This is a genomic window from Mycolicibacterium neoaurum ATCC 25795 (genome assembly GCF_000691525.1).
GTDB lineage: Bacteria > Actinomycetota > Actinomycetes > Mycobacteriales > Mycobacteriaceae > Mycobacterium > Mycobacterium neoaurum.
Map to the genome: position 1 here is coordinate 1 of NZ_JMDW01000006.1, position 56,543 is coordinate 56,543.

Annotated in this window: 52 protein-coding genes (1 of these 52 running past the window's edge); 28 read left to right on the forward strand and 24 right to left on the reverse strand. The window is 65.4% G+C overall.

The genetic code is table 11. The features are described from left to right. Nucleotides 1-118: 118 nt before the first annotated feature. The 6 genes from IC40_RS28205 to IC40_RS0106225 all read right to left on the reverse strand — a co-directional run bounded on the left by IC40_RS28205 (nucleotide 119) and on the right by IC40_RS0106225 (nucleotide 12,746). Nucleotides 119-1,519 carry a site-specific integrase gene (locus tag IC40_RS28205; RefSeq protein WP_234411610.1) on the reverse strand — a complete coding sequence of 467 codons (1,401 nt, stop codon included), beginning with the start codon at nucleotides 1,517-1,519 and terminating at the stop codon, nucleotides 119-121. 114 nt (nucleotides 1,520-1,633) lie between these two features. Further along, nucleotides 1,634-1,816, reverse strand: coding sequence for a helix-turn-helix domain-containing protein (locus IC40_RS28445; protein ID WP_255507146.1), 183 nt, complete (start codon nucleotides 1,814-1,816; stop codon nucleotides 1,634-1,636). Nucleotides 1,817-2,140: 324 nt separating this feature from the next. Beyond that, nucleotides 2,141-2,458 (reverse strand): hypothetical protein, encoded by a 318-nt coding sequence (locus IC40_RS0106205; RefSeq protein ID WP_051644279.1) that lies wholly within the window; start codon nucleotides 2,456-2,458, stop codon nucleotides 2,141-2,143. Nucleotides 2,459-2,682: 224 nt separating this feature from the next. After that, nucleotides 2,683-8,499, reverse strand: a complete 5,817-nt coding sequence (gene mobF / locus IC40_RS0106210; RefSeq protein WP_030133880.1) for a MobF family relaxase — start codon at nucleotides 8,497-8,499, stop codon at nucleotides 2,683-2,685. A gap of 182 nt (nucleotides 8,500-8,681) precedes the next feature. Continuing rightward, complete coding sequence (locus tag IC40_RS0106215; RefSeq protein WP_030133881.1) at nucleotides 8,682-11,804, reverse strand: MMPL/RND family transporter; 3,123 nt, start codon at nucleotides 11,802-11,804, stop codon at nucleotides 8,682-8,684. 273 nt (nucleotides 11,805-12,077) lie between these two features. After that, nucleotides 12,078-12,746: a TetR/AcrR family transcriptional regulator gene (locus tag IC40_RS0106225; protein WP_443677667.1), complete on the reverse strand. Its 669-nt coding sequence runs from the start codon at nucleotides 12,744-12,746 to the stop codon at nucleotides 12,078-12,080. 77 nt (nucleotides 12,747-12,823) lie between these two features. On the opposite strand from IC40_RS0106225, the gene IC40_RS0106230 reads away from it, so the two are divergent. Beyond that, the gene (locus tag IC40_RS0106230) at nucleotides 12,824-13,693 is read left to right on the forward strand and encodes a metal-dependent hydrolase (RefSeq protein WP_013470992.1); all 870 of its coding nucleotides are present in this window, start codon (nucleotides 12,824-12,826) and stop codon (nucleotides 13,691-13,693) included. 128 nt (nucleotides 13,694-13,821) lie between these two features. Here IC40_RS0106230 and IC40_RS0106235 read toward each other — a convergent pair whose 3' ends face one another. From IC40_RS0106235 to IC40_RS0106245, 3 genes are all read right to left on the reverse strand, one after another. Then, complete coding sequence (locus IC40_RS0106235) at nucleotides 13,822-14,724, reverse strand: alpha/beta fold hydrolase (protein ID WP_030133883.1); 903 nt, start codon at nucleotides 14,722-14,724, stop codon at nucleotides 13,822-13,824. 58 nt (nucleotides 14,725-14,782) lie between these two features. After that, a complete protein-coding gene (locus IC40_RS0106240) occupies nucleotides 14,783-15,223 on the reverse strand; it encodes a PaaI family thioesterase (RefSeq protein WP_030133884.1) in 441 nt (146 codons plus the stop codon). Nucleotides 15,224-15,407: 184 nt separating this feature from the next. Continuing rightward, complete coding sequence (locus IC40_RS0106245; RefSeq protein WP_030133885.1) at nucleotides 15,408-16,604, reverse strand: cytochrome P450; 1,197 nt, start codon at nucleotides 16,602-16,604, stop codon at nucleotides 15,408-15,410. Nucleotides 16,605-16,678: 74 nt separating this feature from the next. Here IC40_RS0106245 and IC40_RS0106250 point away from each other — a divergent pair, with 74 nt between their 5' ends. Together IC40_RS0106250 and IC40_RS0106255 are read left to right on the forward strand one after the other, a co-directional pair. After that, complete coding sequence (locus tag IC40_RS0106250; RefSeq protein WP_013470996.1) at nucleotides 16,679-17,275, forward strand: TetR/AcrR family transcriptional regulator; 597 nt, start codon at nucleotides 16,679-16,681, stop codon at nucleotides 17,273-17,275. After that, on the forward strand, nucleotides 17,272-18,321 hold the full coding sequence (locus IC40_RS0106255; RefSeq protein ID WP_030133886.1) for an LLM class flavin-dependent oxidoreductase: 1,050 nt from the start codon (nucleotides 17,272-17,274) through the stop codon (nucleotides 18,319-18,321). The genes IC40_RS0106250 and IC40_RS0106255 overlap by 4 nt, the downstream gene beginning before the upstream one ends. Before the next feature lie 48 nt (nucleotides 18,322-18,369). Here IC40_RS0106255 and IC40_RS0106260 read toward each other — a convergent pair whose 3' ends face one another. The 3 genes from IC40_RS0106260 to IC40_RS0106270 all read right to left on the reverse strand — a co-directional run bounded on the left by IC40_RS0106260 (nucleotide 18,370) and on the right by IC40_RS0106270 (nucleotide 20,096). Then, nucleotides 18,370-18,834: a DUF6188 family protein gene (locus IC40_RS0106260; protein ID WP_013470998.1), complete on the reverse strand. Its 465-nt coding sequence runs from the start codon at nucleotides 18,832-18,834 to the stop codon at nucleotides 18,370-18,372. A 78-nt stretch (nucleotides 18,835-18,912) separates the two neighbouring features. Continuing rightward, on the reverse strand, nucleotides 18,913-19,584 hold the full coding sequence (locus tag IC40_RS0106265) for a TetR family transcriptional regulator (RefSeq protein WP_030133888.1): 672 nt from the start codon (nucleotides 19,582-19,584) through the stop codon (nucleotides 18,913-18,915). After that, nucleotides 19,581-20,096 carry a PaaI family thioesterase gene (locus IC40_RS0106270; protein ID WP_013471000.1) on the reverse strand — a complete coding sequence of 172 codons (516 nt, stop codon included), beginning with the start codon at nucleotides 20,094-20,096 and terminating at the stop codon, nucleotides 19,581-19,583. The genes IC40_RS0106265 and IC40_RS0106270 overlap by 4 nt, the downstream gene beginning before the upstream one ends. A gap of 100 nt (nucleotides 20,097-20,196) precedes the next feature. Here IC40_RS0106270 and IC40_RS0106275 point away from each other — a divergent pair, with 100 nt between their 5' ends. The 3 genes from IC40_RS0106275 (at nucleotide 20,197) to IC40_RS26795 (ending at nucleotide 22,603) form a co-directional block, all read left to right on the forward strand. Beyond that, nucleotides 20,197-20,889 carry a TetR/AcrR family transcriptional regulator gene (locus tag IC40_RS0106275; RefSeq protein WP_013471001.1) on the forward strand — a complete coding sequence of 231 codons (693 nt, stop codon included), beginning with the start codon at nucleotides 20,197-20,199 and terminating at the stop codon, nucleotides 20,887-20,889. Nucleotides 20,890-21,391: 502 nt separating this feature from the next. Next, a complete protein-coding gene (locus tag IC40_RS0106280) occupies nucleotides 21,392-21,715 on the forward strand; it encodes a YegP family protein (RefSeq protein WP_030133890.1) in 324 nt (107 codons plus the stop codon). A 9-nt stretch (nucleotides 21,716-21,724) separates the two neighbouring features. Then, a complete protein-coding gene (locus IC40_RS26795; RefSeq protein ID WP_050597092.1) occupies nucleotides 21,725-22,603 on the forward strand; it encodes a TIGR02391 family protein in 879 nt (292 codons plus the stop codon). Between the two features lie 69 nt (nucleotides 22,604-22,672). On the opposite strand, the gene IC40_RS0106290 is transcribed toward IC40_RS26795, so the two are convergent. The 3 genes from IC40_RS0106290 to IC40_RS0106300 all read right to left on the reverse strand — a co-directional run bounded on the left by IC40_RS0106290 (nucleotide 22,673) and on the right by IC40_RS0106300 (nucleotide 25,555). Next, nucleotides 22,673-23,983, reverse strand: a complete 1,311-nt coding sequence (locus IC40_RS0106290; protein ID WP_030133892.1) for a hypothetical protein — start codon at nucleotides 23,981-23,983, stop codon at nucleotides 22,673-22,675. A 128-nt stretch (nucleotides 23,984-24,111) separates the two neighbouring features. Further along, nucleotides 24,112-24,444, reverse strand: a complete 333-nt coding sequence (locus IC40_RS0106295) for a helix-turn-helix domain-containing protein (RefSeq protein WP_030133893.1) — start codon at nucleotides 24,442-24,444, stop codon at nucleotides 24,112-24,114. Further along, nucleotides 24,434-25,555 carry a tyrosine-type recombinase/integrase gene (locus tag IC40_RS0106300; RefSeq protein WP_030133894.1) on the reverse strand — a complete coding sequence of 374 codons (1,122 nt, stop codon included), beginning with the start codon at nucleotides 25,553-25,555 and terminating at the stop codon, nucleotides 24,434-24,436. Before IC40_RS0106300 ends, IC40_RS0106295 begins: the two co-directional genes overlap by 11 nt. Before the next feature lie 390 nt (nucleotides 25,556-25,945). Between IC40_RS0106300 and IC40_RS0106305 the strand changes: the two genes are divergently transcribed. Both IC40_RS0106305 and ripC read left to right on the forward strand, forming a co-directional pair. Beyond that, a complete protein-coding gene (locus IC40_RS0106305; protein ID WP_216847469.1) occupies nucleotides 25,946-26,413 on the forward strand; it encodes a hypothetical protein in 468 nt (155 codons plus the stop codon). 1,376 nt (nucleotides 26,414-27,789) lie between these two features. Further along, nucleotides 27,790-28,881, forward strand: a complete 1,092-nt coding sequence (ripC, locus tag IC40_RS0106315) for a peptidoglycan hydrolase RipC (protein WP_030133897.1) — start codon at nucleotides 27,790-27,792, stop codon at nucleotides 28,879-28,881. A 21-nt stretch (nucleotides 28,882-28,902) separates the two neighbouring features. On the opposite strand, the gene IC40_RS0106320 is transcribed toward ripC, so the two are convergent. Continuing rightward, nucleotides 28,903-29,700: an alpha/beta fold hydrolase gene (locus tag IC40_RS0106320; protein WP_030133898.1), complete on the reverse strand. Its 798-nt coding sequence runs from the start codon at nucleotides 29,698-29,700 to the stop codon at nucleotides 28,903-28,905. Nucleotides 29,701-29,757: 57 nt separating this feature from the next. Further along, nucleotides 29,758-30,603: a F510_1955 family glycosylhydrolase gene (locus IC40_RS0106325; protein ID WP_030133899.1), complete on the reverse strand. Its 846-nt coding sequence runs from the start codon at nucleotides 30,601-30,603 to the stop codon at nucleotides 29,758-29,760. 252 nt (nucleotides 30,604-30,855) lie between these two features. Between IC40_RS0106325 and IC40_RS0106330 the strand changes: the two genes are divergently transcribed. After that, a complete protein-coding gene (locus IC40_RS0106330) occupies nucleotides 30,856-31,542 on the forward strand; it encodes a DUF305 domain-containing protein (RefSeq protein ID WP_030133900.1) in 687 nt (228 codons plus the stop codon). Nucleotides 31,543-31,561: 19 nt separating this feature from the next. Here the strand turns inward: IC40_RS0106330 and IC40_RS0106335 are convergent, their stop codons facing one another. The 3 genes from IC40_RS0106335 to ripA all read right to left on the reverse strand — a co-directional run bounded on the left by IC40_RS0106335 (nucleotide 31,562) and on the right by ripA (nucleotide 35,278). Further along, the gene (locus IC40_RS0106335; RefSeq protein ID WP_030133901.1) at nucleotides 31,562-32,746 is read right to left on the reverse strand and encodes a HAMP domain-containing sensor histidine kinase; all 1,185 of its coding nucleotides are present in this window, start codon (nucleotides 32,744-32,746) and stop codon (nucleotides 31,562-31,564) included. After that, nucleotides 32,743-33,498 (reverse strand): response regulator, encoded by a 756-nt coding sequence (locus IC40_RS0106340; protein ID WP_030133902.1) that lies wholly within the window; start codon nucleotides 33,496-33,498, stop codon nucleotides 32,743-32,745. Before IC40_RS0106340 ends, IC40_RS0106335 begins: the two co-directional genes overlap by 4 nt. Nucleotides 33,499-33,868: 370 nt before the next feature. Beyond that, nucleotides 33,869-35,278: an NlpC/P60 family peptidoglycan endopeptidase RipA gene (ripA, locus tag IC40_RS0106345; RefSeq protein ID WP_030133903.1), complete on the reverse strand. Its 1,410-nt coding sequence runs from the start codon at nucleotides 35,276-35,278 to the stop codon at nucleotides 33,869-33,871. A gap of 384 nt (nucleotides 35,279-35,662) precedes the next feature. On the opposite strand from ripA, the gene IC40_RS0106350 reads away from it, so the two are divergent. The 6 genes from IC40_RS0106350 (at nucleotide 35,663) to IC40_RS27160 (ending at nucleotide 41,100) form a co-directional block, all read left to right on the forward strand. Beyond that, nucleotides 35,663-36,028, forward strand: coding sequence for a BlaI/MecI/CopY family transcriptional regulator (locus IC40_RS0106350; RefSeq protein WP_030133904.1), 366 nt, complete (start codon nucleotides 35,663-35,665; stop codon nucleotides 36,026-36,028). Then, entirely contained in the window at nucleotides 36,025-36,945 is a 921-nt protein-coding gene (locus IC40_RS0106355; RefSeq protein ID WP_030133905.1) for a M56 family metallopeptidase, read from the forward strand. The genes IC40_RS0106350 and IC40_RS0106355 overlap by 4 nt, the downstream gene beginning before the upstream one ends. A 375-nt stretch (nucleotides 36,946-37,320) precedes the next feature. After that, nucleotides 37,321-37,731: a putative copper homeostasis (lipo)protein LpqS gene (gene lpqS / locus IC40_RS0106360; RefSeq protein ID WP_030133906.1), complete on the forward strand. Its 411-nt coding sequence runs from the start codon at nucleotides 37,321-37,323 to the stop codon at nucleotides 37,729-37,731. Nucleotides 37,732-37,836: 105 nt separating this feature from the next. Then, a complete protein-coding gene (locus IC40_RS0106365; protein WP_030133907.1) occupies nucleotides 37,837-38,952 on the forward strand; it encodes a PLP-dependent cysteine synthase family protein in 1,116 nt (371 codons plus the stop codon). Next, on the forward strand, nucleotides 38,949-40,211 hold the full coding sequence (locus tag IC40_RS0106370) for an MFS transporter (RefSeq protein WP_030133908.1): 1,263 nt from the start codon (nucleotides 38,949-38,951) through the stop codon (nucleotides 40,209-40,211). The genes IC40_RS0106365 and IC40_RS0106370 overlap by 4 nt, the downstream gene beginning before the upstream one ends. 76 nt (nucleotides 40,212-40,287) lie before the next feature. Beyond that, on the forward strand, nucleotides 40,288-41,100 hold the full coding sequence (locus IC40_RS27160) for a winged helix-turn-helix transcriptional regulator (protein WP_081843340.1): 813 nt from the start codon (nucleotides 40,288-40,290) through the stop codon (nucleotides 41,098-41,100). A 33-nt stretch (nucleotides 41,101-41,133) separates the two neighbouring features. On the opposite strand, the gene ripB is transcribed toward IC40_RS27160, so the two are convergent. Further along, nucleotides 41,134-41,904: an NlpC/P60 family peptidoglycan endopeptidase RipB gene (gene ripB, locus IC40_RS0106380; RefSeq protein ID WP_030133910.1), complete on the reverse strand. Its 771-nt coding sequence runs from the start codon at nucleotides 41,902-41,904 to the stop codon at nucleotides 41,134-41,136. A 517-nt stretch (nucleotides 41,905-42,421) separates the two neighbouring features. Next, entirely contained in the window at nucleotides 42,422-43,645 is a 1,224-nt protein-coding gene (locus tag IC40_RS0106385) for a L,D-transpeptidase (protein ID WP_030133911.1), read from the reverse strand. A gap of 287 nt (nucleotides 43,646-43,932) precedes the next feature. Here IC40_RS0106385 and IC40_RS0106390 point away from each other — a divergent pair, with 287 nt between their 5' ends. From IC40_RS0106390 to IC40_RS0106410, 5 genes are all read left to right on the forward strand, one after another. Next, the gene (locus tag IC40_RS0106390; protein ID WP_030133912.1) at nucleotides 43,933-44,307 is read left to right on the forward strand and encodes an ArsR/SmtB family transcription factor; all 375 of its coding nucleotides are present in this window, start codon (nucleotides 43,933-43,935) and stop codon (nucleotides 44,305-44,307) included. After that, the gene (gene arsB / locus IC40_RS0106395; protein WP_030133913.1) at nucleotides 44,304-45,419 is read left to right on the forward strand and encodes an ACR3 family arsenite efflux transporter; all 1,116 of its coding nucleotides are present in this window, start codon (nucleotides 44,304-44,306) and stop codon (nucleotides 45,417-45,419) included. The genes IC40_RS0106390 and arsB overlap by 4 nt, the downstream gene beginning before the upstream one ends. Before the next feature lie 4 nt (nucleotides 45,420-45,423). Next, nucleotides 45,424-46,095 (forward strand): arsenate reductase ArsC, encoded by a 672-nt coding sequence (locus IC40_RS0106400; RefSeq protein ID WP_030133914.1) that lies wholly within the window; start codon nucleotides 45,424-45,426, stop codon nucleotides 46,093-46,095. A 14-nt stretch (nucleotides 46,096-46,109) separates the two neighbouring features. Then, complete coding sequence (locus tag IC40_RS0106405) at nucleotides 46,110-46,532, forward strand: arsenate-mycothiol transferase ArsC (RefSeq protein WP_030133915.1); 423 nt, start codon at nucleotides 46,110-46,112, stop codon at nucleotides 46,530-46,532. A gap of 72 nt (nucleotides 46,533-46,604) precedes the next feature. Next, complete coding sequence (locus IC40_RS0106410) at nucleotides 46,605-48,014, forward strand: FAD-dependent oxidoreductase (protein ID WP_030133916.1); 1,410 nt, start codon at nucleotides 46,605-46,607, stop codon at nucleotides 48,012-48,014. A gap of 40 nt (nucleotides 48,015-48,054) precedes the next feature. Here the strand turns inward: IC40_RS0106410 and IC40_RS0106415 are convergent, their stop codons facing one another. Together IC40_RS0106415 and IC40_RS0106420 are read right to left on the reverse strand one after the other, a co-directional pair. Continuing rightward, entirely contained in the window at nucleotides 48,055-49,278 is a 1,224-nt protein-coding gene (locus IC40_RS0106415) for an MFS transporter (protein WP_030133917.1), read from the reverse strand. Next, nucleotides 49,275-50,624, reverse strand: a complete 1,350-nt coding sequence (locus IC40_RS0106420; RefSeq protein WP_030133918.1) for an NAD(P)-binding domain-containing protein — start codon at nucleotides 50,622-50,624, stop codon at nucleotides 49,275-49,277. Before IC40_RS0106420 ends, IC40_RS0106415 begins: the two co-directional genes overlap by 4 nt. Before the next feature lie 87 nt (nucleotides 50,625-50,711). Here IC40_RS0106420 and IC40_RS0106425 point away from each other — a divergent pair, with 87 nt between their 5' ends. The 8 genes in view from IC40_RS0106425 to IC40_RS0106460 are tightly spaced (at most 58 nt apart) and all read left to right on the forward strand, a layout consistent with a single transcriptional unit that may run on beyond the window. Beyond that, nucleotides 50,712-51,071 carry an ArsR/SmtB family transcription factor gene (locus IC40_RS0106425; RefSeq protein ID WP_081843341.1) on the forward strand — a complete coding sequence of 120 codons (360 nt, stop codon included), beginning with the start codon at nucleotides 50,712-50,714 and terminating at the stop codon, nucleotides 51,069-51,071. A 16-nt stretch (nucleotides 51,072-51,087) separates the two neighbouring features. Continuing rightward, a complete protein-coding gene (locus IC40_RS0106430; RefSeq protein ID WP_030133920.1) occupies nucleotides 51,088-51,855 on the forward strand; it encodes a helix-turn-helix domain-containing protein in 768 nt (255 codons plus the stop codon). Nucleotides 51,856-51,902: 47 nt separating this feature from the next. Continuing rightward, on the forward strand, nucleotides 51,903-52,871 hold the full coding sequence (locus tag IC40_RS0106435) for a sterol desaturase family protein (RefSeq protein ID WP_030133921.1): 969 nt from the start codon (nucleotides 51,903-51,905) through the stop codon (nucleotides 52,869-52,871). Nucleotides 52,872-52,888: 17 nt separating this feature from the next. Continuing rightward, a complete protein-coding gene (locus IC40_RS0106440; RefSeq protein ID WP_030133922.1) occupies nucleotides 52,889-53,296 on the forward strand; it encodes an ArsR/SmtB family transcription factor in 408 nt (135 codons plus the stop codon). Continuing rightward, a complete protein-coding gene (locus IC40_RS0106445; protein WP_030133923.1) occupies nucleotides 53,296-55,263 on the forward strand; it encodes a heavy metal translocating P-type ATPase in 1,968 nt (655 codons plus the stop codon). The genes IC40_RS0106440 and IC40_RS0106445 overlap by 1 nt, the downstream gene beginning before the upstream one ends. Continuing rightward, the gene (lspA, locus tag IC40_RS0106450) at nucleotides 55,260-55,766 is read left to right on the forward strand and encodes a signal peptidase II (protein ID WP_030133924.1); all 507 of its coding nucleotides are present in this window, start codon (nucleotides 55,260-55,262) and stop codon (nucleotides 55,764-55,766) included. The genes IC40_RS0106445 and lspA overlap by 4 nt, the downstream gene beginning before the upstream one ends. Further along, nucleotides 55,763-56,365: a cadmium resistance transporter gene (locus tag IC40_RS0106455; RefSeq protein WP_030133925.1), complete on the forward strand. Its 603-nt coding sequence runs from the start codon at nucleotides 55,763-55,765 to the stop codon at nucleotides 56,363-56,365. Before lspA ends, IC40_RS0106455 begins: the two co-directional genes overlap by 4 nt. A gap of 58 nt (nucleotides 56,366-56,423) precedes the next feature. Then, nucleotides 56,424-56,543: the start of a TlpA family protein disulfide reductase gene (locus IC40_RS0106460; protein ID WP_030133926.1), read on the forward strand. The gene runs 474 nt beyond the window's last position; only the first 120 of its 594 coding nucleotides appear in the window; the start codon lies at nucleotides 56,424-56,426; its stop codon lies beyond the right edge, outside the window.

Sequence of the window (56,543 nt, forward strand, 5' to 3'; positions counted from 1 at the left end):
GCCCGACCAAGAAAACCCGCTCTGACCTCGGTCGGAGCGGGTTTCGTCATTTCGGCGGGCCGCAAGATTTTGCCCAGTGTCCCAACAGTGTCCCAAGCGGATCTCAGTGGGCCAAGGGTCAGCCGAAGAGGGCGGCGCCGGCGGCGCGTAGATCGTCGCGCTGAGCGTCCGAGTAGATCGACAGCGACACGGCGGGGTCGTGCCCGTGCCACGCGGCAACGACGTGGACCGGCAAACCACCGGCCAGCATCAGACTGACGCTCGTGTTGCGGAGACCCTTGAGGTGGAGACGACGCAGGCCGGCGCGGTCACGTAGCCGCTGGAACTCATCGGAGTACCACTCATGGCGGATGGGGGTGCCGTCGGCCCGGACAGCGATCAGGCGGTCATCGGACCACGCGTTACCCGCCGCCTGCGTTTCTTTCTGCTGCCGTGCCTTGAGTTTTTCCAGAGCTGCCGCCAGTTCCGGAGGTAGCGGCAGCTCGCGGAGGCTGCGTCGAGATTTGGGCATGCCCTCGACGGCGTCGTTGCCGACCAGGACACGGCTCCGACGAATGGCCAACGTGTCGCCCTCGAGGGCCGACCATCGGATGCCGAGCACCTCCGACCGGCGCAAGCCGTAACAGCTCAGCAGCCAGCAGGCGAAGAGCCGTTCATCGCGCACTGACTTACGGAACTCGTCGACTTCGGCGAGTGTCCACGACTTGGCCGTCGCGGGCTTGTCTTCAACGAGAGGGTCGGCTGGCCGCTCGACCAGTGCGATGACATTGCGACTGAGCGTGCCCTGGTCGACAAAGGACTGGATGACCATGCCGAAGGTGGTCAACGTCGAGCGGACAGTGATGGGTTTGACTCCGGCGTTCGAAGTGTTCTCTGCCTCGGAGTCTTGAACGACGTACATGCCTCGGCTGGGACGTGCGACGCGTTTCGCTCGCTTCAGACCGGACAAGCACGTGTGCACGTCCTCGTTGGGGAATGCGGCGACGAGATCGGCCGCGGAGATGCCTCCGGGATGCGCCGAAATTTGCTCGATGACTCGTCCGGCCAAGCTCCCGGGCTGATAACAGCGCCGAGACCTTCGACCGCTGGTCAGCATGTAGTCCACAAGTGCATCGCCGTCAGCTTTGGTGAGCTGCTGGAGCTTCCTGCCGCCGAGGAATCGCTTAACGACGGCGAGGTCGTGCCTGTAGCCCTGCAGTGTGACGCTGCGGATTCCCCGGCGTCCCGCCAGCCATTCATCACACGCCTCGGCCACGGTGAGTGTCGACTTTCGTGCGTAGACACCGATCGTGACTTCAGTTGTGATACGACGGTATTCGCGCTTCGCTTCGGTCAGGGTGCGGTAGGTGAACCGACGTCTGTCTCGGCTACCGTCCGGCTTGCTGCAAACGTCGGCGCGGAACTCATAGCTGATCGAGCCATCCTTGGACGTCCGTTTGGTGATCGGCTCAGCTCGACGGGCACGTTTCGACCTGTCGTGCTTCGACTGACCCGGCGAGGCGTTGGGGATTGAATTCACGAGACCGATCCTGCGGGAGTGAAGGCAGTGGACCACGTGTGTCTACTGCGGCGCTGGGAAGCCTCGTCTCAACAGAAGCCGCGCGGATACCGCGCAGCGACGAGGATCTCTCGATTATGCCGCAATGATCTGACGAAGTTCGGCGGTTACGACGTAGACACGTCCGCCGAGTCGCTTTGACGGAAGTTCGCCTGTGGACACGAGCCGGTATGCCGACGCGCGACTGATACCCAGCAGTACCGCTGCGCGCGGTACCGGAAGGAGTAACGGAAGGCCATCTAATGAACTGTTACTCAACGCTATTCACCTCCTCAAAAGCCAGAGAGGCGACGTTGCCTCAGGGCCAGTGCTTGGGCTTCGCGCGTCTTTCACAAGATTCGTTCGGCTTGATTGACGGTATGCGCAATCGTGACGTGCTGTCCACCGCGCTAGGCGTATCCGCTGCGAAATTATTCTGCAATAGCGAGTTTTCGCCGGTTGTCCGCAAACGAAGGAGACAAATGGAGAAGAATTTTGTTCTGGAGTGACTGCAGATTCGATCCGGCTCCTACTGAGTCGCGCCGTCTAATAATGAAGTCGATGAGTCAGGAGGGATGCTTATGCAGCGTTAAACTTTCTCGCTCAGTCGTCGACCCCGAAATCAATGAGTTCGTATAACTCGCTTCGCAAAATCGCGTGCAGCGCCTTCGTACGTGCGGCGCCGAACATCTGACGCTGAGTTTCCAAACTCGGCGGGATGCCGTTTTGCTGAGTCCATTGATCGATCAGTTCGTCGCCAATGGTGCCTGCCTGTGCGCGAACCATCCACGTAATTTTCTCAGCTTCAGCATTCAGGAAATCTGCACGGCGAGAATGAGTCCAATCCTCTGGGAGACCGAGGTCAGAGCTGTAGACGGCCTCAACCGTGCTCAGGACCTCCGGATCAGCAACCAGTGGCATCGCCTCGGTGTCACACGCTCGTACTCCTGACGTCCGATGCCGCAGTGCAAGGGCGTGTTGCCCGGTCATGATCGTCCCCCGCGACCCGGGGCCTCGTGGCGGTAGCCGCCGTGAGTCGAACGGTAGAGAAAGGCTGTGCGTGCCATTCCTTCACAGTACGCCGAAATATGTTGGACAGCAGCGAATTCTGCCTATGGGTGCGTCACGACGAAGCGTCGCAGAAGCTAGTCGTCGATGCTCGCGTCGAGATCTTGTTCCCGATCGTGACGGGGGGTGTTCCAGGAGAGGGTGAGTTGTAGTCGGTGTGCGGAGCGGATGGCGCGGGTGGCTGTGTCGTAGTCGTTGAGCAGGTGCCGCCAGTCGTTGCCGAGTCGGGTGCGGTCGTGGCCGGCGGCGAGCGTGATGGCTGGCGTTGGATTGGCCGCCCGTCGGTGGTCGGTGGGTCCGAGTTGTGTGGCCCAGGGCAGGGTCGTGGCCAGTAGTCGCAGAGCGCTTGAGGCTGGTCCGGGTGTGCTGGTGCTGGGGTCGAGGATGATGGCGCGGGCGTTGTTCGCGGTGACACATCGGAGGACGTCGGCGAGATGGCCGGGGTGGGTGTGTGTGGGGTTGTCGATGAGGACGATGGTGTGCGGTCCCTGGGCGCGAAGCACTTCGGCGAGGCTGTCGGTGCTGTTGTCGAGTGTGAAGGTGCTGTCGGCAGCATCGAGCCGAGAGTCCTCGTCTGTGATGTTCTCGTTGGTGCTGAGCCACAGTACTTTTCGATCACTGTTGTTGGCTCCCGCCCGCAGGGCGTGTAGGGCTGCAGCGGTGCCTGGATGTGAGCTGTCGGCGTGGAGGTAGCCCACGAGGTACGGCTGGGCGGCAAGTGTTGTGAGCTGCGCGGCAATAGCGGAGTCGATCGAGATCAGCGCAGAATCGGCGATGGCGAGCGGCGCTTGGTCGATATCGACGTGGCGTGCGGCGCGCAGGACGTCGAGTTCTGCCTCTGCGGGTTCGCGCAGTGCCTCCAAGGTAGTTTCGGCGGCAGCGTGCGCGGATGCGAAGGCGCGGGCGATATCGCGTTCGGCGCGTTTGATCTGTGTGGTCAGGGTGTTGCAGCGCACGCGTAACGCTGTTCGGGCGGTGCGGTCGTCGTTTCTGGCGGTATTGCGGAGTGCGTCGATGTCGCGTTCGGTGGCTATCGGTTTGCCTCCGGCTGCGTGCGCTCGCGCGGCGCGTGCCTTCTCGAGCAGTGGCTGGAACTGCGCAGAGGGGTCGGTCTCGGGCAGGAATTCGTTGTGGAACGCGAGATCGGCTTGGGCGGAGGCAATATCGAGTTCGTCGGCGTCTGGGTCGACGCGCAGCGATAGCAGTCGATTCTGGGTGTGCTTGACCATCAGCAGGGCATCGTTGAAGGCGGCGTCGGCCTCTGACCACTGCGCGACGATCTCGGTCACGGCATGTCGGTACGGTCGGTCGGCATCGACCTGGCGACGCATGCGCGCCAGTTCTTCGGCGGCGGCGTTCATGGCGGGGCCGTCGTCGGCCTTGATCTGGGTGTCGATGATCTTCAATTGCTCACTGGCGGTGCGGTATTGCTGTTGCAGAGAGTGCAGGAGCTCGATGGTGACGAGTGGTTCGCGGTCCGGCGGGGTGGTCGTGAGGTCTTCGAATCGAAGTCCGTCGATGGGGCCGGTGCCATATTCATAGACCTGCCCTCCGTCGGCGGACAGGACCTCTTGATCAAAATATGAGGCACAGTCGTGGGGCAGTGCGGGGGCGGGGTAGGCAGGGTCGGGCGGGAACAGCGCCTCTTCCTCGAACGGGTCGGCCGGCACGTCATCAGGTAGGGGTACCTCGGCAGCGCCGGGGTGTAGTGCCGGGCGGTGAGTGAAGGCGTCGACGGTGTAGGTGATGAGTCGGGCGTAGTCGGCGGCGGGGATCGGTTCGTCGTCGTCGTTGAGGTGCTCGGCGGCCAGTTGCAGCAGGTCGCGTGGGGTCCAGGTGTGTGGGTCGGCGGCGCTGATGGCGGCGACCAGGCCGGGCCAGGCGGGGTCGGCGCAGATGGTTTCGGCCAGCGCGGTGCCGAAGGTGTCGTCGAGGTCGCGCAGCCAGGCCGGCCGTAGCCGGGAGTGGGTGGTGGCCAGCGTGGTGGTGGGGGACAGTGCGCCGATGATGCGCCACCACAGTGCTGCAGCGGGTTGTTCGTCGGGCAGGGGCTTTTGGTGCGCCGCATTGATGAGGGTTTCGCGGAAGTGCGGGGTGGTGCGGGCGGCGTGAGCGAGTTTGGTGGCCAGTTGGGGCCAGTAGGCGTCTGCGCGCAGTCGCGGGTCGAGGTGGTCGATGAGGTCGTTCCAGCGGGTGGTGTCTGCGCTGTGTCGGCTGATGCCGGCTGCGGCGTGGCGTTGCAGCAGTGTCTGGACGGCGCGGGTGCGGACGGGGCGTTGCGGAGCGCCGGTGAGGCGGGTGTCGGAGTCGGGTATTCCTGTGGCGCAGCGCAGGACGGCGATCTCGGCGGTCAGTGCGGTGTTTACGGTGATGAGGGGTCCTGCCCAGGCGGGTGCGGTGGCGTGGGTCCAGTCGCGGGCGCGGGCGCGGATGTCGTTGGCCAAGTCCTCGACGAGGGCTTCCCTGCGCCTTAGGTAGTTGCCCCAGTGCGGGTCGTGGGTGAGGGTGTCGGGGATGGCGGGAAGCCAGCGTAGGACGCCGACGCCGGCGGAGTGGGCGCCGGCGGGGTCGATGCGGTAGTCCAGGACGGCGGCGGGGTCCGCGGCGTTGTGGATGTCGCCTTTGGCCAGGGCGTCGGTGAGTAGTTGGCGGGGGTCGGCGCCCTCCACCGCGTGGAGGGCGAGGCGGCGGCGCAGCACCGGCCAGGCTTCTCGGGTGCTGAGTTCGGGCAGGACGGTGTCGGCGAGGGTGTCGAGGTGGTCGCGGGTGCGGGGTCCGAGGTGGTGTTCGGCGGCGACGCCGAGGGCGTCGTAGAACATGTCGGCGGCGGCGTGCAGGCGTGTGGCCGGGTCGGCGGCCTGTCGGGCAGCGGTGGTCGCCGAAACCTGTGCGCCGTCGCGTGCCAGCACGCGGGTGAGGACGTCGACGGCGGTGTCGGGGTGGGTGGCTTTGGGGGAGAGCAGGCGGTGGGGATCGGCTTCGGCGGTGGACAGGTAGAGGTGGTTTTCGTCGGTGCCGCGGGTCATCGCGACGTAGAGGTGTTGGCGGGTCAGTTGGTCGGAGCCGACGATGTGGCAGGTGCCGGTGGTGGTGCGGCTTCCGGCGGTCAGGCCTTGTGCGGAGTCGATGGTGGCGGCGTAGCCGAGGGTGACGTGTTCGGCGAGGTAACCGGCGGGCAGGGTGACGTGGCGTCCGCTGCGCAAATGGTGGGCGACGATGGCGCCGTCGGGTCGGACGTCGGTGATGGTGTAGCGGTAGCCGTTGCGGACGTAGTCGTCGCGGCCGATGGGGATGCGGCGGTTGTTGCGGCGGGTGCGGATGGTGTCGCCGACGCTGGCGTGCAGCCCGTCGGACAGGACGACGGTGGGTTGGTGTTGTGCGTGGGGGGTGGTGGCGATGCGGTCGGCGCGGGCGCGGGCGTTGAGGGTGGTGATGATGTCGTTGGTGGGGGCGAGCAGGATGGAATCTGTGCCGGCGGCCAGATCGTCGCGCCATGCCCGGTAGGCCATGTCGGCGGCGGTGTCTTCGGTGCCGACGTGGATGCGGTGGTGGTCGATGTAGAAGGCGATGCCGGCGGGGTCGGCGTCGTGCAGTGCGAGCCCGGCAGCGGCTTCGGCGGGCGATTTGAAGCGCACGACTTCGGTCAAGGTGAGAGCGTCGGTGGCGTCGGCGATGTCGCGCAGGACACCGCCGGCCGAGATCGAGGAAAGCTGTCCGTCATCACCGATGAGACGCACGCTGGCGCCTTTCGATAGTGCATCGGCGATCAGGCGGTCGAGTCCGACGGTGGAGGCTTTTCCGGCTTCGTCGACGATGATCAGCGTGTCGGGTCCGACACGGCGAAACCAGCTGGGCTGTGCGTTGGCCGGCTGGTCGATGGTGTGCACGTACTTGTCGATGGTGTCGGTGCGGGATTTGAGGTCTTCGTCGAGGACGATTGCCGCTTCGGCGGTGGGGGCCAAACCGAGGACGTGGCCTCCGGAGCTGCGCCACGCATGGGCCAGGGCAGCCATGGCGGTGGTCTTGCCGGTGCCCGCGGGTGCGAGCGCGAGTGCCAGCCGCCGCCCGCACGTCGCCATCTCCGCGACGAGTGCGACCTGGCCGGGGTTGAGAGTGCGTCCGCGCAGCTCTGCGTCGGCGCGGGCGAATTCGACATCGAGGTCTGTGGCGCAGCGGCCGTCGACACGTGCGACAGCGGTCAGGATGCGGCGTTCGGCGGCCAGGATGTCTCGGCTGGTGAATGTTTGCGTTCCGTGGCGGGTGTAGACACTTGCGCCGTCGCGGCGGCGCAATGCGACAGGCTCACCCAACAGGCCGTCCCCGACACTGGCGTGCGGCACCGAGAAAGATTCCGACAGTGCGGTATCGGTGATGCGATCGACGAGTCCGACATTGTGCGACACGTTGTGGTGGCGGACAACGCGCAGTGCTTCGGCGCGGACGTGGTGGCGCTGCCAGGTCGCGCGATTTTGGGCCACCGTCGCGATGATCTCGTCGGCGCGCGCCGACACCCACCGATCATCGGTCACCGGGACCCGATATTGCCGCGCGGGGTGGTCGAGGATGTCGGCCAGCATCCGCTGCACGCCGTCGCGGCCGAGGACCTCCACGGCCTGGTTCCGCCAGGTCGCGCGCTGCTGGGCCAGCGAGCGGGGCTCGTGCTTGTCCTCGCGCGTTTCCAACGTTGCCTGTTGGGCCAGTGCGATGATCTCGACATGTGTCGGTTCGCGACCATGATCGGTCTGAAACTGCTTTGCGAGCTCGGCTGTGCGGCCTTCGATCATGGCGCGTCGGCTCGACCACCTGGATAGCAATTCTCCGGGCAGTCCGACGATTTCGCGGACGGGTCGTTTCCCGGCGCCGCGCGACTTTTCGGTGAACGACACACCCAAACTGGAAGACAGATGAGCTTCCAGGCGCGTGTTGTACAACTCGGAGGCGGCGACCACGGTTCGGTGCAGCGGTTGGCCGTCGAGGGCGAGCCAGCGGCGCACGCCGTTGGCGTCGACGTGGCAGACCTTGTTCGAGACGGCGATGTGGGTGTGTAGGTCTGGGTCCCCGGCGCGCGAATCGCGATGGGTGAACGCCGCGGCGATCAGTCCTTCGGTGTCGACTTGAGCGACACCGTTGGTACCCAGCCGGGTGAACGCCGCATGATCCTGCAACCAGTCAAGAACCTCGGCAACGGCGGCATCGTGGGCTGTCTCGATTTTCTCCGCGACAGTCAGTGGCGCGATAGCCCACAGTGCGGAAACGGATTTCACGGGGGAGAAGGTCAGGTCGTACCCGGCGACAGCGGTCGTACGGGCGCGGGTATTGCGGGCGATGAAGCCTGACAGTTCACGATCATCGGCCGGTGGGCGGGCGTACTGCTCGCCAAACATGTCGACAGCGATACCGGTGCGGAGGCGAGCACGCAGGTCAGCGTCGATCGTGGTGTTCCACTGGGCACCGGCGGCAGTGTTGTGTTCGCGGTATGCGACCGCGAGCCGTCGAGCGAACTCGGGTTCCCCGTCACGGACGTAGAACTTGCGGCCCAATCGGCCCGCGGTGCGCTGAGAACCGACTCCGCGGCCGGCGACGAACCGTTCGATGCGATCGGCGTTGGGGTGCAGGCCTTCTCCGAAAAGGGCACGCATCTGTTCCTCGCCGACATCCGATCCCGCCTCGACCGACCAGATGTCGTGACGGACATGCGAATCAATATCCGTCCCGCTGGTCTCGGATAAAGCGGCCAAACCGCGCCCGAGCCAGCGGCCCGGCGCTTCGCCTTTCGCCGAGTAGTAGTCGGCCAATGTGGATCGGCCGCGCTGAGTATCGTCGGCTGCTGCGACTTGGCGCACCAGGTACAGGTATCCGTCCCCGGCGGTCAGCTTGTGCAGCGTCATCACCATGACGCGCACCTGGATGCCACCATGTCCGGGAGGAAACTCCGTTGGTTTCGAAATTTCCACCACCAAACCGGCAGTTCTTAAACAACTCTCAGAAAGTACTGGCGCAGGGGTCGTATTCATTCGGGGTGAATACGCCCTCACGCTGGTCGGCATGTAGCGCCGGGTATTGCTCTGTTCGCTTCTCACCTCTCCTGGACCAGCACGTGAGGTGCGTCCTTCATGCCTCCTGCGTTGGTCTGACCACGTCGCGGGTTTGTTGCTTTGGTGGGCCACCAGCTGGCTTCGCGTAGGAGTGTGGCGATGGCGGGCACGGTGAGGGTGCGCACGAGGAAGGTGTCGAGCAGCAGCCCGAAGCCGATGATGAGGCCGGCTTGGATCATGATGGCGACTGAGCCGACCATGAGGCCGAACATGCTGGCGGCGAATATCAGGCCAGCGGAGGTGATGACGGCTCCGGTGTTTGCCACGGTGCGCAGGACGCCGACGCGGATGTTGGTTCCGGATTCTTCGCGGAGCCGTGAGACGAGCAGCATGTTGTAGTCGGCGCCGACGGCGACGAGGATGATGAACGCCAGCAGCGGTACGGGCCAGGCGATTTCGTGGCCCAGTCCCCATTGGAAGACCACAACGCCGATGCCGAGCGAGGCGAGGTAGTTCAGCACGACGGTGCCTAGTAGGTAGAGGGGTGCCAGGAGTGCGCGCAGCAGTAGGACCAGGATGACGCCGACGATGATTATGGTGGCGATGGCCAGTTGTGCGAAGTCGGCCCATAGGAGTCGTTGGATATCGGAGTTGACGGCGGGGAAGCCGGCGACGGACACGGTGGCGTCGGCGAGTGACGTGTTGGGTCGTGCGGTGTTGGCGGTGTCGGTGATGCGGCTGGCGAGGTCCATCGCTTCAACGCTGTATGGGTCGTGGCTGCTTTCGATCATGAACCGCGCTGTTTTGCCGTCCGGTGAGAGGAATTGTTCGGCGACGTCGGTGAATTGCCGGTTCTCGAATGCGTTGGCGGGCAGGTAGAAACCGCTCGAGGAGTCGGAGTCGGCCGCTGCGCGTGAAGAGTTTTGCAGTTGGGTGGCGATCTGGCTCATGCCGGACAGCATTTCGATGTTGCTGTCGGCGAGGGTGCGGACGCCGGTGGCGAGTGCTTGGGCGCCGGAGGCCAGCTGTCCGATTCCGTCCTGCAATCGGCGGAGGTTGGTGGCGAGGTCGGCGGGGTCACCGAGGGCTCCGAATGCCTTGTCCAGCGAGGCGACTGCGTTTTGGACGTTGGCGAGGGTGCCACCGACTGTGGCATTGGTGGCGGGATCGTAGCGGTCCCCGAGGTCGGCGATCTGGGTGAAGAATCCGCTGTCGCGCAGAGTGACCAGGATCTTCACCTGGTCGCGGATTTGGGCGCATTGCGGGGTGGTGGCACACCACGGTGAGGTGTTGAGGGCGCCGACGAGTGGGTCGAGCTGGGTGATTGCGTTTTGGGCTTGGTTGGCCAGCGGTCGTAGTCCTGGGCCGGATTGGATGGCTTGGTCGACGGCGGGGGCAGTGGCGGAAAGCTGTTGCAGCAGTGGCCGGAATTGGTTGACCTGAGTTCCTGCGGATTGGGCTTGGGTGAGGATTCCGGCCAGTGGTGTGAGGGCGGTGCGCACGGTGCTGTCGAGTTGGGCGAGGCCGTCGGCGAGCTGGTCGGCGCCGCCGGTGAGTTTGGCGAGGTCGTCTTTGCGTGAGTTGCCCTCGGCGACCGCGCCGGCCATTTTGTCGCCGATCTGGCCGTTCTGCCAGGCCAGTTCTGCTTGGTCGAGGCGCTCTCCGGTGGGGCGGGTGACTCCGGAAACTTTGGTGACGCCGGGGATCTGGGAGACGCGGGAGGCCATCTCGTCGAGGTCGGCCAGTCCTTTCCCGGTCCGCATGTCGGTCGGGTTTTCCACGACGAGGAATTCGCTGATGACGACGTCTTTGCGGAAGTGGCGGTCCAGCAGGTGGTAGCCCTGGTTGCTGGCTGTGGTGTCTGGTTGTCCCTTGCGGTCGTCGTAGCTGATTTTGATGGTTGCAGCGGCTGCTGATAGGGCGAGCAGGATGACCAGGCTGACGATGAGTAGTGGCACGGGACGGCGGACCACGGCGACGGCGACGCTGTTCCAGTAGCGGCGGGTGCGGTCGGGTTTGGGTTCACCGATGCCGCGTTTGGCGGCTAGCGACAGCACGGGTGGCAGCAGGGTGACGGTGGCCAGAAATCCGAACAGCACGGCGATGGCGCACGCGGGGCCTAGGGCGGCGAAGACGCTGAGCCGCGCGAAGACCATGGCCAGGAACGCGAGTGCGACGGTGGCGGCGGAGGCGAGGATGACGCGCCCGATGCTGGCGGTGGCGTGGATGATGGCCTGATCGGCGGGTACTTGGGCGCGGCGCTGCTCGTGGTATCGGCTGATCAGGAACACGGTGTAGTCGGTTCCGGCGCCGAGCAGGATCGCCGTCATGAAGGCGACGGTGAACTGGGAGACCGGCATGCCCATCTCGCCGAGGGCGGACAGCACGCCGCGCCCGACTGCCAGGCTCAACCCGATTACCAGCAGCGGTAACAGCGCGGTGAACACCGACCGGTAGACGATCAGCAGGATCAGGGCGATCACGCCAGCGGTGGCGATTGAGATCAGCAGCAGGTCGTGCTCAGCGGAGGCGATCATGTCGCTGAAGGTCGCCGGTGGTCCCGTCACTTGCACGGTCGTGGTTGAGTCGGTGAACACCTCCGCGGCGATGTCGCGCACCGCGTTGACGGATTCTGCGGCCGTGGGGTCTCCGAGGGTGCCGGCGACGCCGACGGGCAGGTACCAGGCTTTGCGGTCGACGCTGACCGCCTGGGCTTCGGTAATCGGATCGGCCAGTAGGTCTTGCACCAGCAGGACGTGGTCGCCTTCGGTCTGCAACCGGCTCACGAGTTCGCCGTAGCGCTGCCGTGCAGTCGGAGTCAACCCATTGGGGTCTTCCATGGCGACAAACACCATGGTTTTCGAGCCTTCTTCGCCGAACGCGGCGCTCATGCGGTCAACCGTCTGCAAGGACGGCGCATCGCGAGGAATGAGGTCCACCGACTGTTGGCGCACCACGGTTTCCAGCTGGGGAAACAGCAGCGCGAGAACCACCGCGGCGCCCAGCCATACCCCGATGACCAGCGCTTTGTGCCGGAGGGTGAATCGGGCTAGCGCTGCCAACCGTTCGCTGTACTCGCGGGTGTCGGCCGGGTCGGGGGATCCGTTGGCGCGCCGACCAGAACGCGTGGCCTGGCTTGGGGAATCTGCAGTGCCGTCGGTCACTAGACCTCCACTGGTAGCGTAGCGATACTGTCGGTATCGCTACGCTACCGCATGTAGTGCACGTGGTGGCGGCCGCTATCGAGTAGGCCCGCGGCCGCGGTCACAGTAGGCAGAGGAATGGTCGAACACTCAGTTGGCTTCTGGAAGCCAAGGCCGACGCTGTTCAGTCGACGACACTGGCCTTGGATGTCGTTCAGGGTCTTGCTGTTGCTGGTCCTCGACGTTGACATCGAATGCACGGACGGCCACATCGCGTAGCGGGGCCGCGGGCCGCTACCTGTGGGGTCGGGCTTCGGTTGTGGCCGACTGGTCCGTGTTCTGCAGCAGCACGTAATTGCCGAGGCTGCCCAGGAAACCTGCGCAGTGCTGAACGAGTTCATCGGTGGTGAACTCGAGTTCTCCGTCGAGTCGGCGGCGCAAGACTTCGAATAGCCCTCCCACGCCCAAGGTCGAAGCCAAATGGGCAACCCCAACGGCGGAGTCGGCGATGTCGAGGTGGAGTCTGGCTTCGCGCAAGACGAGGTCGGTGAAACCCGCCATCAGTTCGCTGCGTAGCTCTCGGAGCAGCGGCTCGGTTGCAGATTCCACGAACAGGATCCGACCCAGCCGAGGGTCGTTGTCGATCATGCTGACCAGCCTGCGGATCGGCGCGTACGCCAGCACCTCCGGTGGCTCGCCGGCATCGGGGATCGCGTCGACTATCACCTCCTGGAAGGTGGCATAGAGCTGCTGGTAGACAGCCCGCAGGAGGGCGTCTCGGCCGGAGAAGTGCTGGTAGAAGTAGCGTGACGTGACGCCTGATTCAGCGCAGACGGCAGTCACAGTGGCGGCGGCAACACCGCGCGTGCCGATCAACTCGGTTGCGGCCTCGATGAGACGGGTGCGCCGGTTCCGGTGACGCTCCTCGGCGGACATCCCGCTATACACCCGCGCCGAAACCACGTGGATAGCTTGCCATCTAATTCTGACAAGGCTTAGAGTCAGATTGCCAGCGTGCCTTTGACGAACGGGAGAACAACATGAGCGACGATTCGTCCACACGGCCCACCACGCGGGTCGTCCCGAAGCCCCGCCGTGTTCGATTCGACATGCCTGCCGGGACCAGTCGGCAGCACTTCGTCGATGGCGACTTGGTGATGAGCCACTTTGTGTCCACCTTGTCGGCCACGTTCCCCGAAGGGGAAGACTTCTTCATCCGGTCAGTCCGCGAGTACCGGGACCACATCAGCGACGCTGACCTCAAGGAGGCGGTCAAGGGATTCATTGCACAAGAGGCCACCCACCGACACCAGCATCAGCTGCTCAACGATCGGCTCCAAGCGATGGGCTATCCCACCGAGGGGATCGATCGGCATATCAAGAAGTTGGTTGGCCGACTTGAGAAGCGTTTTTCTCCCACGATGCGCCTGGCTGTGACGGCCGCCCTGGAGCACTATACGGCGACATTCGCCGAAATCATTCTCACCAGCGACGAAGCTCAAGAACTCATCGGCTACACCGAAGTGCGGCCTATTCTGCTCTGGCACGCACTGGAAGAATGCGAGCACAAGGCCGTCGCTTTCGATGTCTATGAGACGGTCGGTGGAAGCGAACGCACCAGGGTCTGGGGGATGCGGATCGCCAGCCTCCTCTTGTTCAGCGAGTTGGTCATCCAGACCACCCGCTCTCTGGCCGGTGACCGTGCCGCCTACAACCCGGTGCGGTTGCTGCGCAGCCTTCGAGCCTTCCGGCATAACCCGCTATTCAGCTCAGCAGCAATTGAGCGCTTTCGTTCCTACACCCGCGGCGGATTTCATCCCGACGACTGGGACAGCGCAGAAATCCTCGAACGCTGGACCAAGGAACTCTTCGACGCCGATGGTGGCCAACAAGTGCGTAGCAGCGTCTAGCTCGACCAGAGCCTGTCGCGGTCTATTCGGCGTGCCGAAAGGCGTTGTGAGGGCCTCCTCTTAGTCATAGGCAGCGTTTCAATAACCTTGGTGGGGCCCACTTTTACTGGCCGCTCGACGCTGCCCGATCACGGCGGGGGCTGGAGGATGCTTCGGCCGAGGAACTCGGTGACGGCGGAGCTGAAGGCGTCGTTGTCGTCGCCGGCGATCATGTGTCCGGTACCGGATACGTCGACGGTCTCGGCGTGGGGAACCAGTTGCTGGAACTCGTCGACGGTGGCTTGGGAGACCACGTCGGACAACAGGCCCCTTACGAGAAGTGTTGGGGCGCTGACCCGTCGGGCTCCGTCGATCAGCAGGTGGCTGATCGCGTCGAATTGCTCCGTTCCCGTGGTCGATTCGTCGCGGAGGAAGTCGAAGTTGGAGTGAATGAATGCCGGGTCCCACCGCCAGATCCAGCGGCCGTCGTGACGCTGCCGTAGCACCTTGCGCAGGCCGTCGACGTTGGCCGGGCGCGAGCGATGGGGGTTGTACGCGGCGATCACCTCGGCGGCGTCGGTGAGGGTGCCAAAGCCGTCGGGATGTGCGGCCATGAACGTCACTACGCGACGAGCGCCCTGGAATTCAAGCCGCGGGGTGACGTCGACCAGGACAACCGCCGCCCACAACGCCCCGGATGTCAACAGATGCGTGCCGAGCACGGTCATGCCCCCAAGGGATGCACCTACGACGGCAGGGGCGATATCCGCGCTGAAGTGCTCACGCACGGCGAGCAGATCGGTCGCGAGTCGCTCGAGGTCGTACCTGCCGGCGGGGTCCCAGTCGCTGTCGCCGTGACCGCGGGTGTCGTAGGCGACGACTGTGTATCCGCATGCCTGGAGGCGACGCGCTGAAGTGCTCCACGCGTGCCGGTTCTGGCCGCCGCCGTGCAGGAGCAGCACGACGGGACGGGCGTCATCGTGGTCGTAGCAGTCGGCGGCCAGGGTGATCCCGTCCTGGGTTCGGACCCGATGCTGCACGGCGGAGGTCATGACAAATTCCTGGCGAGATCGGAGTCCGCCCGAAGCGTGCGACCGGCTACAAGCGCCTTCATTGTGCGTTGCCCGCGGCGTTCACGATCGTGACCGTGCCCTGGGCTACGCAGACGGCTTTGTCGCCGTTGCTGATGTCGATGCGCGCTACTCCGCTGCGCTTGCCCAGTGACACGATGTCGGTGACGGCGACACACACACCGGTGGACACGGGTCGCAGCAGGTTCAGCTTGAATTCGGTGGTGGCGACCCATGATCCGGCCGGAATGACGGGGTAGAACACGACTCCGAGACAGTGGTCGACCATCGCCGATAGACATCCGCCGTGCAGGGTGCCAAAGGGTGTGAGCAGTTCGGCGCGGGTTTCCATCTCTGCCACCAGCCGACCGGCGGCGAGTTCGGTGTGCCGAAAGTTCAGGAACGTCGACAGTCCACCGGCTGTGGTCGCCGATCTGAGCAGCTGGTCGGCGATCTGCTCATCGAAGTGCGCGAATGTCATTGCCACCACCATGCCCCTTTCTCCTGTCCGGCCATGGGTTCAATCACCGTTCGAGCCTGCGAATCGTTTGAGCATGTCGCCGAATGCGCCGAGGTCGACGGCGCGGCGGAGTGCTCGACATCGACGGCGATGAACCTGGCCGTCGCGGTGAAGCACACGACGCGTCGTCGAAGAGGGGCACGGGCTAGACCGGTGTGGTCCAAGTGATGGGCAGCGATGTGTAGCCCCGGATCGGCCCGGACCGCAGCCGCCGCGCCGATTCAAGATCGACCTCCCAGTCAGGCACCCGGTCCAACAATGCATCCAGAGCGTTGCGGGCCTCCATCCGCGCCAGCGCCGCACCCAGACAGAAGTGAATGCCGCGACCGAAGGCGACCTGGTGCTCACTGGTGCGCTCGATGTCGAACACGTCCGGATCGGGGAAGGCACGCTCGTCGCGGTTGGCCGACCCGAACAACAGCAGCACCTTCTCACCTTGACGCATCGTCGTGTCGTGCAGGGTGACGTCGCGGGTCAGGGTTCGTGAAAGTCCCTGTGCAGGTGAGTCGTAACGCAGCAACTCTTCCACCGCAGGCCCCAACAGTGTTCGATCGGCGGCTAGGCGTCGGCGGGTTTGCCGATGCTGGGCCAGCACGACCGCGGAGTTCCCCAGCAGATTGGTGGTGGTCTCGTAGCCCGCGACGAGCAGCAGCGCGCAGAAGCCGAGGACTTCCTCGTCGGTCAGTCCGATCCCGTCGACTGTGGCGTTGGCCAACGCCGACATCAGGTCCTCGCGGGGGTTCTTGCGGCGGTCGGCGAGGAAGTCGGTGAAGTAGGCGTAGATCGCGGCGGCGGCGGTCAGTGCGTCGGTGGTTTGTCCGTGGTTGACGTCGACCTGGACCAGTTGGCTCGACCACAATCGGAACTGATCACGATCGGTGGCGGGAACGCCCAGCAGATCGGCGATCACCGCGGCGGGCAGGATCGCGGCGAAGTCGGTCACGAAGTCCGCCGATCCGGAACCCTCGTCGAGGCGCTCGAACAACTCCGCGGCCATCTGTGTGATGGCGCCCTGCAGCCCGGCCACCCGCCGGGGAGTGAACGCCCGGCTGACCAGGGCACGCAACTGGTCGTGGCGCGGAGGGTCCATCACGATCATCATCGGCAGGAACGAACCGATGAAGTCCGATCCCGGCGGGGTGGGGAAGATGCCGTCCACCGAGGAGTACGTGCCGTGATCCAGTGCTGCGGCCTGGACATCGGCGTGGCGGCTCAACACCCAGGTATGGGATTCCTCGGCGCGGTACACCGGAGCCGCGTCACGCAATAACCGATACGTCGGATAGGGGTCGTTGAGGATCGAGGCGTCGAACGGGTCGTAACGAATCTGCACCGAGACCACAAGACCTCCTACCACCAAAGTAACGACGGTTTAGACTGGCAGTCTAAACCGGCCGAACGGGACAGGTGGGGCAAATGCGCAAGATTCCACGTCAGATCTCTGACCGGCTTCCCGCCGCGGCGGACTTGTTCGCCGAGAAGGGGCTCAACGACTCCAAGATCGAAGACGTCGCCGCGGTGACCGGTGTGCCGAAAGCGACGCTGTACTACTACTTCGCCGGCAAAGAGGACATCCTTGCCTTCCTGCTCGAAGACCTCCTCAAGGACATCTCCGATGCCGTGACCGCGATCGTGCACACCGACGGCTCCGGTGCCGAACGCCTCGCACTTGTCATCCGCGCACAACTGCGGGCAATGGCGCAGCGGCCAGCGGTATGCCGGGCACTCATCGGCGAACTGGGACGAGCGGCCCGCATGCCTGCCATCGCCGAGATGATCAATACCGCCTACCAACAACCCGTTGAAACTCTGCTCATCGAAGGAGCCCGCGACGGATCCCTCGTCGCCCAGCCCGATGCACGATCGACGTCCATTGCGCTGTTCGGCGCGGTCACCATCAATGCACTCATGTACCTGGTCACCGAGAACCACCTCGACGAGACGGTGGTCGCCAGCACCCTCAGCGCCGTCATGTTCGACGGCCTGCGCCCGCGCACAGGAGACCAGTCATGAGCACCTACGGCCTGTCGGTTCTCGGCGCGGATTTGAAGTCACTGGCCCAGACCGCCCAGGCCGCCGACGCGGCCGGGTTCGACGCCGTATGGGCCTCGGAGTTCTACTCCCGGTCCGGATCGATCTCCATGGCCGCGATGGCCAACAGCACACAGAACTGCTGGATCGGTTCCTCCATTCTCTACGGCGTCGGCCGAAGCCCCCTGGTGCTGGCCACCGAGGCGCGTGATCTCGACGAACTCTCCAACGGACGGCTGGTACTCGGAATCGGCAACGGCACCAAACGGATGATGAGCGACTGGCACGGCGTGCCCGACACCTCCGCGCCCGCGCTGCGGATGGAAGAACTCGTGATGCTGCTGCGCCGGATCTGGAACCTGCATGAAGGGCCGATCCATCACGAGGGCCGTTTCTACAGAATGAATCTCACCCCGACCGGCGACGTGGGACCCCCCAGCCGGCCGATCCCGATCGTCACTGCCGGTGTCCGGCCCCGGATGTGCGAGGCGGCCGGGCGGGTGGCCGACGGCCTGGCCGGACATCCCCTGTTCACCACCACCTACGTCGAGGAGATCGTCCGGCCCGCTATCGCCCGGGGTGCCGCGCACACCGGCCGCGACCCCAATGACGTGGAAATCATTTCCATGGTGATGTGCGCCATCCACGACGACGCCGAGGTCGCCAGGCGCGAACTGGCGCAGCAGATTGCGTTCTACTCCTCGGTCAAATCCTACGAGACGGTACTCGATGTGAACGGATTCGCCAGCGAAGGCCGAACCATCCGGGAAGCATTCGCCCAGCGCGATTTCCCGGCGATGTTCGCCGCGGTGTCCGACGAGATGATCGACACCATGGGCGTCGCCGGGACGGCACACGAAGTCCGTGAACAACTGAGACGCTACGACGGCGTCCTCGACCACATCATGCTGTATTCACCATCGGTCGGCATCGCTGCGGAACGCGTGCAGCAAAACCTCGACAGCATCATCGGGGAATGCTCGCCCGCCTCGATGTCGCCAGGGCAGTCCGGTCCACGTTCAACCTGATCCACGCATTGCCGCCCACGTCGACCCGTCGCCGCGTCCGCGGCCGCATCAGTGGCTCTGCCGCGCCGACCCCGCCGATGATTGCGTGGCGCTGTTGACGATGTTGGCGTCGTCGGTGTCGGGGAGGTCATGGCGGACCACGCGAACCCGTCCTTGAGGTAGGCAGGCCATGTAGCCGTGGCGCATGCCGTAGAGTTCCCACGCTGTCTGTTCAGTGTCGGGATCGACATCGATGCGATGTCCGCGCGAGAAGCTCAGGTGTAGTCCTCCATCGTCGCTAGAACAGGCCTGGGTGCACACTGCGCCGGCGAGGTTCAGCAGTGGGCGTTCGTGGGTCGCGATCCTGAGGGGGTCAATGCGCACCGCCTCGATGGGGTAGGTGCCGACGGCCGGAAGGGTCAATAGCAGGGGGCAGGAGATGACGATTTCGTTGTAGTCATCGAAATCCAGAACCAGGCCGCCATGCAGCGAGAGGCGTTGTACGACAAGGTTTTCGATCCATTGGGTGTACATGGCAGTCTCTTTTCGACGCATCGTTGAGCCGTATCCCCAAAGAGTACGCTAAGTAGCGCTGCGATACCAGTAGTATCGTTATCGGTTGGCGGTGGGCCGAGCAGCGTTGGTCACGACGCGCCTGGTGGCTCGGTCAATGCGGTCGCGGGTGTCGGCGGCTGTCGCGCGGTCGCCGCTGAAGGCCACGAGGTTGGCCAACCAGATGTCGGAGATGACCCCAGCGACGTGCAGATCGGCGGGGGTGGGTTCGCCGCCCCTGAGCGTGCGGGCTAGCAGGATCTGGATCTCATCGGCCGCGCGGTCGAGTTCCGCGGCGGCGCGGGTGTCTGCGACGGCGAAGGCCCGTGTCATGGCCGTCGTCAGCCATGGGTCGCGCTGCCAGCGGTCATGCAGATGTGCGGTGAGCCGTTCGAGCCGTTCCAGCGGTGTGCCCTCACCACCCGCCCAGTCGCCGGCCGAGTCGAGTCGACGGAACTCGCGCGTCAGCGCTGCTACCAGCAAGTGGGTTTTCGCCGGGAAATAGCGGTAAAGCGTGCCGACGGCGATGCCGACCCGCTCGGCAACCGTCCGCATCTGAACCGCCTCGTAACCACCGGCCGCGGCCACGGCCAAAGCTGCATCCAGAATCGTTTCCCGGCGCCGTGCGGAGGCGCGTGAACGCGACGCGTTAGCGGCCCGCTTCTCTGCAGCGACCGAGTTCGCTTCCGAAGGCAGGGTTTTCCCGCGGCTGCGCGCCTGAGGGAAAGTCATGACGGCCCCGGGTCCAGACCGCCGCGGCGCGAGAACTGCTCCAGAAGATCGCCGAAAGCGCTGACATCGCCGTGTGCGGCGAAGTGCTCAGGGCTGACGACAATGAACACTGCACTGGCGGTGAAGCGGGCGATCCCACCCTCACCCGTGCCTGTCGCCGTGACATGCAGCGCCCGCCCTTCACGAGAGACGATGTGGGCAGTAATCCGGTGGGTCTGATGCAGCGGCACCGGCCGCAAATATTCGACCGTCAGGGTGCGGGTCACCGCCGGGGTGCCGGCGATCCACAACGTGAAGCCCAGGACGTCATCACATGCGGCGGCCACTGCCCCGCCGTGAGCCAGGCCCGGGGCCCCGATATGCCGCTCGTCGAACCTCACATCGGTGTACACCGCGTCGCCGCTGCGATGCACCACTAGCCGCAGTCCGTGAGGGTTGTCCGGGCCGCAACCCATGCAGGTCGTGGTGTGCGAGGGCAGCCGCTCCGGCGGCAACACGCTTTTGGGCACCATCACCCCCCAATACGATCGGTTTCGCTGCGCTACCGTTAGTACCACACTGCTAGACTGCCAGGACAACATCGCGTGAAAATCGACCGCCCGAGGTGAATGAGTGAGCAACAGTCAGTCAGCGCCAGTCCCTGACGATGACGTGGACCCGCGGCGCATCCGGTCACGCACCCGGCTGCTGGATGCTGCGGCAACGCTACTGAGCACCGGTGGGGTGGAAGCGGTCACTATCGATGCCGTCACCAAAGCATCCAAAGTGGCCCGAACCACGCTGTACCGCCACTTCCACAGTTCGTCGCATCTGCTCGCAGCCACGTTCGAACGCCTACTTCCGCAAGTGACCACTCCGGCACCGACCAGCGGACCCCTCCGTGAGCAGCTGATCGAATTGCTCAGCCGCCAAGCCGCACTCTTCAACGACGCACCGCTGCATGTCACGACACTCGCGTGGCTCTCATTGGGGCCCACCGGCTCCACTAACGAAGCGGATGAGCGCCACACATCCGGGGCGCTACGGGCCCGAGTCGTTGACCAGTACCGTCAACCATTTGACGCCATACTCACCAGCCCGAGAGCACAAGCCGAACTCGACGACTTCGACCGGGAACTGGCGCTCTGCCAACTCGTCGGACCACTCGCCTTCGCCCGAATGACCGGGCTTCGCACCATCACTCACAATGACTGCGCGAACATCGTCGATGACTTCCTCGCCGCCCACCGCAAGACCGATAGCGACGCCAAAGAGTCGAAGATCGCCACCAAGAAGACGGGCCGCCCCGCGCGCTTAGCTCGCTAGGCACAACGAAATCACAGCGTCCAGCCGGCTGGTCTTCGGGCCCTTTTCGCCTTCTCGCAAATCGCGTCGGCGATGGCATCGAAGGACCGTTCGTCGCCATCATCGGCGAGGCCGTGCGCGCAGATTCCATGGGCATCCGCGTGACGATTCGTGCCGGCAAAGTGAGTGCACCACCTCAGTGTTCGGACCGCCGTTTCCCGCGTTGAGAACTCTTCCCCCTACGTCCGTGAGGTGTCTCGCGGGCAACCCCTCGCATCCGCGGTCTCGCAATCCTTGGGACGCGGGGTGTCTGCGCCGCGGATCTTTATCCGGATATCGTCCGTCGTTAAGTGATCGTGCTTATTGGCAGAGGGGTCGAATTCCGAGTGGGGTGAATGCCCAAATCAGAGGTCTGTTCGAGGGCGAGTTTGTTCGCTGCGTCGCAAGCGCTGGCTGTCGGTGTCTCTTGATAAGACTGTTGCGAGCTGACTGCGTACCTGTGGTCAACAGGCAGGAGGATCCGATGTACTTCAAGGTCACGGTCACTGGTGACGCCAACCGCTATCCCACGTGGGCCTTGTACGGCGACAACCATGAGATGGTCGCCTGGGCAGGCGAAGGCTTCGAATCGCAAGCCAACGCCACCAGAGCGGCAAATGCCTTCAAGTCCGGCGGGTCCGCAGCACGGTATGAGACATTCCAGGACGTCGGCGGAAGCTGGCGGTGGCGCGCATGGCGGTCGAGTGACAAAGTTGCCGCCTCAGGTGAGTCGTTCGCCAGCTCTTACAACGCGGAGCGCGCCGCCGAGAACGTGCGGGCGAACGCGCCGTATGCGACTGGGCCCTGAGCTGCGTACATGGGTGACAATGACGATCTGAAGTTGAATCCACGGTTCCTGCGGCGAGCAGCGGAACAGGTGCGCGACTTTGAGCGGGCGTTCAGCGCCCTGCTCGAGCTGTGTCAGTTCACCGCTGGGCTTCGGGCGATGGCTGGTCCCGACCTGCCTGACGAGGTACTTGCCGGCTACGCCAGTCTGCCCGCCGTGACACCGAGATCTGATGTGTCAGACGACGAATGGGTGGCGGCGAAGGGCCGCTGCTCACGGACAGCTGGCCGTATTGCGCATCTTCCCGACATCACCGGTGTGCGGATATCCCGCCCGGGATTCGGCGGTCCGGTTAACCCGTTCGAGATGTGGATAACTGTCACCCAGCCGCACTCGCTCGTACAGCCGGACGACATCCTCGCCGCGTCCGAACACACCATCGGCATCCTTGAATCGATGGTCGACCGTGTCGATGTCACCGGCGACATCAGCATCGAGGATATGCACCCTTTGGTCTGGGGCGCGGCTCGAGGCCAATGGCGCATCGAGTTGTACCGCGAAGCGGTGTCATCCGCCGTGGGCGCTGTCATCGACCACGTCCGCCAGCTCACCGGAAGGACTGACCTCGACGACAAGGACGTTTTCACGCAGGCCTTCTCGCAGAGTCCACCCAAGGCTGGTGCTCCGCGATTGCGCTGGCTCGGAGGTAATCAAGACCAGACCGTCATATCGATGAACCGCGGCTTGTTGAGTTTCTCGACGGGCGTCCATGCTGCGATCCGAAACCCAACCACCCACGACCGGACGCAGCTATCGGCGCAGGAGGCCGCCGAGAGGCTCGCCGCTTTAAGCCTTCTGGCGACTTGGGTGGAGAAGTGCAGGCTCGACAGCGTCGACGCCACGCAGTGAACAATCACTCGCGAGAACTCAAGCGCTGGAACCGCCGCCGCGAAATCCATCTGAGGCACAGCGATACGGTCAGCGGGCTCTTTCGGCGATGTAGGCGGTCCAGTCGCGGGCAGCAAGTCTGGCCCAGTCGGCGGCGTTTTTGTCGGTGAGCCCGAGCAGTTCGGCCAGGACTGGTGCGGGCATGTCGCCGGAGAGGTGGAAGAGGGTCGCTTTGCGGTTCTCGTAGGGCTTGATCCCGATGGCGACGAGCTGGGAGCGGATGTTCTCGGTGGCGAGGTGCGCTGCAGGGTTGCCGCCGCGGAACAGCCAGCCGGTTCCGCGTGAGGCGTAGAGGCTTTTGCCGCGGTGCTCGAGGTGCTCACGGATGAGGTCGTCGAGGAGCGGCGGCATCTGGACTGGAATCTTGCTGAAGGTGACGTGCACGGCCCGGTCGTCGGTGATCGCGACCTGACTGGTGCGCATGGCGACGATGCGTGAAAGCGGCTGTGCGAACAGCAATGTGAGCAGGCCCGCAATTCGTGTATAACGGCGCACGGTCGTGTCGTGCAGCAGACGCTCTACGGCCGCCCACCGCTGCGTATCGGAGACGGTTACTGAGGGCGGTGACTGCGGGACGTCGGGGACTCGGAGTTTGGTGTTGGTGCGGGATTGGCGTAGCCAGACGATGAAGGCGTACTCATGGTTCAGCATCCTGCCGACGTGTTCTTGGTAGCGCTCCAACAGATCCTGGGTCGCGGTCGCCGCACTGGCGTCATGGCGGGCGAGGAAGCCCACGAACTCGATCGCGACGCGGATGCGCCGTCGACACGCATCGGCCATCGACTTGGTCAACCGGTCTTCACGGGCGGCCTTGCGCATTCCTCGCAGCACCTGCCAGTGCGCGAATCGGCGAATCAAGGCGGCGTCCTCGGCGGGCAGTTCGGCGACGATGTCTTCGATCCAGGGCAGCATCCGTTCGATGCGGATGTCGAACGGTTCCAGGACACCGACCGCGACGAGAAGACTGCGAAGGTAGTCGTGGGCACGATCCGAGGGCAGGGTGCGGAAGGTGTCGTGGCTGATGTCGACCGCGCCGCAAGCCATCTGCCCGAGAAGTTGGGGGCCGATGCCAGGTTTCTTGCGCAGCCACCACAGCCCTGTTTGTGGGCGTTCGGAGTTCACCAGCTCGTCGAAGACCGGCCGCAATTGGCGGTGAATCTGGCCGGTCGTCGGGTCGGCGAGCAAGTCGCTGAGGCGTTCACGCAGGAAGCATCGCGCGCACCGATTGTGCCCGTAGGGATGGTCTTCGCGCCCGCATTCGCGGCACCCGAAGATCGACTCGACACCGGCACATGACGCGCACACCACCGTCTCGCCGCGTCGCCATGCCAGCGGCCGCACGACATGGCAGCCCGGACAGGTTTCGGGGTGGTAGTGCCGCCTGCGACGGCAGCCGACACAAATGCGACACCCATGCGTCAGCCGGGTCAGGTAGTTGGTGCTTGCGCACTCCCAGCAGGCTCGTCGATTCACTCGTTGTCGCCGGGGCGGCGGATCCTGGCGCGGATCGGCCGCAGGTCGCCGATCCCGGACCCGCTGTCGTTGACTGCGGGTGCCTCGCGGATCTGTTCTTGGGCGAGCTCGAACAGATCGTTGGGGGTGCACGCCAGGATGTCGCACAGCGCCGCCAGCAGGTCGAGATTGATGCGCTGTGGAGGCTTGGTAGCGATCCGGTGAACCATCTGTCGGGAGATCTCCACGCCACGTTCGTGCAGCGGTGCGACGAGGTCGGTGGTGGCGAACATGCCGTTCTCGGCCATCAGGCGGCGCAGGTTCCACCGGAGGACGGTTCTAGTGCTCATCCTGGCTCCCTTCAGTCGTCGCGGATCCGTAGACGCGGCGCAGCGCCGCCTGCAACGTTTTGGTCTTGAAGTCGTTGGACACCGAGGTGTAAATCGCGGTGGTCGAGGCGTAAGAATGTCCGACCTGCTCGGTAACGAACCGTTCCGGGTAACCGAACTCGATCAGGTGGGTCACATAGGAGTGCCGCAGGCAGTGCAGGGTGAGGTCTTGAGGCAGACCGGCCTGCGCCCGCAAGTAGGCGAATCGCTTGTCCATTTGCTTGGTCGCCACCCGCTGCCGACGCTCAGTCAGCCACAACTCTTGACGGCTGCCGGGACTCAGAAGCGGCCGGGCTTGATCGACCCATTGGCGCAGTCCGTCGATCACCCAGTCGAACTCGGGAACGGCCAGCACCGTGCGACGCCGAGGGGCGCTGCCGCGGCTGGACTTGGCATACCGGACGTGGACGGCGCCGAACGTTCCCCACGCCGGCATCCGCGGGTTGGGACGCAGGTCGGCCACGTCGAGGTAGCACAGCTCTCGACGGCGTAACCCGAAGGCGTAGGCCGTCTTGATCATCTGCGCGTCGCGCAACGCCGCCAACGCGCCTTTGCGACCCGAACGCGCAATGATGTCCACTCGATCGGCAAGGAACGCGAACAACGTTTCCACCTCGTCGTAGGTGAACGGCCGGCGGGCGGGCTTGCCCTCGTATTCGACCAGATGCGCCGCGGTGTTGAAGTCATGGCAGACCTGCGACGGGATCCTTTCGAACCGCTGCTCGCACTGCGAGATCCAGCCATAACGGCCATCGAGTAGGTAGTCACAAAACAACCGCAGCGTCATGTGGTAGCCGCGAATTGTCGAGGGCGCCTTGCGGTTGTTTCCCGACATCAGAGCCGCCGTGAAGTCCTCGACATCGCCGGCCGTCCAATCCCACGGATGCGTCTCGGCGAACGCAGCGAACCGTCGCACGAACGCCAATCGCGATTCGATCGTGGCCTCGGCAAGCAGCCGGGACTTCTGCTGGCGTCGCCACCCCGACAGCATCGCTTCAAAGACCGCGGACGGTTCATCAAGATGGACCACGCCCGCGGCGAGAACGAGGTGCGCCGAACCTGGAACGCTCAACTGAAGGCCTCCAGACGGTCAACTCACAGTTGTCAATGTCAACGGCAAGTTACCACGATCTGGGCCGAAATCGCTCATCAGCACAAACGGGAAATGGTTCAATGGCGGCTTGGCGGCTCTCGCCCCAAGCGCCACCCGCGTGCGTCAACTTTAAGTTGATTGGCGATCTTCCACCCCTAAATGCAAGAGGTGTGTTGGCTTTGAGGGAACGCAGAAGCAGGGGTGATGGCGAGGCAGCTGGGGTACGGCGGCGGGGTGGCGGTCAGGCGGAGGGTGAATGTCGGGCGAGGTGTGGCATTGGTTCTTCAGGCGCGCCGGCAAAAATTGGTGGACAGCGAATGTGGCTGTGGTGGTGGCCGTCACGCCTCGGTTGCTCCTAGTGTCGCGGTCATGACAGCTGCAGGAACGTCCAAGGTGGAAGCCCGGCGACGAGCGCGCGAGGCGACCAGGCGCGCCAACGAGGCCCGCGCGGCTCGGGAGAAGGCGAACATCGAGAACGCGGCGAACTACATGGTGGCCAAGGCTCGGCTGGCCGAGATCGACGCCTGGGAGACCGAACGGTTGGCCGCGGTGACCGAACTGGTACGCGCCGAGGCCACCAAGCGGCGTGCCGGCACTCGGGCCGCGGCCGGCGCGGCAATCAGGCTGTTGCGGGAAAGTGGTGAGACGCTGACGACGATCGCTGAACTGACCGGCGACGGTCTCGGCGAAGTCAGGGCCATGCTGAGGCACGCACCGAAGATCGAGAAGCGCACGGCGAGAAAGGGTTCGCATGCACTAGGCGGCTTTGGTGTTGTCGGTCCGTCAGAAGGCCCCGGCGGCGGAGCTACAGACAATCCCGAGGCGGCCTCGGCGTGACAACTACGTTGACGGTCGGCAATGGGCTGACAACGTGGAGCACGGGAGGCGTGACCACCCGGCCGCGGTGCGCGGCGCGCGACGGCTCCCGCCAGGAGCAGCACGGTGCTGGCGGGGCAGTGATGAGCAGACCGACGTGCGTTGAGGAACCACACCTGGCAGCGGTCAGCTCCTGGTCCACGGTGGCCGGCCTGTGGTGTCTTCGAACGCCGATTTGGCCGCGCCGCGTGTTGGTGTTGGTCGAGGGCCAGGAGAAGCGCAGGCCAACTCATCGTCGGTCGACGGCTGCACGCCCCCGAATGTGCGCTACGAGAGTCACGCGGTTGCAGCCCAATGCCTTCAGACTGCATATCTGGACCGGGGCGATCGGCAAGAAACGCTTACGGCCTCTTTTTGACCCGCGACGGCGCGGGGTTCTGCGTGCGTCCGCGTCAGTACGCGTTGGCGATCGGCATCGGAAGCATGGCCGTGAGAGTGCTGGGTTTGCACGAGTGCCGGTGTGCGTGAAGATCGCGGCTGACCCAGCGCGTCGTTTCGAGCTCCCAGGGCGACAACAGGGTGCGGGTGGCGCGAATGTGTCGCGGCGGCCGGCATGCGGTGCGGCGCTTCGCTAGTCGCGGCGTGCGGCGCGCATGATCGGTGGCGCTGCGCGATGCGATGCGGCACGACTGGGATGCCGCCGCGGTGCAGGCGGCGCTGCTTGGCGCCCAGCCCACACCGTGGCAAGCAATTGCGGTCGCTGATGTGGTCTCCTGCGGTCTCGGCGGGAACGCCCTGGGCGGTGCTAGACGGGCCGTGGCGGCGGTTGTCGCAACGTGTCGAGCCGAGGAAGCTGGAACGGTCGACGCGAGGCTTGCGCTGGGGCGCTCAGCCGCGCTGGAGGACCACCGCGGTGGGGGCGGCTCCGTGGGGCGTCGAGCCACGGCCAGGGCGGCGACGCCGGCTATCCGGGCACAGCAGTGTGGCGCGCATCGTCTCTCGACGAAGATCGTCGATGTAAACACGCAGCGAGTTGCTGAAGCTCAGCAGGGTAAGGCGGCGGTCGGCCCCGCCTTGTTGCCCAGCTGGTTTAGGGACAGACCAGTTGTCTGGTGGATGCTGACCGAGGTGGATGGCAGCCGCGGACCCCAGGTCAAACGTGCGATGGGGGACAGTCGAGAGAACGGGTCCACGCACAGCTGGTGCGACAGTCCGGAGACCCAACTCGGCCATGTCTCGTAATCGCGGCGCGCGGTACATGAGGGGTGTCGAGACCTCAAGAAGAGGGCCGTCGCCCCGTTGTTGCCGGCTGGACAGCAGCCCGGCGACCTCGTAACCTAACCGTGACCTACGTACCTGCTACGTACTTTCGTACCTCACCGAAGGTTTCCGCTGTTGTGACTTTGCCTGTGCTTGAGGCCCCATCGCGCGCGCTGGGTAAACGGCTCGCCTTCATCTTGGCGGCGATCGGTATTGTTGCTGCGCTTCTGGCGACCGACGTGAACGCTGAGCCTGCGGCTGATGCGCTTGCCGAACTGACCGAATTATCGCGTGTTGCTGAGCAGACCACAGAGCAGATTCACACCGCGCAAATCGACCTCGACGAGAAGCTCGCCGCTCAGCAGGTCGCGGAGAAAAAGGCGGCCTCTGATCGTGCGACCGTCGATGTGGCGTCGGCCGATCTGGCGACGTATCAGGCTGCAGTCGATGAGCTGGCCGCCTCTGCATACATGGGTGGCCGTACCGACACCTTGGCGGCGGCATTGACGGCAACGTCTCCCCAGGACCTCATAGATCAGCTGGCGGTCCAGAAGACGGTTGCCTCGGAGCTGACTGTGCAAATGGCCGCGTTCCGATCGGCGAGTACGCGTGCAGCCGCAGCCGCAGACCAGTCTGCGAAGTCGGCAGCACAAGCACGGATCGCGTCCGACGAGGCCGCGGCGGTGCGAACGGACCTCGATGCCAAACAACGCCGAATGCAGGAGCAGATTGCTGCCGTGCAGGCTCGCTACGAGGCTCTGACGCCTGATCAGCGGGCCATCTTGGCCGATCCGGGGCCGCCGCCCCCACCGCTGCCGCCGTCCTCGCCGTCGAACGATCCAAGCATCGTGGCCATGCCGGGCCCGGCCGGCGGCGAACCCTTCGGGGGCGGAACTGCGGTCGTGCAAGCTGCCCTGACACGGGTGGGATCACCGTATTCGTGGGGCGCCACAGGCCCGGATGCGTTCGATTGCTCAGGGCTGATCAAGTGGGCGTTCCTGCAGAACGGGAAGTCGTTGCCCCGGTCAAGTCAAGCGCTCGCGCAGGGCGGGCAGGCGGTGGCTGTTTCTGATATGCAGCCCGGTGACATCGTGACCTTTTATGGTGATGTCTCTCATGCGGGGATTTACATCGGTGACGGGATGATGGTTCACGCGTCCACGTTCGGAACGCCGGTGAAAGTCGCGCCGATCTCTTCCGCACCAATTCACAACGTCCGGCGGTACTAGGCCGCCGCCGCGGCGCTGGCGTCAATCGTTGAAGAAACGGGTGGTGATCTGGGTCCATTCGCGGATCTCGTCGATGGTGTGTGCGACGTGCAGGGTCGAGTCGGGGATCAGATCAGCGAGGCGCTCGGCGGTAGAGATCGGGTGCAGGGGGTCGGTGTCCCAGGCCAGGACCAGAGTGGGCTGGCGGATCTGGGTGAGTTGATCAGGGTCGGGTAGGTCGGAGGAGCCAACCCCGCGCATGGCGGCGGAGACCACATCGTCGTCGACGCCGGGTTCGAACTTGCCTTGCCGGTAGTTGGCGAAGATCGGCAGTGGGGGAGCGTCGGCCCATTGTTGTCGCCACGCGGTTGGTCCAATGGAGTCGATGAGGTCAGCGGTGTCGAAGTACCACTGGCGCGTTTGTTGGGGCCCTGTTTCCCAGGCGACGGGAGGGATCACCAGCGCCAGCCGCCTGAATCGGCGAGGAGCGTTGAGGGCGGCATGCAGTGCAGCAGCGGCTCCGAGCGAGGATCCGGCGAAATCGATGGGTTCGTCGAGGCCGGCCGCGTCCAGGACGCGCAGGAGGTCGTTGGCTGCTTGCTCGAAGCGATAGTCCTCGGGTTCTGGGCGGCCCGGTGATGCGCCGTGTCCGCGCTGGTCGTAGGTGATCAGGTGGCGGCCCTCGGCGATAGCGTCGACGTCGAAGATGCCCAGGCCGCGCACGATCTGCCGGCTCATGAGCACGCCGTGCCCATAGCCAATCGGTACCGTGTTGGGGGGTCCGCTGAGCTGGTAGGCGATGGTGGCGCCATCGGTGATGAGATGGTGGTCATCCGGCATTGCGGCTCCTCAGATGCGTTGGTGCGACGTTCCGCGGGGGTTTCGGTTGTTGGCCGTCTATTCCACAGCGGTGAGGACGTTCACCGTGGCACCGTCGTCGGTGGAGGTGTAGATAGCGGTATCTGTGGCGATGTAGACCTGGCCGTCGCCGGCGGCGAGAAGGGCCTGAGGTTTGGCGCTGAGGGTGTGTCGTGGTTGCCAGGTCTGCCCGTTGTCGGTGCTGGTGTAGAGGGTTCCTTGGAGGTCGACCCCGAGCAGGGGGCCGCGCTGGGGCCAGCTGACGAGTGCCAGTGCCGGTGTATCGGTGATTGCGGCGAATGTCATTGCGCCGTCGTTGCTTCGGAGGAGCCCTTGGGGTGTGGCCGCGAGGATCTCGTCGGCGTCCGCGGGTGATACTGCGAGGTCGGAGGCAGGGATTTCTGCACGCCGCTGCCAGGACTTCTGATCGAGGCTGACCATCACCGTGCCCGACTGGCTGTCGTGACCATAGACCCGCCCGTGGCGGTACTCGAGTGCATGAAAATCGGCGCTGCCGTGCAGCGACAGAGATTCCCAGGATTGACCGGCGTCGCTGCTCTTGATCAGACCCAGATGTGGTGGTTGTTGACGGTCAGCCGGATCGGGGTGGCCGCTGGCCAAGAATTCGTCGGGCCCGGTGACGGTGAAGCCCATGAAGTCCTGGACGAGATCGCCGACTCGTTGTGGCGCCTGATCGGGCTCTGCCGTGTAGAGGCCGTAATGAGTTGCCACATAGAGGGTTTCATTGGACGGGTTGATGCCAAGGCCGTGGATGTGCACCATGCCCGGCACAATGGCGGGCGGCGCACTGTCGGGAGCGTTCGACGAACACGCCGTGGCCAAGGCTCCGGTCAGAATTGCGGCGAGGACTCTACGGAGCTGCACACTGACCCCTTCCGGTCACGGACAATCTACGTAGTGCAATAGTAGATGGGTGGCACGGGGCAACGGTGCGACGCCGGGTTTGACGCCCTGGGCGGCGCTGCGGGTACCGGCGGGCCGGTAAAGCGTCTTCATCAAATCTTCATCGGAACACGAGCCGACCCATATGCGAAGTCCTGAAGCTGGACAGAGGCGGCGAGAGCGCTCGCTGCGTGGACGCTTGGCGTCACGAAGATGTGTGAGAAAGGATGTGCGATGCAGCACAAGCGATTTGGAGTTGGGGTGGCGGCGCTGGCGGTGTCGGCCCTGTTTATCGGCGCCTGTTCGAATGCGGCAACAGACTCTCAGTCATCGACCAGCACCACCTCGGCGGCAGCATCGGCATCGCCGAGTGCTGCGAGCAGCGACGCTACCCACAACGACGCTGATGTGGCGTTCGCCCAAGGCATGATTCCTCATCATCAGCAGGCGATCGAGATGAGCGACATGCTGCTCGGTAAGCAAGGCATCGATCCCGAGGTCATCTCGTTGGCGAACGAAATCAAGAACGCACAAGGCCCTGAGATCGAGACGATGCAGGGCTGGCTCCAGGAGTGGGGAGCGTCGTCCTCGCCTGCACCTGCGCCGACCAGCACCGCAATGCCTGGCCACAACATGCCGGGCCATCAGATGCCTAGCGGCGACATGGGCGACATGCCTGGTATGGGCGGCGGCCACGGCATGATGTCGGAAGCCGACATGGCTGCGCTGCAGAATGCGCAGGGCGCGGAAGCGAGCCGACTTTTCTTGACGCAGATGATCGCCCATCACAAGGGCGCAATCATGATGGCGCAGGAGGAGATTGAAATTGGCCAGTTCCCGGCGGCGGTGGAGATGGCGCGCGCCATCGTGTCCTCTCAGCAAGCGGAGATCGACACGATGCAGGGGATGCTGGACAAGTAATAGGTCAGCGGCGCGACGGTCAGGTCCGCGCTGAGGCCCCCGCAACAGGGAACTTCTCGGCGCGTACCTGAGCGACGGGTAAGTCGACGGTGAATGTTGCGCCGGCGCCAAGTCCAGCGCTCGCTACGGAGATGGATCCGCCGTGGGCCTCGACCAGCGCTTTGGCGATGGCGAGCCCTAAACCTGCGCCGCCATGCTCGCGGTCGCGGGCGGCGTCGGCTCGATAAAACCGCTCGAACAGCCGGGGGAGGTGCTCGGGGGCAATTCCTTCACCGGTGTCGGCGACGGCGATGCTCAACCGTTCACCGTCGCGGACACAGCTGACGTCGACCGAACCGCCGGACGGAGTGTGTCGCAGCGCATTTTCCAGCAGATTGCCCAGGACTTGGGAGAGCCTTTGCTCGTCGGCCCACAGCGGCGGCAGCGCCTGCTGGAGGCGTAGGCGTAGTGCGACCTCTTTGGTGTCGTAGCGTTCCTGGGCCGCGGCGACGGATTGGCGCGTCAAGCGGTCGACGTCAATGGTGGCGTACGACATGGAAACCGAGCTTTCCTCGGCCTTGGCCAGCGCCGCGACATCATCGGAGAATCGAACCAGCCGGCGGGTCTGGTCGCGCAGCATGGCCGCCGTTTGCGGTGTCAAAGTACGCACGCCGTCTTCGAGGGCTTCGATGTAGGCCTCCAGCACCGAGACTGGTGTGCGGATCTCGTGGGCTAGGTCTCCGAATAGTCGCTGTCGTGTCGAATCAACCGCTTGGAGCCGGGAGGCCATCTGATTGAAGGCGGTCGAGAGCGCGTCGAAATCGTCGCCGAGGCGCGGCGATGACACACGAATCTCGTAATTTCCTTGAGCGACATCGGTGGCGGCGGAGGCGACCTCGGTGATGGACCGTTGGAGCCGTCGACTGACGTAGAAGCTGACGGCGAGCGCGGCTAACGCCGACACCGCCAGGGCGCCCCCGATGGACATGACCGTGGCGTAGCCGTAGGCCTCCTCGGCATGCACTTCCTCCGGCGAGTCCATGGGCACGCCCGCGAGGTGAAGGTGCTCACGAAAGAGGGGTGGGCCAACGACGGCGGCCACCACTGCGGTCGTCGCGGCCCCAGCGACCAACACGATGGCTTGGGCTGCCAGCAGCCGCAGGCCGATACCAGGGCGACCCCATCGTCGACGTCGGCCAGGTGTGGGTGCAGGTGGGGGAGTCACTGTCCGGTTCCCATCCGGTATCCGACTCCTCGCACGGTGGCGATGTAGCGGGGAGAGGCTGCGTCGTCGCCGAGTTTGCGCCGCAGATGGCCGATGTGGACGTCGACGAGGTGCTCGTTGCCGACCCAGGGTCCGTCGCGCACGATTTCAAGTAGTTGTCGCCGGCTGAGCACATTGCCTGGCCGGCCGGAGAGAGCTTCGAGAATGTCGAATTCTGTGCGGGTCAACAAGATTTGTTCGTCGTCGATGCGGACCTCGCGGGCGGCGACGTCGATGCTCAGTGCGCCGAAGCGACGAGGTGGCGTGACGTCAAAGTCGGCGGTTGTGGTGGCTGATTGCAGGACGCGGGGCCGACGCAGCATGGCGCGAATGCGCGCGACGAGTTCGCGTGGGCTGAAGGGTTTGGTGATGTAGTCGTCGGCGCCGACGGTGAGGCCGAGGACTGTGTCGATTTCGGTGTCGCGGGCGGTGAGCATGACGATGTAGGCGTCGGAGAATGTGCGTAGCTGTCTGCAGACTTCCAGTCCGTCGATGCCGGGTAGGCCGATGTCGAGGATGACGACATCGGGGTCGAGGTCGCGGGCGACGGCGATCGCGTCGACGCCGTTGGCGGCCACGACTGCCTCGAACTGCTCGCGTTCGAGATAGCTGGCCACCACTTCGGCCAGGGGCAGTTCGTCGTCGACGACCAGGGCGCGGTATCCCTTCGCCGTGTCGGGCGCGGTACCCGGGTGGTGCTCCATGGTCATCATGGTGCCTGTTGATGTGGGTGCGGCGGCGCGCGACTGCCGGAGTGGCGGCGATCTTCAGCAGATCTTTATCAGACTCATACCGATTGCGTCCTGGAGGCGGGAGACGCTCACTGTGGAGGTGGGCCTGACATGCGCTGGCTGATGGACGTCTGCCCGGACAGTCTCGGATGGGAGGTGCGGCTGATCCTGTGCGCCGTCATTGTCGTGCTGTGGGCCGCCGCTATCGCCGGGGCGACGGCTCTGTTTCAGGCGTCTGGGCGGCCGTGCCGCAGCGAGCGGCGTGAGGCACCGGAGGAACGCGCACCGACGGCCTCTCCGGAGGGGACTGACCCGTCAGAGGAGCACCCGGCCCTTGGCTCGCCGCGAGGTGTTAGTACTCGATCAAGCGCGTGACGTAGGGCGTCATGCCGGAGGTGCGTACGGGGGAGATTTTGACCACTGACCCGGTGTAGGGAGCTTCGATCATCATGCCGTCGCCGAGGTACATGGCTTCGTGCTGGCTGGCGTTGGGGCCGTAGAAGATGAGATCACCGCGTTGCATCTGCGATGACGGTACTTTGCGGCCGGCGTTGTACTGAGATCCGGAGTAGTGGTCGAGCTTGATGCCCACGCCGGCGAAGGCGTACAGCATGAGGCCGGAGCAGTCGAAGCCGACGGTGCCGGCTCCTTGATCGATTCCCCGAGCTGGTCCGTTGGCGTTGCCACCGCCCCATGAGTAGGGAACGCCGAGCTGGGACATGGCGCGTCGGATCACGAATTCGGAGGCCTGGCGGCCGTACAGGCGTGGGATGCGTCCGTTGGTGATGCCGGGATCGGCGGCGGCGGTCGCCGGGGATAGGATGCCCAGTTTGACGAGGAAGTTTCGACCCATGTCGGCAGTGAGTTGCAGCGAGGTCGCCATGATTTTGAGGACGGCGTTGATGATGGCTATCGGGTCGCCGGCCACGTTGGCGCTGGGCACCATCGGCAGCGTGGTGTCCCACTGGCCGGTGCCCGAGCTGTCTGCCGGTGCCGGGGTGGAGCGGTCCCATTGGCCGCTCGGCGGGATTGCGGTACCGGGTTGCGCGGCGGTGGGCTGGTGAGTGGTAGCTGCTACCGGTCGGGCAGTAGTGAGTCGGTTTTGGGCGGAGTCGCGTTCGGCGGCCAACCGGGTGAGATCGGACTGTTGATCGGTGAATGCGCGTTGCGCGGCAATGAGTTCGGCGACTGCGTGGTCTTGTCGTCGTTGCGCGTCGGCTGCTGCTGCGTCGGCGTCCAGGCGGGCCTGCTTGGCGGCTGAGAGTCTGTTGGCGCGTTCGGTCTGGCTTTGGCGAAGATTGTCTCTGACCCTGCTGAAGGCGATGAGATAGGTCTGCTGCGTCGATGCTGCTGAGAGGATGTCTTCGGGGCTGGTTGCCAGCGGCAGTGCGCGGGAGGGACCGTTCATGTAGGTGGAGGCGGCGACCTCGTCGAAACGCTGCTGCGTGGCGTCGATGGCGGTCTGGCTGTCGGCGAGCGCTTTCTCGCTGTCGGCGAGTCTGCGGTGCGCCTCGGAGACCGCCTCGCGGGCAGTGGCGAGCTCCACCAGGGCCCGATTGACGCTCTCCTGTTGGTGTTGGATGTCCGCGCCGATGTCGGCGACGTGCTGATTGGCTTCGGCGACGGCGGCGACAAGTCCTGCGACCGTTTCGCTGTCACCATCAGGTTCGCTTCCGTGCCCGGCCGTGGCGATCCCCGAGGGGTGAAGCACCAGCATTGACGCCAACGCCCCAGCGGTAAGAAGCGACGTGAACCGCTGCATCAGTTCTCCTGTGGGGTGGCTGCCGGTGGCCGCGAGTCGGTCTGGCCAGTGCGCCGAGGTGTCATATCCCACTGCCTTCTAGCGCCATCTATCTACGTAGTTGCTCAGTACGTAGTTGGAACGTACATCACTGCAGCATCAGGAGAAACGCCTGTCACAGTCTCAACTCGGTAACACCTGAGCGGGCGGCAGCATGTGCTCTTGGGTCCGATGAGGCCGAGGCCTTGGACCGATTTCGATGGCGCACGCATGAGCGGATCGACATCGGTGGCGCAGCCGCGGTGAGGTCCCGGCATCTGAGCTGTTGGCGGCTACATTAGGGAGCTGCAGGTGCCGCGCTGTGCGAATCGGCCACCTCGTCAGAGCGGGCAGGAGATGCGGCGGATGGAACAGCGAGCTTTCGGCGATCTCGAAGCGGTGGTCATGGACTGGGTGTGGGATCACCAGGAGCCGGCCACCGTGCGTGACGTGTTCGAGGATTTGGCTCAGCAGCGACCCATCGCGTACACCACCGTGTTGTCGACCATGGACAACCTGTATCGCAAGCGGTGGCTCAAGCGGCAGCGCAGCGGCAAGGCCTACGTGTACCGGGCGGCGATGACTCGTGAGGAGCGGTCAGCGCGTCTGATGAAAGCCGCATTCGACTCCGGTGGCGATACCAACACCGTGCTGGCATTTTTCCTTGAGCAGATGAGCGCAGAGCAATCCGCGCAGCTGAAGGCGGCCCTGCGTAAAGGCCGGCGGTCATGACGACGGCGCTGTGGCTGGTGCTCTACGGCGCCGTGCTGGCGTGGCTTGCTCCACCGGTACTGCGGCGCCTCACCGGTGGCGGAGTGAGTCCGTCTATGGGTGTGGCCGCCTGGCTGGCCACGGTTGCCGCCGTGCTTGCGGCGTGGCTGGCGGCAGTGGTGCTGGTGGTCAACGCGACGTCGAACAGCGTGCTGGACGGCTCGGTCGTGACCCTCTGCCTGGAACTGTTCGGGTTCTCCGATCACACCCCGCTGGCGGGACGCCTCGGGTCCATTGCTCTTATCGGTGGGGGACTGCTGACTTCGGCGGTCGTGGCGCTGCGACTGGGACGCTGCCTGGCCAGGCTGCGCACCCGAAGCCATGAGCACGCACAGGCTGCGCGGATCGTCGGTCGGCCCACCGACCATCCTCACGTCGTTGTGGTGGAGGCCGACCTTCCTGCCGCCTACTGTGTCATCGGTCGCCCCCATGCGATCGTTGTGACCTCGGCGGCCGTGAAATCGTTGAACCGGTCGCAACTGAAAGCGGTTCTTGCGCACGAGGATGCCCACCTGTCAGGGCATCATCACCACATTCTGATGGTGCTGCGTGCCCTCGCCGCCACCCTTCCTCGCCTTCCTTTGTTCGCCTGCGCGCATCAGGCTGTGGCGGAACTGCTGGAGATGTGTGCCGACGACACCGCCGCCCGTCGCGTCGGGACTCGTCCTTTACTCACGGGGTTGCTTGCGCTGGCCGGTCACCGACCTCCTGTGGCTGAAGGTCTGGCCGCGGCGGCGACAGCGGTCATCACCCGAGCCGAGCGTCTGGTCACCCCGACCCGTCGGCACGTGCGGTGGCGTCACCGCGCTCTGCTGGTCGCCGCCATCACCACCATGCTCGCCACGCCGGCATTCATTCAGGTGCTCTGCCACCACTAGGTGCCGGTTGAACCAATCCGATTTGGGTGCGGGTCGGTGATGCGCACCTGGACGGACGAGGACCCTTCAGCGGTCAGGTATCTGTCCACTCAGCAAATCTCAACCAGGCCGCCTGATGCCTGGGTCCACAGTGCCAATTATCTCCGTAGTCAAACCGTAGATGACCAGTGCAAAGGCCGGTGTCACCGAAGTTCGAGTGATGGCATGCACAGCGCCGAAATAGGCAGTACGGCAACGCTATCGGGCGAATGATGCAAAGGCGCCGATTCCTTCGCGCGGGCCGCCGATGAGGACTGTCGCGGGCAGGTCACGACACGGCGTCAACTGCACGGCCGCAACTCCGTTCGCCGATCCGCTGCTACAGTCGGCAACATCGTGAGCTATATCGACGGGAGTTCCTCGCAGCGGCGACGCGCAGTCGTCGCTGTGTTCCTCGCGTTCTGGACCATCATTGTGGCTGCGGAATGGGCGCTGCCGGGGACCGAGGCGGCGCCAGCCCACGGACCCCACCCGCTTGCGAGCGCGGTGGGCGCGCCGGTGGCCGTCCAGCTCGACCATCCGCACATCTCCCAGGGCGGAAGTGCGCCGTCACCGGAGTCTTTTGCTGAAGCCGTTCTGCCGCGGGGGACAATCACGCTGATTGCCCTGGCCTTGGTCAGCGCTTTGGCTGTGTTGCCGGCGCTCTGGCGCTACGCGCCGCTTGCTCCTATTCGCGGTCCTCCGCGCTCACCCGTCGCGCAGACCGGACGCGACGTGCTTGTCCGGCTGTGCATCGCGCGTCGCTGATCGGCTAGCGTCAGGCCCCGCCTTCTGGACCGGGGGCCGGTGACCGCTGCCCGCCACCAGCAGCCGCGCGACAATCGCGGCGTCAACAGAAGCGATATCCCCGACATGAATCACGCCGTTTCGATCAACCATGCCCACGACACCGACCAATTCGAGCACCTACGGCTGGGCCGCTTTGAGCGGCCGGCCACGATGGTCGGGCAGACGCCCGTCCTGAGGATCGGCGCGCCGTTCACCACCGCAGGGCAGGGCTTTTGGGCCAAACTTGAAGGCTTCAACCCGGGCGGAATGAAGGACAGGCCCGCCCTGCACATGGTCGAACGCGCCCGAACCCGCGGGGTGCTCGCCCCGGGCGCACGTATCGTCGAATCAACCAGTGGCACATTAGGATTGGGACTCGCTCTCGCCGGCACAGTGTACGGTCACCCCGTCACCTTGGTCACCGACCCCGGCATGGAACCGATCATCCAACACATGCTCGCCGCGTTCGGCGCGCACATCGAACTGGTGACCGAGCCCCACGAGCGCGGCGGCTGGCAGCAGGCCCGCACGCAACGCGTTAAGGAGATTCTGGCCACCGATCCGCACGCGTGGCATCCCGACCAGTACAACAATCCGGACAACGTGGAGGCCTACCGCGGGCTGGCGGTCGAATTGAATGAGCAGCTGGGATCTGTGGATGTGTTGGTGTGTTCGGTGGGCACCGGGGGACACTCGGCAGGCGTGGCCCGGGTCTTGCGGGAATTCAATCCCGGCCTGCAGCTGATAGGCGTCGACACGGTGGGCTCGACCATCTTTGGGCAGCGCGCCACCACTCGACTCATGCGCGGCCTCGGCTCCAGCATCTTCCCGGGCAACGTTGATTACGGCGCTTTCAATGAAGTGCACTGGGTCGCGCCGGCGGATGCGGTATGGGCCTGCCGAACCCTGGCGGCCACTCACTATGCCAGTGGCGGGTGGAGTGTCGGCGCGGTCGCGTTGGTGGCCGGGTGGGCTGCGCGCAACAGCGGCCCCGGCACCACGGTCGCCGCCATTTTCCCCGACGGCCCGCAGCGGTATTTTGACACCGTCTATAACGACGACTATTGCCGCACCCATGGTCTGTTGGACAAGGTTCCGTCCAATGAACCAGCCACCATTGACGACCCGCTGGCACACGCGGTCACGACCTGGACGCGGTGCCCCGTGGTCGTTGACCCCACGCAGGTGGTGCCGCGATGACACTGCTGTCCGGGTTCCGCAGCTTCGGCTGGCCAAGCCGCATGCTGATGATCAACCAGTTCGGGATCAACCTCGGTTTCTACATGCTCATGCCCTACCTGGCTGGCTATCTGGCTGGGCCCCTGGGCCTGGCGGCATGGGCCATCGGGCTCGTGCTCGGGGTCCGCAACTTCTCCCAGCAGGGCATGTTCATCATCGGTGGCACGCTGGCCGATCGCCTGGGCTACAAACCCCTCATCGTGAGCGGATGCGTGCTGCGCACCGCAGGATTCGGGCTTCTGGTGGTCGCCGACTCGCTACCGGCAGTGTTGGTCGCCTCGGCGGCAACGGGTTTCGCCGGAGCACTCTTCAACCCGGCTGTGCGTGCGTACTTGGCCGCCGACGCGGGCCCTCGACGGGTGGAAGCGTTCGCGCTGTTTAACGTGTTCTATCAAGCGGGCATCCTCGCGGGGCCGTTGGTGGGCCTGGCGTTGATGTTCGTTGACTTCAAGATGACTGCTGCGGCCGCGGCGCTGGTCTTCGCGGGGCTGACCGTGGCGCAGCTGTTCGCACTGCCGCAACGTGCTGTGACTCCAGCACAGGAGAAGACCTCGGTACTTCAAGACTGGCGGGCAGTCGCGGCCAATCGCTCGTTCCTGCTATTCGCCGTGGCGATGATCGGGTCCTATGTGCTGTCGTTCCAGGTGTACCTGGCGATGCCGCTGCAGGCGCGATACCTGTTTCCCCAAAGCGACTCCGTGGTCACCGCGATGATTTTCGTTGTCTCCGGAGTGGTGGCGGTGATCGGACAGATGCGGATCACACGGTGGTTTGCGCGGCGTTGGGGTTCGGGGCGGTCGCTGGCCATCGGCATGCTGATTCTGGCGTTGTCGTTTCTGCCGCTGATCGTGTTGCCTGACGATCAGCGCGCCGGCCGTGTTGCTGCAGCGACAGCGCTGCTCATCGCGGCGGCCGTGCTGGCGGTCGGCTCGGCTGCGGTGTTCCCGTTCGAAATGGATACCGTCGTCTCCCTGGCCGACAACCGGCTCGTCGGAACTCATTACGGCTTCTACAACACGATCGTCGGCGTCGGCATCCTCGTCGGCAACCTGGCAACAGGCTCGTTGATGCAACTCACCCGAGAGGCGGGGCGGCCGGAACTTCTGTGGGTGTTGTTGACAGTCATCGGATTACTGTCGGCGGTTGCGCTGTACCGCCTGGATCTGCGAGGACGGCTGGGGTCAGCGCCGGAGGCCGTAACCGAAGCGAACCGACGGTGAACCTTCCGGTCGGCGCGTCATCTACGTAGTAACTACGTAGATGACGGTAGGCTGTCTCGTGGGCGGTTCAAGAGGAATGCGTGAACGTTCGTTGGTTTTCTTGAGCGGCGAGGAGAGTGCCACGACGATCGAGTCGCACCGTCTTGTCGCTGACTTTATACCTCCAGCGGCGGCCGCCGGCCGCATCCGTGTGCTGCTAGTGGAGCCTCGACGCATCTATGCGACCACTGTGGCGCGACACCTGCTCGCCGGCGATTTCGCCGTGGAGGTGGCCTACTCACCCGGTGCTGCACTCACAGCACTGCGCGAGCGTGATCCTGATGTGGTTGTCGTGTGCCTCGGTACTCAGGGGCCGGGTACGGTCATGCTTGACCGCATCCGTCAGGAAACTCAGGTCGGCGTGGTTGCTCTCAGCGACGGCGATGTCACCCCCCTGCTCCTTACCGCCGGCACCGTCTCGGTGGACGACATCGAGGCGCTGAACGCGCGAATTCGGTTGGCGCTGAGACGGTGCCATGTCCACGGCGAACGACGTGACGACAGCCACCGTAACGAGACGCATCGTCGTGAAATCGGAGATCTGCTTATCGATCTGGCCGGGCGTCGGGTGTTTCTCCGCGGCGAGGCGCTGCCACTCACCCGTACAGAGTTTGAGGTTCTCTCCACGCTGGCGGAAAGTCCCGGTGAACCGGTGACCTGTCGCCAATTGCAGCTGAGCCTGTGGGGGGATGCGTCTGCCGGCGGCCGGAACACTCTGGGGGTGCATGTGGGCCATCTTCGGCGCAAGCTGGGTGACGATCCGGCATCACCGCGGTACCTCCGTACGGTGCGCGGGACCGGCTACTGCCTCACAGCCGACGGGGGGCAGCGAATGCCGGGTGCCTTGTAGCGATCCAACTGGTGACCGGTTGCGGGGGAGCAGTCAGCTTTCGATGATGCGAACGACGTACGGAGTCATCCCTGACATGCGCACCGGTGAGATTTTGATCGGGACGCCCGTCTGCTGCGCCTCAAGCATTTGGCCGCCGCCCAAGTAGATTGCTTCGTGCTGACTGCCGCCCGGCCCCCAGAACAGCAAATCGCCTCGCTTCGCTTGGGCGGGTGGCACTTTGCGGCCGGCGTTGTATTGGTCGCCGGACCATCGCGGGAGCAGCATTCCGACGCCGGCGAACGCGAACCGTGTCAGACCAGAACAGTCAAAGCCCACGGTGCCTGCCCCCTGGTCGACGCCGCGGCTGGGACCGGTGAGGCTTCCGCCACCCCAGGAGTAGGGAACACCAATTTGTGTTCCCGCCCTGCGAATCACGTACTCGATCGCTTGCGCACCATTGACCCGATTGCCACGCACGCTCGTCGACGGATCCGCGGCGGGACTGACAATTCCCAGGCTGCTGAGGAAGCTGCGACCCATGCTCATGGCTGTCTGCGTCGCCATGGCCGTTGCCTGCAGGGATGCGTTCGCGATGGCAACCGGATCGCCGGGAGCGCCCGCGCTCGCCATCTTTGGCAGCAGTGGGTCCCACGGGCCGGCGGCAGGTTGGGCCGACGTGATCGGTGCGCACGCGAGGAGGAGCGCGACGACGATGGCGATCACACCGGGGAGCCGTCGAACGCGGCCCGCTACACGAGTTGCGGGGTCGCAGCGATCGGCACGGGCAGCTGCCGCACCCTTGCTTCGAACGTGTAATCCCATGTCTTCTCCTCGGTGCTCCGCGCGGTGAGCTATCACGCACCACTAGCGGGGCTGAATCGCATACGCACGGCGCAGCACCAAAATACGTAGCTCCTACGTAGAAAAGCGTAACTCACAAAAGCCCCACCAGTAACAGCAGCCACATAATTACAATGGTGAAATTCGCTGCGGCAGTTGGCGATTTGGATGCTGCATTACCGGGCTCAGGCGTTTCGCGGTCGGGAAGGCGCGCGTGAATAGCGACTTGGGTGAACGCACATTGTGCGAGCTTCACGGAGAAGGGGGCACTATGGACGGTCGTCGGGGTCAGCCGTTCTGCCCCGAGCGGTCACGTGAAGCATCGTCGGCGGCAGCGCACCGCCTTCGGTCACCGGGGAGTTGACGGGCTCCAGCTGCGCGACAACCGCCCGAATGGCGACGGCCCCTCGGAACGGAACTCAAAGGTACTGCGGGGCAATGGCGTTCACAAGTGTGCGTGCAGTGAAGCAGTGTCGGCTTGTCAAGCACCTTTCGATGGTCAGAGGTTGGCGTTTCCGGTCTTCCATTGCTCCCAGGGGACGTTCCAGTCGCCGAGACCGTCGGTTCCTGAAAGGGTGGGGCCGGTCGTGTTGATCACTTCGACGATGTCGCCGCGTCGGGTGTTGTCGTAGAACCAGCGGGCATTCGCTGGATTGACGTTGAGACATCCGTGGCTGACATTGGCGATGCCTTGGCTGCCCACCGACCATGGGGCCGAGTGCACGTAGATGCCGCTGTAGGACATTTGCGTTGCCCATTCGACTTCGGTGCGGTACCCGTCGGGTGAGTTGACGGGGACTCCGTAGGTGGACGAATCCATCACCAGGAATGAGTAACGGTCGCCGATGATGTAGGCGCCGTTGTCGGTGGGTGTTGTGGCTTTGCCCATAGAGATGGGCATGGTTTTGACGACTTCGCCGTTGCGCCGCACGGTCATCGTCTTGGTGGCGTCATCGGCGGTGGCGATGATCTGGTCGCCGATGGTGAAGCGCGTGGTGACGTCATCCTGGCCGAAGAGCCCGTCGCCGAAGTCGACACCGTAAGCCTTAACTGACACCTCAACCTTCGTGCCGGGCTCCCAGTACTCGGCGGGGCGCCAGCGGACTTCACGATTGCTGAGCCAGTAGAACGCACCCTCAACCGATGGGTTCGTGGTCACGGTGATCGCCTGCTGGGCCGCCGCTCGGTTCGTGATGTTCTCGTCAAAGCGAATCGCAATGGGTTGACCCACGCCCACCGATTCGCCGTCATTGGGCAACACGTAGGGCATCGTCAGGTTTTCGGGGGAATGGGTTTCGAATGTTGCGCTGGTGCTTGTCGTTCCGCCAAGTCCTTGTGCGTGCGCCTGCAGGGTGTACTGCTTGTTGTAGCCAAGCGGTTCCGCCGAGGACCAGGTAACGCCGTCGGGGCCCAGCTGCCCGTCGACAAGTTCGCCCGCCTCGTTGGTCAGCGATACTTGGCCGAGAACACCGCCGCCGGCGGTAACGGTTACGGGGGAGTCGACAGCGACGCCGATTGCACCATCGGTGACGGACGCTTCGAGTTTCGGTACGAGCAAGTCTGCGTAGGGCGTGCCCTTGTCGGTGATGACGTCGGGGGTGGGCGCCGCCGCCGGAGTCGAGGTGCAGGCGGCCGCTATCAGCAGCACCGCCACCGCGACGACGGTCGTGCGCAGCCAGTGCGTCGTCGCTCGAAGCTGTGGGGGACAGCCTGTCTGCGGCATGAGTGGGGCTCTCCGTATCGGGTTGTCGTCATCGGCTTACGGGCGGGGCACCCTCTGGCGCGTCGTGAGGGCCGGTCGCGGGCGACGGCGCACCGTTCACGGGTATGCCCTCAGTGTGCTGATGCGTCGTTTGGCTTTCTTAGTCCTTCGATGAAGATTCGATAAAGGCGCCGCGTTGGTCTGCAAAGTGTGTTGGCGGACTGCGGGGACGGGCCGGGTGCGCGCGGCGTGCGGTGTTCACACATCGTTCGCTTGCATCTTGGTTCGATAGTCGTCAATATCGATGTATGTCGAATCCGGAGGGACTGGCCGCAGATGCTTGCTGCGTCACGCCACCGCTGTTGCGCGAGCCACTGACTGAGCCGGCGGCTGCCGAGATGGCCAAGAAGTTGAAGGCGCTGGCTGATCCGGTGCGGCTGCGGCTGTTCAGTGCGATCGCCAGTCATTCCGGTGGGGAGGCGTGCGTGTGTGACGTCTCGGGTGGCATCGACGTCTCCCAGCCCACGGTGTCGCATCACCTCAAGGTCCTGCGTGCCGCCGGCCTGCTCACTTCTGAGCGTAGGGCGTCGTGGGTGTACTACGCCGTGGTCCCGGAAGCGCTGCGTGACCTCTCGGCGTTGTTGGATCTCAACGCGGCCGCGCTGGCGGGGGTGACGGCATGACCGACACGGTGGCCTCGAGTTCCTCAGCGCCGGTGATCGCCAAGTTGTCCACTTTGGACCGCTTCTTACCTGTGTGGATCGGTGTCGCGATGGTCGCCGGCCTGCTGCTGGGTCGATGGATCCCGGGTCTGAATACCGCGCTGGAAAGTGTGCAGATCGACGGGATTTCGTTGCCGATCGCCCTGGGCCTGTTGATCATGATGTATCCGGTGCTGGCCAAGGTCCGCTATGACCGCCTCAATACCGTGACCGGGGACCGCAAACTGCTGCTCAGCTCGTTATTTTTGAACTGGGTGTTCGGGCCGGCGTTGATGTTCGCGCTGGCGTGGCTGATGCTGCCCGATCTGCCGGAGTACCGGACTGGGCTGATCATCGTCGGGCTGGCGCGCTGCATTGCCATGGTCATCATCTGGAATGACCTGGCCTGCGGCGATCGGGAAGCCGCCGCCGTGTTGGTGGCGTTGAACTCGATTTTTCAGGTCATCATGTTCGCGGTCTTGGGCTGGTTCTACCTGTCGGTGCTGCCCGGCTGGCTGGGTCTGGAGCAGACCACCATCGACACTTCGCCGTGGCAGATCGCCAAATCGGTTCTCATCTTCCTCGGTATCCCCCTGTTGGCCGGGTACTTGTCGCGTCGGATCGGCGAGAAGGCCAAGGGCCGCGACTGGTACGAGTCGAAGTTCCTGCCCCGGATCGGGCCGTGGGCGCTCTATGGGCTGCTGTTCACCGTCGTGATTCTCTTTGCGCTGCAAGGTGAACAGATCACTAGCCGGCCTCTCGACGTGGTGCGGATCGCGCTGCCCCTGCTGGTGTACTTCGCGATCATGTGGGGCGGTGGCTATCTGCTGGGCGCCGCGATCGGCCTGGGCTATCAACGAACCACCACCTTGGCGTTCACCGCGGCGGGCAACAACTTCGAGTTGGCCATCGCGGTCGCGATCGCCACTTACGGCGCCACCTCCGGGCAAGCCCTGGCCGGGGTGGTGGGCCCACTGATCGAGGTTCCCGTGCTGGTCGCCTTGGTCTACGTCTCGCTGGCGCTGCGCCGACGCTTCCGCGACCACACCACCGAACCCGCCGCAATCCACCCGTCCACGACACAGGAGTCGTAACACCATGTTTGACAGCCCCGCCGCCCTGCGTTCGCACCGCGACCTCTCGATCGATCAACAGCACGCACTCAAGACCGCGGCCACCCGGTTGGAACGCGACTTCGGCGCCAGCTTCGGCGTCGAGACCATCGAGAGGTTCCTGAGCACCTCCTATGACCAGTTCGCCGGCCGCGCCACCGTCCCCAACTTTCTGCCCTTATTAGCCGAAAGGTTCGCCCGTCAACGCCTGCACGCCCTGGCCCGAGTCGAGGGCAAGATCAGCGACGGCAAGCCCACGGTGCTGTTCCTGTGCACCCACAACGCCGGCCGGTCTCAGATGGCGCTGGGCTTCTTCACCCACCTCGCCGGCGACGACGCGGTGGCCTGGTCGGGAGGCTCCGAGCCTGGCGATGCCATCAACCCGTCCGCCGTGGCGGTGATGGCCGAGGTCGGCATCGACATCACCGGCGAGTTCCCCAAGCCTTGGACCGATGAAATCGTGCAGGCAGCCGATGTGGTGATCACCATGGGCTGCGGGGACGCCTGCCCGATCTTCCCCGGCAAGCGCTATGAGAACTGGGACCTACCCGATCCGGAAGGCCAGGACGTCACCGCGGTCCGCCCGATCCGCGACGACCTCGAAGAACGCGTCCGCCGCCTCCTCGCGGAACTCAACGTCATCGCACGACAGAATTAGGAGCACAGGGCCCGATGACTGACTCGACACCGTCGGTGTTGTTCGTGTGCGTGAAGAACGGCGGCAAGTCGCAGATGGCGGCTGGGCTCATGCGCCAGCTCGCCGGCGACACCGTGGCTGTGCATTCGGCCGGGACCAAACCTGGTGCCGCGGTCAACGATCTATCCGCCGAAGCACTTCGGGAGGTGGGCGTCGACATCGCCGGTGAGCAGCCCAAGCCGGTGGACTACGAGCTGGCCCGCGACGTCGATCTGGTGGTCACCCTCGGCCGGGAAGCCCAACTCGATCCGCTACCAGGCATCCGGGTGGAGAACTGGGACACCGACGAACCCTCTGACCGCGGCATCGACGGCATCGAACGCATGCGCCTGGTCCGCGACGACATCACCGCCCGCGTCCAACGCCTCCACACCACGCTCACCAACGGCACTGCCTGACACTCAGCCCGCTTTCACGCTGCAGCGCGGCAGCACCCACCCTTCCACTCGATATACCGAGGAGACTTCGTCATGCCCGCACGCCATATCGTCGCCATCGGCGGCAGCGACGCCGGAATCAGCGCTGCCCTGCGCATCCGTGAACTCGACCCCAGCACCGAAGTGACGGTCGTCGTCGCCGACGCCTACCCCAACTTCTCCATTTGCGGCATCCCGTACTACGTCTCCGGGGAGGTCACGCACTGGACCAATCTGGCGCATCGCACCGCTGATGACCTGGCCGCCACCGGCATGCGGGTCCTCACCGACACCCGCGCCACCCGGATCAACGTCGCCGAACACACCCTCGACGTCCTCGACCCCACCGGGGCGCCCACCGAACTGTCCTACGATGCCCTGATCGTGGGCACCGGCGCCGTCAGTGCCCGCCCACCGATCGACGGTCTCACCGGACCAGACGCCCTCGGCCCCCAAGATGGCGTGCACCTGCTGCATTCGATGGGCGACACCTTTGCCGTCATGGAGTCCCTTGAGCAGCGCGGCCCTAAGACCGCGGTCATCATCGGCGCCGGGTACATCGGCCTGGAGATGGCCGAAGGACTCACCACCCGCGGTATCGCCGTCACCCAGATCGAGGCGCTACCCGAAGTGCTGCCGACCGTCGACCCCGAGCTGGGCGCCCTGGTCCACGACGAACTGGAACGCCACGGCGTTCAGGTCCTCACCAACACCACCGTCTCCGCCGTCGCCCGCACCGACGCCGGCGCGTTGACGGTGACTGCCTACTGTGGCGGCGAAACACTGCAGCAGACAGTCGATTTCGTGCTCGTCGTGGTCGGTGTGCGACCGGACGTGGAGCTGGCCGCCGATGCTGGCGCCGAACTCGGGATCCAAGGTGCGATCGCCGTGGATGAGGCGATGCGCACGAATCTGCCGGATGTGTTCGCTGCCGGGGACTGCGTGCACACCCACCACCGCCTGCTCGGCGTGACGTGGCTGCCGTTGGGCACCACCGCTCACAAACAGGGCCGCGTCGCCGGGGAGAACGCCCTCGGCGGTAACGCCCGCTTCGCGGGCAGCCTTGGCACCCAGGTGGTCAAGGTCTTCGACCTGGTGGCCGCCCGCACCGGGCTGCGCGACCACGAAGTGCTCGCCGCAGACCGCGGGTGGACACCGGTCACCACCGCAGCCACCCCGGATGACCACAAGGCGTACTACCCGGGTGCGACCCCCATTCACATCCGGATCACCGGCGACGAACGCACCGGCCGGCTGCTGGGGGCGCAGCTCGTCGGGCACCGCAGCGCCGAGGTGTCCAAGCGGGTCGACACCTACGCCACCGCACTGTTCCACGAGATGAGCGTCGAAGGCTTCTCCGAGCTGGACCTGTCCTACACCCCGCCGCTGGGATCACCCTGGGACGCAACCCAAATGGCCACCCAGACCTGGGCCCGCCACCTCCGGGCGAAGGCATTCAGCTGACCTTCTGGGTGCACGGGATCGGATCGCGCGCCAAAAGCCGCTAGACCCGGACGACCGGCACTGGGGTCGCGACTCGCGGCCTGGTGGCCACCGCCATCAGTGCCCCCGCCGCGGCGATAGCGCCGAGGGCGACGAACATCGCGGCGTACCCGCCGAGCAGGCTGGCCAGCGCCGCACCCACGAAAGGTCCGACCGCGGTAGCGATCATGATCGGCGCAGACAGGATGCCGCTGAGATGGCCGTAATGGGCCGAACCCCAACGCTCGGTGACCGCGGTGGCCTGCAGCAAGGTCATGATGCCGCGGATCACTCCCGCCCCGATCGCCACCACGACCAGCGCAGCGAAACTGCTGAACAGCCCCAGCAGCGCGGTGGTGGCGGCGACGCCGGCCATGACGAGCACCGTGCGGGGCACGACACCGACGCGGCGCACCAACCTCTGATAGCCCAGGCGGCCCAACACCTGCCCGGCGCCGCCCAAGCCAAGCGCAACCGCCGCGGCACCGGTGCTGATGCCACGTTGACTCATCAACGGCACCAGGTTCGCGATCACCGCATACGAGGCGAGCCCGGCGAGCGCGAACGCCGCGATCAACGCCAGGAACGGCCCGCTCCGAGCGGTGCGGGTCGGCGCCTCGACATGCTGATGCGTGGTGGTCACCGCCGGCCATGGGCGCCGCAAGCCGAAGAAGTGCGCCGGGATGGTGATCACCGCCATCACGGCAGCCAGAACAAGATACGTGTGACGCCAACTCATCTGGGCTGACAGTGCCGCGGTTAAAGGGGCGAACACGGTGCTGGCGAAACCAGCCACCAGCGTCAACGCGGTCAGTGCACGCACGGCGTCGGTGCCGAAGAACCGGGTCAGCGCCGCGAACGCGGGCGCATAGAACACCGCGCTCATCGCCACCCCGGCCAGCACCCAGGCCGCGACGAACCAGCCGTAGTTCGGCGCCGTCACAACCGCCACCACCGCGAGGCTGCCCAGGATGGAGCCGGCGGTCATGATCCAGCGCGGACCCACCCGGTCCAACCACCGCCCAATAGGGATGCCCACCAATGCCGCGGTCACCAACCCCGCGGAGAACGCGGCCGTCACCGCCGGCGGGGACCAGCCGGTGTCGGCGCTGATCTGCTCCGAAAGCACGGTGAAGGCGTAGTACAGCACGCCCCAGCTGCTGATCTCGGTGACACACAACGTCACCAACACCCAGCGCAGCCCGTGAGCTGCACCGGGCGCCGGATGAGGATTGGCCTGGGTCATCCGCCAATGGGGTTCAGCGACAACGACAGCAGCTGCGGTGCCGAGTTCTGCGACGTCGGGGCTGGTCCGCAGCACCCGCCCCCGGCGTTCTCGCCCTCGGGGCTGTCGAACAAGCCCGCCCCGTTGCACACCCCGGTATCGGGCAACGTCAGCTCGACCCGGCTCGCGGCCTCGTGGTCGCCGGCCAGCTCGGCGGCGATGCTGCGGACCTGCTCGTAGCCGGTCATCGCCAGGAACGTCGGCGCCCGGCCGTAGGACTTCATGCCCACGATGTACAGATTCGGCTCGGGGTGGGCCAATTCGGCGGCGCCGTGCGGCAATACGCTGCCGCAGGAGTGCATGTTCGGATCGATCGAGCCTGCCAGGTTGATCGGGGCCTGCAGGATCGGGTCCAGCGCGATGCGCATCTCCGACAGGAACGACAGGTCCGGCCGGAACCCGGTGAGCACCACCACGTGATCGGCTGGCGCCAAAGCGCGCCCGTCCTCGGCGGTCACCACCGCGCGGCCGTCGACCAGATCGATGCGCTCGGTGCGGAATCCGGTCGACAGCGACACCCGGCCCGCCTCGACCGCTTCCTTGGATCGCACACCCAGAGCGCCGCGCTGGGGCAGTTCATCGGCGGCGCCCCCGCCGAAGGTGTCCTCGGAGACCCCGCGGCGCAGTACCCACGTCACCGTCGTCGAGGGATCCTTGCGGACCACCTCGCCGAGCTGGATCACCGCGGTCATCGCCGAATGCCCGCTGCCGACCACCACCACGTGCTTGCCTGCCAAACTTGAGGCCTGCGCGAGGGTCGGCGGAACATAGGTCAGCACCCCGGAGGTCGCTGCCGCGCGTTCCCCGATCGCCGGAACCCCGTCAGCGCCAGCAGGGTTGGGCTGGCCCCAGGTGCCCGAGGCGTCAATGACCGCCTGGGCCTGCACCCGGCACTCCGTTCCGTCAGCGTTGCTCACGTGCACGACGAACGGCGTCTCGGCACGACCAGGCGTGACGAGCCGGTCCCGGCCCAACCGGGACACCGCCTCCACTCGCGCGCCGTACTGGACCCGTTCACCCAAGGCGCCCGCCAACGGTGCCAGGTAGTCGTCGATCCACTCCCGGCCGGTCGGGAATCCGGAAGCGGAGGCCGTCCAGCCCGTCGGCTCCAACAGTCGTTCGGCGGCGGGGTCCACCAGTTCGGGCCACGGGGAGAACGTGCGCACGTGCTCCCACTGCTCGACGGCCGATCCTGGACCTTGGCCGGCCTCCAACACCAGCGGGGTGAGTCCGCGCTCCAGTAGATGCGCGGCCGCCGCCAGACCCAGCGGTCCGGCCCCGATCACTACGACGGGCAGCTCTGACATGCTCCACTCCTCTCATCGACGTTCTTCGATGGGACTGATCGTGCTTGACGCATCGACGTTTGTCAATGCGTGTGCCATCATGAGGACATGGCAACCGCGACCGCACCGTTGACCTCAAGTGATGTGGCCAGCTGCTGCTCACCGCTGACCGGCGGCGTGCTGGACACCGCTGCCGCCGAACGACTCGCCTCGGTGTTCAAGGCGCTTGCCGACCCGGCACGGGTCAAACTGGTGTCGCTCATCGCCGCATCAGACGGTGGGGAAGCCTGCATCTGCGACCTCACCGAGCCACTTGGGCTGAGCCAACCCACGGTGTCCCATCACATGAAGCTGCTCGTCGACAGCGGCCTCGTCAGCCGCGACCAACGCGGCAAGTGGGCCTACTACCGCGTCAATGTCGCAGCCCTGGACCGCATCGCCACCGCAATGTCGACGCATTCAGAATGACCATCGTTCGATGGCGATGAATAGGTCCGGCCTTGATCTCGGCGTGGAGCCGCGCTGGGGCGGTGCGGCACTGCTGCGTCCGGGGGTGTTGGCGTTCACCGGGTCCATCGGCACCACCGATGCCCACGCCCATCACGCCGTGCAGATCATCACCGCGACAACGGCGTTCACGGTGCTTGACGAGCACGGCGCGCGGCACCGCGGCACGAAGGTGGTCGTGCCCGCCGATGCCCCCCATCGAGTCGAGGTCGGAGCGCCGGAGGGCACGGTGGTGTTCCTGGAGCCGGAGTCCGCGCCGGGACGGTCTGCGCAGCTGCGTGCGGTCCACTCTGGGTGGACTGTTGCCCCGGTGCTGACGTTCACCCGTCGGCGAGCGCTGGCCACGGTGGTCGACGAGCTGATCGCGCACCTGGCGCCCGTCCTTGCCGTAGACGACAGGGCGCACCATCCCGCCATCGTTGACGCGTTGCGGCTGTTGCCTGACCTTGTGGCGGCGGGCCCGGTCAGCGGTACAGAATTAGCTGCACGGGTCGGGATTTCGCCGAGTCGGCTGACGCATTTGTTCACTGAGCAGGTCGGGATTCCGTTACGCCGTTACGTGTTGTGGTCGCGGCTGCGGATCGCGATCACCCGCGTGCAGTCCGGGGACGACCTCACTGGGGCGGCGCACGGTGCGGGTTTCGCCGATAGCGCGCACCTTTCTCGCACGACCCGCGAGATGTTCGGCTTGGCGCCCTCGGTGTTGAGCCGGCACGTGTCCTGGGATCTCGACAGCACCGGTTAGCCGAATCGTTCAAGCCCCGCCGTGGCGGCGGCCGCGACGATCAAGGCATGAGTACGACTTCCATGACATCGATGGCCACCAGCGCGGTTCAGGTGGTGGCCCGGTACGGCTATGTGCCGTTCATGCTGATCGGCCTCAACGGCGCGGGTATCGCCGTGGCCGCGGCCGGGGCACCGAAGTACTGGTTGATGGTCATTCTGGTCGTCGCGATCGCGACGGCGTTTCTGGTCGAACGGGTCATCCCGTATGACCCCGAGTGGAACCACGACCGTGCCGATAGCACCCGCGACCGCATCCACGTCGCGGTCAACGAAACCCTCATCCTGGGCAGCGTGGCCGCCATCCCGCTGCTCGCCGCGATCGTGCCCGCGCCCCAGTTGTGGCCGTACAGTTGGCCGTTCGTCGCACAGGTGCTAGCCGCGATCCTGGTCGCGGATTTCGGCATCACCGTCGTACACCTGGCCAGCCACAAGATCGGCGTGCTGTGGCGATTCCACGCGGTGCACCACAGCATCACCCGCTTCTACGGCCTCAACGGCCTGATGAAACACCCCCTACACCAAACCGCCGAGATGGCCGCCGGCGTGGCCCCCCTGATCCTGATCGGCCTGCCCGTCAACGTGGCCTCCGTGTTGGCGCTGGCCGTGGCAATCCAGCTGCTGTTGCAGCACTCCAACGCCGACTACCGCATCGGTCCCGCCAAGTACGTCCTAGCCCTCAACGAAGGCCACCGCTTTCACCACCTCAAGTGGGCCGGCATCGGTGACGTCAACTTCGGACTGTTCACCCTGGTGTGGGATCACCTGCTGCGCACCTACTCCTACGACCCCGCCCGACGATTCGACTCCACCCAACTCGGCATGGCCGCCAAACCCGACTACCCCAGCGGCTACCTGCGCCAGATGATCTACCCGTTCACCCGCGACGGCGGATGCACCCTCACACCCACCGCCACCGCGGCGACGAACGGCACCGAGACGTCGACGCCCGACCCCAGCGAAAAGTATCGCTGCTAACCGGTCATAATCGTCATATGGCGATGAATAAATCGGATGCGTGCCTCGGCGGCAGCGCCCCAGGAAACTCCTCGAATCTGGATGCGGCGGTGGCGCTATTTCACAGCCTCTCCGATTCGGCTCGGTTGGCGATCGTGCGCCGCCTCGCTGACGGGGAGGCCCGCGTGGCCGACCTGATCGGAGAGCTGGGGTTGGCCCAGTCCACCGTGTCGGCGCATGTGGCGTGCCTGCGGGACTGCGGGCTGGTCACCGGCCGCCCCGAGGGCCGGCAGGTGTTCTACTCGCTGACCCGCCCCGAACTGCTCGACCTGCTCGCCTCCGCCGAAACACTGCTCGCCGCCACCGGCAACGCCGTCGCACTGTGCCCCACCTACGGCACCCGCTCCCGCACCGACGCGACGACCAGCACGAAGGAGACTCGCTGATGAGCGACGCCTGCGGCTGCGGCAACGACGAACCCCGCGGCGCCGACGAGGAGGAGCGTGAGCCCGAGCGGCTGTGGCAGATCAAGGAACTGCAGTTCGCCGCCATTTCGGGGGTGTTCCTGCTGGCAGCGGTGATCGCCGGGTTCCTCGACGTCGCCGAGCCGGTCGTGCGCACGCTGGAAGCGGTGGCGCTGCTGGCCGGCGCCTATACCTTCGTGCCGTCCACCCTCACACGGCTGGCCAAGGGCAAGATCGGCGTGGGCACGCTGATGACCATCGCCGCCGTGGGCGCGGTGATCCTCGGCGAGGTGGGTGAGGCCGCCATGCTGGCCTTCCTGTTCTCCATCAGCGAGGGACTGGAGGAGTACTCGCTGGCGCGCACTCGCCGCGGACTGCGCGCACTGTTGTCGCTGGTGCCCGACGAAGCGACAGTGCTGCGTGACGGTAGCGAAAAGACCGTGGCGACAGCCGATGTGCGGATCGGCGACCGGATGCTGGTCAAGCCCGGTGAGCGCGTCGCCACCGACGGCATCATCCGCGACGGCCGCACCGCGCTGGATGTCTCGGCCATCACCGGTGAGTCGGTCCCCGTGGAGGCTGGGCCCGGTGATGAGGTATTCGCGGGGTCGATCAACGGCACCGGGGTGCTCGAGGTGGAGGTCACCACCACCGCCGAGGACAACTCGCTGGCCCGCATCGTGCGCATCGTGGAGGCCGAACAGTCCCGCAAGGGCGCCTCCCAACGCCTGGCTGACCGCATCGCCAAACCCCTGGTTCCCGGGGTGATGATCGTCGCGGCGCTGATCGCGGTGATCGGCAGCCTGCTCGGGGACTCGGCCACCTGGATCGAACGTGCCCTGGTGGTGCTGGTCGCCGCCTCGCCGTGCGCCCTGGCGATCTCGGTGCCCGTCACCGTGGTGGCCGCCATCGGCGCCGCCAGCAAGCTCGGTGCGCTGGTCAAGGGCGGCGCCGCGCTGGAAGGGCTGGGCAAGATCCGCGGTGTCGCGTTGGACAAGACCGGGACGCTCACCGCGAACCGGCCCGCAGTCATCGACGTGGCCACCACCCACGGCGCCACCCGCGAGCAGGTGCTGGATCTGGCTGCGGCTCTGGAAGCGCGCAGCGAGCACCCGCTGGCCGCGGCGATCCTCGCCGCCGTCGAGGACGTCATCCCTGCCACCGACGTGGAGGCCGTCACCGGCGCCGGGCTCACCGGACGCCGCGATGGGCACACGCTTCGTCTGGGCCGCCCCGGCTGGCTCGACCCTGGCCCGCTCGCCGAGGAGGTCGCGTGCATGCAGCAGGCGGGGGCCACCGCCGTCCTCGTCGAACACGACAGCCAGGTCATCGGTGCCATCGCCGTGCGCGACGAGCTGCGCCCCGAGGCCGCCGAGGTGGTCGCCCGGCTGCGCCGCGACGGCTACCACGTCGCCATGCTCACCGGCGACAACCAGGCCACCGCAGCGGCTTTGGCCCGCGACGTCGGGATCGACGCCGTGCACGCCGAGCTGCGCCCCGAAGACAAAGCGCGACTGATCGAAGAGCTGCGGGCCCAGCGCCCCACGGCGATGGTCGGCGACGGCGTCAACGACGCTCCCGCGCTGGCCACCGCCGACGTCGGTATCGCGATGGGCGCGATGGGCACCGACGTGGCCATCGAAACCGCGGACGTGGCGTTGATGGGCGAAGACCTGCGCCACCTGCCCCAGACGTTCACCCACGCGCGCCGGGCGCGGCGGATCATGCTGCAAAACGTCGGCCTATCCCTGGGCCTGATCATCGCGTTGGTGCCGCTGGCACTGTTCGGGGTGCTCGGGCTGGCCGCCGTGGTGCTGGTCCACGAACTCGCCGAGATCGTGGTCATCGCCAACGGTGTGCGGGCTGGGCGCACCAAGCCACTGGCCGCTGCGCCGGTCGATCCGGCCGCCAGCGACACCCGCGCGGCGCCGGTGGGCGCGCCGTCGTGACCGCTGGCCACACCGGCGCCGAGGCCAGGGTAATTCGGGGCCGGATCACCCTGGCCGCCACGGCGGTCATCGCCGCCGGACTTGATCTGGGACTGAAGACGTGGGCCGCCCGGGCGCTGAACGATGGCAGCTCAACAGATCTCGGTCTGCTGCACCTGCGGCTGGCGTTCAACCCCGGGGTGGCATTCAGTCTCGGCGACACCCTGCCCCCAGCGGTCCTGCTCGGCGTCACCGGCGTGATCGTGGTCGCACTCGCGGTGTTCGCGGTCCGCGTCACTCGCACCGCCGCGCTGCCCGTCGTGCTGGCGCTGGCCGCGATGCTGGGTGGCGCGGTGGCCAACCTGATCGATCGCGCCGCTGACGGACTGGTCACCGACTACCAGCACACGGGCTGGTTTCCGACCTTCAACCTCGCTGACGTCTTCGTCGTCGGCGGCGGAGCCGTCCTCGCTGTGGCGAGCTGGCGCACCAGCGACACCGCAGCCACGGGGGCCGGCGCATGATCCTGTCGTCAGTTCTGCCCGCGATCGGCCTGTTCATCGTCACCAACATCGACGACATCATCGTGCTGTCGCTGTTCTTCGCCCGCGGCGCGGGGCAACGCGGAACAACGGCCCGGATCACCGCAGGCCAGTACCTAGGGTTTGCGGGGATTCTGGGCGCGGCGGTGCTGGTGACGTTGGGTGCCGGGGCGTTCCTTCCCCCGGAGATCATTCCGTACTTCGGGCTCATACCCCTGGCCCTGGGACTGTGGGCGGCATGGGAAGCCTGGCGTGGAAACGACGATGACGACGACGACGATGGAAGAGTCGCGGGTAAGAACGTCGGCATCTGGACCGTCGCGGCAGTCACCTTTGCCAATGGCGGGGACAACATCGGCGTCTACGTCCCGGTCTTCCTCAGCGTGGGACCCGCGGCCGTGGTGGCCTACTGCGTCGTCTTCCTCGTGCTCGTCGCGGTCCTCGTCGTCGCCGCCAAATTCGTCGCCACCCGCCGGCCGATCGCCGAGGTCCTCGAACGCTGGGAACACGTGCTGTTCCCGATCGTCTTGATCGCCCTCGGCATCTTCATCCTGGTCAGCGGCCTGGTCTTCTCAGAGTGAGGCAGGCCCCGCCCGCGCGCCACATCAACGCCAGAACGCTTGTGGTGAAGGAGGTTTCATGCGTAGCGTCAGGCAAATAGTGGCCGTTGCGGCAGCCCTTGTCATCGCGGCAGCCCAGGTCACCGGCTGCACCACTGGTGAGGATGCCGTCGCCCAAGGCGGTACGTTCGACTTCGTT

Coding starts and splice junctions, on each gene's coding strand:
- IC40_RS0106305 (WP_216847469.1), top strand. CDS start 25,946: ATGACAGCTGCAGGAACGTCCAAGGTGGAAGCCCGGCGACGAGCGCGC.
- IC40_RS26795 (WP_050597092.1), top strand. CDS start 21,725: ATGGGTGACAATGACGATCTGAAGTTGAATCCACGGTTCCTGCGGCGA.
- IC40_RS0106205 (WP_051644279.1), bottom strand. CDS start 2,458: ATGCCACTGGTTGCTGATCCGGAGGTCCTGAGCACGGTTGAGGCCGTC.
- IC40_RS0106320 (WP_030133898.1), bottom strand. CDS start 29,700: ATGCCGGATGACCACCATCTCATCACCGATGGCGCCACCATCGCCTAC.
- IC40_RS0106240 (WP_030133884.1), bottom strand. CDS start 15,223: ATGACATTCGCGCACTTCGATGAGCAGATCGCCGACCAGCTGCTCAGA.
- IC40_RS0106270 (WP_013471000.1), bottom strand. CDS start 20,096: ATGGTGCCCAAAAGCGTGTTGCCGCCGGAGCGGCTGCCCTCGCACACC.
- IC40_RS0106340 (WP_030133902.1), bottom strand. CDS start 33,498: ATGATGACCATGGAGCACCACCCGGGTACCGCGCCCGACACGGCGAAG.
- IC40_RS0106455 (WP_030133925.1), top strand. CDS start 55,763: ATGATCCTGTCGTCAGTTCTGCCCGCGATCGGCCTGTTCATCGTCACC.
- IC40_RS0106410 (WP_030133916.1), top strand. CDS start 46,605: ATGCCCGCACGCCATATCGTCGCCATCGGCGGCAGCGACGCCGGAATC.
- IC40_RS0106235 (WP_030133883.1), bottom strand. CDS start 14,724: ATGACCTCCGCCGTGCAGCATCGGGTCCGAACCCAGGACGGGATCACC.
- ripA (WP_030133903.1), bottom strand. CDS start 35,278: ATGCAGCGGTTCACGTCGCTTCTTACCGCTGGGGCGTTGGCGTCAATG.
- IC40_RS0106355 (WP_030133905.1), top strand. CDS start 36,025: ATGACGACGGCGCTGTGGCTGGTGCTCTACGGCGCCGTGCTGGCGTGG.
- IC40_RS0106390 (WP_030133912.1), top strand. CDS start 43,933: ATGTCGAATCCGGAGGGACTGGCCGCAGATGCTTGCTGCGTCACGCCA.
- IC40_RS0106265 (WP_030133888.1), bottom strand. CDS start 19,584: ATGACTTTCCCTCAGGCGCGCAGCCGCGGGAAAACCCTGCCTTCGGAA.
- arsB (WP_030133913.1), top strand. CDS start 44,304: ATGACCGACACGGTGGCCTCGAGTTCCTCAGCGCCGGTGATCGCCAAG.
- IC40_RS0106405 (WP_030133915.1), top strand. CDS start 46,110: ATGACTGACTCGACACCGTCGGTGTTGTTCGTGTGCGTGAAGAACGGC.
- IC40_RS0106260 (WP_013470998.1), bottom strand. CDS start 18,834: ATGTACACCCAATGGATCGAAAACCTTGTCGTACAACGCCTCTCGCTG.
- IC40_RS0106385 (WP_030133911.1), bottom strand. CDS start 43,645: ATGCCGCAGACAGGCTGTCCCCCACAGCTTCGAGCGACGACGCACTGG.
- IC40_RS0106425 (WP_081843341.1), top strand. CDS start 50,712: ATGGCAACCGCGACCGCACCGTTGACCTCAAGTGATGTGGCCAGCTGC.
- IC40_RS0106420 (WP_030133918.1), bottom strand. CDS start 50,624: ATGTCAGAGCTGCCCGTCGTAGTGATCGGGGCCGGACCGCTGGGTCTG.
- IC40_RS0106350 (WP_030133904.1), top strand. CDS start 35,663: ATGGAACAGCGAGCTTTCGGCGATCTCGAAGCGGTGGTCATGGACTGG.
- IC40_RS0106400 (WP_030133914.1), top strand. CDS start 45,424: ATGTTTGACAGCCCCGCCGCCCTGCGTTCGCACCGCGACCTCTCGATC.
- IC40_RS0106295 (WP_030133893.1), bottom strand. CDS start 24,444: ATGAGCACTAGAACCGTCCTCCGGTGGAACCTGCGCCGCCTGATGGCC.
- IC40_RS0106255 (WP_030133886.1), top strand. CDS start 17,272: ATGAGCACCTACGGCCTGTCGGTTCTCGGCGCGGATTTGAAGTCACTG.
- IC40_RS0106440 (WP_030133922.1), top strand. CDS start 52,889: ATGGCGATGAATAAATCGGATGCGTGCCTCGGCGGCAGCGCCCCAGGA.
- IC40_RS0106445 (WP_030133923.1), top strand. CDS start 53,296: ATGAGCGACGCCTGCGGCTGCGGCAACGACGAACCCCGCGGCGCCGAC.
- mobF (WP_030133880.1), bottom strand. CDS start 8,499: ATGGTGATGACGCTGCACAAGCTGACCGCCGGGGACGGATACCTGTAC.
- ripB (WP_030133910.1), bottom strand. CDS start 41,904: ATGGGATTACACGTTCGAAGCAAGGGTGCGGCAGCTGCCCGTGCCGAT.
- IC40_RS0106365 (WP_030133907.1), top strand. CDS start 37,837: ATGAATCACGCCGTTTCGATCAACCATGCCCACGACACCGACCAATTC.
- IC40_RS0106280 (WP_030133890.1), top strand. CDS start 21,392: ATGTACTTCAAGGTCACGGTCACTGGTGACGCCAACCGCTATCCCACG.
- IC40_RS0106230 (WP_013470992.1), top strand. CDS start 12,824: ATGAGCGACGATTCGTCCACACGGCCCACCACGCGGGTCGTCCCGAAG.
- IC40_RS0106330 (WP_030133900.1), top strand. CDS start 30,856: ATGCAGCACAAGCGATTTGGAGTTGGGGTGGCGGCGCTGGCGGTGTCG.
- IC40_RS27160 (WP_081843340.1), top strand. CDS start 40,288: ATGCGTGAACGTTCGTTGGTTTTCTTGAGCGGCGAGGAGAGTGCCACG.
- IC40_RS0106370 (WP_030133908.1), top strand. CDS start 38,949: ATGACACTGCTGTCCGGGTTCCGCAGCTTCGGCTGGCCAAGCCGCATG.
- IC40_RS0106250 (WP_013470996.1), top strand. CDS start 16,679: ATGCGCAAGATTCCACGTCAGATCTCTGACCGGCTTCCCGCCGCGGCG.
- IC40_RS0106430 (WP_030133920.1), top strand. CDS start 51,088: ATGAATAGGTCCGGCCTTGATCTCGGCGTGGAGCCGCGCTGGGGCGGT.
- IC40_RS0106415 (WP_030133917.1), bottom strand. CDS start 49,278: ATGACCCAGGCCAATCCTCATCCGGCGCCCGGTGCAGCTCACGGGCTG.
- IC40_RS0106435 (WP_030133921.1), top strand. CDS start 51,903: ATGAGTACGACTTCCATGACATCGATGGCCACCAGCGCGGTTCAGGTG.